The following is a 52975-nucleotide window of genomic DNA, read 5'->3' as shown; positions in this document are numbered from 1 at the left end:
GGCGATCGCGATCCCCCCGCGCGTCTCGGCCCACTCCCCGAACGACGCGCCGACGATCTCGGGCAGTCCGTTCGCCGACGCGAGCGCCGTGCGCTCGAGCGAGTGTCGCATGGGGGCCATGAGGATCTCGCCGGCCTGTCCGAGTTCGCCGCCCACGATGATGAGCTCGGGGTCGAAGAGGTTGCACAGGCTCGCTGCGGCGATGCCGATGTGGCGTCCCGCGTCGGCGATGACGCGGCGCGAGCTGCCGTCGCCGTCCTCCGCCGCCTGCAGGAGGTCGCTGATGCGCTGCATGCCCGCGCTGGGAGGGAAGAGGGACAGCAGCGCCGGGCCGCCGGCGTAGGTCTCGAGGCATCCGCGGTTGCTGCAGCGGCAGATCGGCCCGTTCTCGTCGATCGTGACGTGGCCGATCTGTCCGGCCTTGCCGTTGACGCCGCGGAACAGGTCGCCGCCGACGATGAGGCCGGCGCTGATCGTGTGGCCGACCCGGATGTACACCGACGACGACGCCGTGCGCCCGCTGCCCTCACGGGCTTCGGCAAGGCCGCCGAGGTTGGCTTCGCTGTCGACGTAGACGGGACGCGCGATGCGCTCGGAGAGGCTCGCGGCGACGTCGACGCCCTCCCAGCCCGGCAGCAGCCCGGGCGTGGAGACCATCCCCGTGCGCGGGTCGATCGGAGCCGGGAGTGCGAGCCCGACGGACAGGAGGTCGGTCACCGTGCCGCCGAGCGACTCCATGAGCTCGCTGAGAAGGATCGCGAGGCGGTCGAGCTGCGCGTCGTGCCGGTGGTCGAGCGGGAGCGGAAGCGAGGTCTGGCTGACGACCGTGCGCGTGACATCCGCGATCGCGATGTGCAGCTGCCGGGAGGTGTAGTGGACGCCCGCGACGAGGCCCAGCTGCCGGGCGAGCGACACGAGCGTCGCGCGCCGTCCGCTGCGCGACGTGATCGACGTGTGCAGGAGTCCCGCGGCCGTCAGCTCCTTGACGATGTTCGACACCGTCGCAGGCGACAGGCCCGTGCTGCCGGCGAGCTCGACCTGCGTGAGCCGGCCGTGGCGCTTGAGCGACTCCACCAGGCGCGCGCGGTTGGCCTCGCGGAGCGAGGTCTGCGAGCCGGGAGGGGACGTGCGGCGCACCATGGTGATGCTCACTGTACCCTGCCTGGTTTTGCCCAGGTCGGGCCGCGAGACCGGTCTTCTCGGCGGCATCGCGCCGTCGGCGGTCCGTTCTAGGCTGGTGGGATGCGCCTGGCCACCTGGAACGTGAACTCCATCCGCGCCCGCGTCGACCGCATCGTCGACTTCGCGGTGCGCGAGAGCATCGATGTGCTCGCGATGCAGGAGATCAAGTGCAAGGCCGACCAGTTCCCCTTCGACGCGTTCCACGACGCGGGCTACCACGTCGAGGCGCACGGCTTCTCGCAGTGGAACGGTGTCGCGATCGCGAGCCGCGAGCCGCTCAGCGACGTGCAGACGTCGTTCCCCGGCATGCCCGGCTTCGCATCGGGCCGTTTCGGTGTCGATCAGCCGCTCGAGGCGCGCGCGCTGGGCGCCACGGTCGGCGGCGTGCGGGTGTGGAGCCTGTACGTCCCGAACGGCCGGGAGCTCGGCGACCCGCATTACGACTACAAGCTCGAGTGGCTCGAGGCGCTGCGCGGTCACGTGCAGGCCAGCCTCGGGGCCGATCCCGACCTCGCGCTCGCGCTCGTCGGCGACTTCAACATCGCCCCCACCGACGCCGACAACGGCGACCCCGCCGTCGTCGTGGGCTTCGCGACGCACGTCTCGGCGCCCGAGCGCGAGGCGTTCGCCGCTCTCGAGCAGGCGGGGCTCTCCGACGCCGTGCGGCCGTTCGTGCCGTCGGGGTACACGTACTGGGACTACAAACGGCTGCGCTTCCCCAAGAACGAAGGCATGCGCATCGACTTCATCCTCGGCTCGCACGCCCTCACCGAGGCGGTCGCCGGCGCCGCGATCCACCGCGACGAGCGCAAGGGCGAGGCCCCGAGCGATCACGTCCCGGTCGTCGTCGACCTCGACTTCACGAGCCCGGAAGACGACGACGATCGGCCGATGATCTTCTGACCGCGGCATCCCGAACCACCATTTTCGGGCGATTCCACGCATTTCGGATCGCTGATGCCGTCGGATCCGATCTGCGCAGAATCGCCCGGTTCCGCTGCGCGGAATGGACCGGTCAGACCCCGCGTTCGGGCTGCGACATGTCGCCCGTCGCGGGCAGCCCCTCCGCCGGCGCGTAGCGCAGCAGCACGGCACCCGTCGACCCCGCCACGGGCGGCGCGACGAGCCTGAGGTTGCGGGGTGCGGCCCCGTCGGGGAACACCTTCTTGCCCTCGCCGAGCACGACGGGATAGACCCACAGCTTCAGCTCGTCGTACAGCCGCTCGCGCAGGAGCGTCTGGGCGAGATCGACGCTGCCGATCACCTGGATGCTCTCGTGCCGCTCGCGCAGCGCGGCGAGCTCACCGCCGAGATCGGGGCCGAGCTGCGTCGATCCCTCCCAGTCGAGCGCGAGCACGCCATGCGAGGCGACGTACTTCGGGATGCTGTTGAACTTCTGCGCGATCGGGTTGTCCTCGCCCTCGCCGTAGGTCGGCCAGTACGCGGCGAAGATGTCGTAGGTGCGGCGGCCGAGCACGAGGGCATCGATGCCTTCGATCCCCTCCCCCACATCGCCGCCGACGACCTCGTCGAAGAACGGCGCCTGCCACCCGCCGTAGGGGAACCCGCCCGTCGTGTCCTCGTCGGGACCGCCGGGCGCCTGCGCGACGCCGTCGAGGGTCGTGAACAGCACGATGGTGATGCGACCGGTCATGCCGGCTCCTCTCGTCTGGACAGCTCCCATGCACTCGCACTCAGGCCGCGAGCGCAACCCCCTCGGCGATGTGGAAGGTCGCCGCGAAGCGGTCGAGCAGCGTCGCGTCGCCCGAGACGACGGCGAGCACCTCCTCGTCGATCGCCGCACCCGGCGTGAGCTCGCCCGAGATGACGCGGCGGATCCCGGGGGCCGCCGCGAAGACGAGCTCGGGCTCCCCGCCGGGCGCCCGCGGTGCGAGCGGGTCGACGGGCCGGCCCGCCGGCGCGAGCTGCGTGACGAACAGCTCGCCCGCGACGACGTGCACGCGCAGGACGATGTCGCCGACGTGCACCTCGTAGACGGCGGGCGGAAGGGATGCCGCGACCTCGGCCTGGAAGGCCGTGCGCAGCGCCATCGTGAGCGAGTCGGCCGTGACGACGTCACCGTCGCCCGGCTCGCCCATCGACGCGAAGCCCCAGCGGCCCAGCGCGAGCACGATGGGCTCGAGCTGCCGCCCGTAGTCGGTGAGCTCGTACACGAGCCCGCAGTGCAGGAGCGGGACGCGCCGCACGACACCGCTCTCCTGCAGCTCCTTGAGCCGCGTGGAGAGGATGTTCGTCGGGATCTTGGGCAGCCCCTGTTTGAGATCGGTGTATCGCCGAGGGCCGACGAGCAGATCGCGGACGATGAGCAGAGCCCACCGCTCCCCGATCAGCTCGACGGCCGTCGTCACTCCGCAGTACTGCCCGTAGCTGCGGGAGGCCACGGCTATGCCTGGGCCTGCTCCGCCATGTAGGCCTCGGGGCCCTTCTCCGCGGCCACGGGGTCCATGTAGAGGAACTGGATGCCGTAGCCGTCCGGGTCGATGAGGTCGCGGCTGTACATGAAGCCGTAGTCCTGGGGGTCTCCCGGCGCCGTGCCGCCGTTGGCGACGCCGGCCTCGATCGTCTTGTCGACGTCGTCGCGCGAGTCGCGGCTGATCGACAGCAGCACCTGCGCGTGCGTCTTGGGGTCGGCGAACTCCTTGTCGTTGAAGGTCGAGAAGTACTCCTTCGTGAGCGCCATGAAGTAGATCTCGTCGCTCCACACGAGGCACGCGGCGTTGTCGTCGGTGAAGTTCGGGTTGACCTCGCAGCCGAGGGCCGTGTAGTAGGCCTTGGCGCGCTCGAGGTCGGTCGTCGCGATGTTGACGAAGATGCTGGTCATTGCCTTCTCCTGCCAGTCGTTGGGGCATCCGGCGCCCCGGCTTGTCGTATACTTGCAAAAAACAACCTTGCTTGTCAATAGCAAGTATCCTTCGACAGGCTCAGGAACCACCCTTCGACAGGCTCAGGAACCACGCTTCGATGAGCTCAGCGACCGAGGATGCGCCTACCGTGGGACTCGTGCTCGAACTGCGGAAGATCGTGAAGGCCTACGGCGGCAGACGCGTGCTCGACGAGGTCGGCTTCGACGTGCGCCCCGGTCGCCTGACAGGCTTCGTCGGCGGCAACGGCGCCGGCAAGACGACGACGATGCGCATCGCGCTCGGCGTGCTCGCGAAGGACTCCGGCGACGTGCTGCTCGACGGCGTCGCCGTGACGGCCGACGACCGCCGTCGCTTCGGCTACATGCCCGAAGAGCGCGGTCTGTACCCCAAGATGAAGGTCGGCGAGCACATCGCGTACCTCGCGCGCCTGCACGGCTACGGGAAGAGGGATGCCACGACCGCCGCGACGGCGCTCCTCGAGCGGCTCGGACTCGGCGAGCGCCTGGGCGACAAGGTCGAGACCCTGTCGCTCGGCAACCAGCAGCGCGCGCAGATCGCGGCGGCGCTCGTGCACGAACCGGAGGTGCTCCTCCTCGACGAGCCGTTCTCGGGGCTCGACCCGCTCGCGGTCGACGTCGTCGCGGGGGTGCTCCAGGAGCGCGCCGCGCGAGGCGTCGCCGTGCTCTTCTCGTCGCACCAGCTCGACCTCGTCGAGCGGCTCTGCGACGACCTCGTCATCATCGCGGCCGGCACGATCCGCGCCGCCGGCTCGCGCGACGAGCTGCGCGCCCAGCACGCCGTGCGCCGGTTCGAACTCGTCTCGTCGGGCGATGCGGCCTGGGTCGAGGGCGAGCCGGGCGTGCAGCTCCGGGGTCATCGGGGCGGCTGGGCCGTCTTCGACGCCGACACCGACCAGACGGCTCAGCGGGTGCTGCGCCGGGCGATGGAGCGCGGCGATGTCGCGAGCTTCGCGCCGCAGCATCCCTCCCTCGCCCAGATCTTCAAGGAGGTCGTCCAGTGACCGCCCTCGCGACGCCGACCCGGCGGATGGCACCGTCGACGATGCAGAGCGTCTGGCTCGTGACCGAGCGTGAGATCGGGTCGAAGCTGCGCAGCCGCGCGTTCGTCGTGTCGACGCTGATCCTGCTCGGCATCGCCCTGGCCGCCGTCGTATGGGGCGGCATCGCGGCGCGCACGACGCAGGCGGTCCCCGTGGCGGTCACGAGCGAGACGGCCGCGGCGGTCGCGAACGTCGAGGGCGTCAGCGCGACGACGGCGCCGTCGGCCGACGCCGCGATCGCGATGGTGAAGGACGGCACCGCGCTGGCCGCGATCGTGCCGGCCGACGACCCCTCGAGCAGCTATCCGTACAAGATCGTCGCCAAGGACTCGTACCCCGAGACGCTCGTGGCGATGCTGAGCGTCTCGCCCGAGGTGCAGCTTCTCGAGGAGAGCCCGCAGGATCAGCTCCTGCGGTACTTCGTGGCCCTCGGCTTCGGCGTCGTGTTCCTCATGGCGGCGAGCATGTTCGGCGGCACGATCGCGCAGAGCGTCGTGGAGGAGAAGCAGACGCGCGTCGTCGAGCTGCTCATCTCGGCGATCCCGGTGCGGGTGCTCCTGGCCGGCAAGGTGCTCGGCAACACCATCCTCGCCATGGCGCAGATCGTCGCGCTCGCCGCGATCGCCGTCATCGGCCTCGCCTTGAGCGGGCAGACGGCCGCCCTCGAGGGCCTCGGCGGACCTCTCGTGTGGTTCGCCGTGTTCTTCTTCTTCGGGTTCGTGCTGCTCGCGTCGCTGTTCGCCGCCGCGGGGGCCATGGTGTCGCGTCAGGAGGACATCGGCGCGACGACGACGCCGCTCACGATGCTGATCCTGGCGCCCTACCTGCTCGTGATCTTCTTCAACGACAACCCGGTCGTGCTGACGATCATGTCGTACGTGCCGTTCAGCGCCCCCGTCGCGATGCCGCTGCGCATCTACCTCGGCCAGGTGTCGTGGTGGGAGCCGCTGCTGTCGCTCGCGATCCTCATCGCGACGTGCCTCGCCGCGATCCTCGTCGGTGCGCGCATCTATGAGAACGCCCTCCTGCGCATGGGTGCGCGGGTCACGCTCAAGGAGGCGCTCACCCGCTGACGGATCGGATGCCGCGTCCCCGGCCTTCTGTCAGCGAACTGGTCACGTCGCGACCGAACGGCCGTGGCCCCGCCGCCCGCTGTGCCCGGCGAGCGCGTCGGCGGCGCGCACGAGAGCGAGATGCGTCAAGGCCTGAGGCGTGTTCCCCGCGTGACGCAGCGCCTGCGAGTCGTACTCCTCGGCGAGCAGGCCGACGTCGTTCGCGTAGGAGCAGAGCCGGTCCATGAGCTTCTCGGCGTCGTCGCGGCGCCCCGTGTGCGCGTACTGCTCGACGAGCCAGAACGAGCAGGCGAGGAACTGGTTCTCGTCGCCGGGCAGCCCGTCGACGCCGGTCTCGGTGCGGTAGCGCAGGAGCAGGCCGTCGTGCAGCAGGCTGCGCTCGAGCTCGGCGACGGTCCCCAGCATCCGCGGGTCGTCGTGCGCGCAGAAGCCGACCTGCGGCAGCAGGAGCAGCGACGCATCCACCGCGGTCGAGCCGTAGTGCTGCACGAAATGACCCCGCTCGGCGTCGAACCCGCGCTGCTCGATCTCGGCGCGCACGCGGTCGCGCAGCCGCTCCCACTCGTCGGCGTCGCCCGACAGGCCCAGCTCGCGAACGGCGCGCACGCCGCGATCCAGCGCCGCCCAGATCATGACGCGCGAGTGCGTGAACAGCTGCGGCTCCCCGCGGATCTCCCAGATGCCCGAATCGGGCCGGTCGATCGTCGCGATGACGCGGGCGATGAGGGCTCGCTGCAGCGGCCACGAGAACGAGTCCTCCTCGACCCCTGCGCTGCGCGTCGCCTCGAGCGCGACGAGCACCTCGCCGATGACGTCGGCCTGGAACTGGTCGACCGCGCCGTTTCCGATGCGCACCGGCGCGGCTCCGTCGTAGCCGGGAAGGTTCGGAAGCGTCCGCTCGGGCAGGTCGCGCTCGCCCGCGATGCCGTACATGATCTGGGTCTGCGACGGGTCGCCGGCGAGCGCCCGCAGCAGCCAGTCGCGCCAGCGGTGCGGGCTGCGCACGAAGCCGTGCGACAGGAGCGCCTCGAGCGTGAGCGCGGCATCCCGCAGCCACACGTAGCGGTAGTCCCAGTTGCGCACACCCCCGAAGTCCTCGGGAAGCGACGTCGTCGCGGCGGCGATGATGCCCCCGGTGTCCTCGTGCGTCAGGGCGCGCAGCACCAGGAGCGAGCGGATGACCGACTCGTGATGCGGACCGTCGTGGTCGATGCGCGAGGCCCAGTCCCGCCACCACTTCCCGGTGGCGTCGAGTGTCTCGTCGACGTCGAGGGGCGGCGGCACGTCGAGGTGCGACGAGAAGTAGGTGAGGGTGAGGTCGACGACCTCGCCCGCGGCGACCTCGAACCGGCCGTGGTGCGCGTGATCGTGGGCCTTGCGATGCGCACCGCGCAGGATGACGGCATCCGGTCCCGCGATCGCGAGCTGAGCGGGCGCGTCCTCGGTGCCCGCCTGCCGCACCCACGGGACGGTGCGCGCATAGTCGAAGCGCAGGCGCACCTCGTCGGCGAGCTCTACGGCGCCTTCGATGCCGACGATGCGGCGCACGAGGTCGGTGCGCTCTGCGTCGATCGGCATGACGTCGTGCACCTCCGCGACGCCGGTCGACGTCTCCCACCGCGTGACCAGCTCGAACGAGTCGCCCTCGTAGCGCCGCATCGAGACCGCCTCGGGGTCGCTCGGGCGCAGGTGCCAGCATCCGTGTCCCTCATCGCCGAGCAGCGCGGCGAAGACGGATGCCGAGTCGTAGCGCGGCAGGCACAACCAATCGACGCTGCCGTCGCGCGACACGAGCGCCGCCGTCCGGCAGCTGCTCACGAGTGCGTAGTCCTCGATCGGAGCAGACACGGTCCGATTCTTCCAGCCCCCTGGCGCGCGGGCTCCGCGGGGCTATCGTGACCGGCATGGCGATACAGGCGACGCTGTGCATCCTGGGAGCATCGGGCGATCTCACGTCGCGCCTGCTGCTTCCGGCTCTGGCCCAGCTGCTGACGGAAGAGACCGAGCGCAGCGTGCGGCTCGTGGGCGCGGGCATCGACGACTGGGACGACGACACCTGGCGCTCGGTCGTCGCCGAGGCGTTCGCGACGGCATCGCCCTCGGGGCCGGCCGTCGACGCGGTGCGCCGCGAGACGGTGTATCGGCGCACCGACATCACCGATCCCGACGAGATCGGGCGGCTCATCCACGAGTGCGAAGGGCGCGTCGCGCTCTACTTCGCCGTGCCGCCGGCGGTCGCTGCGGCCTCGTGCCAGGCGCTCGAGAAGGTCGATCGACCCGAGGGGCTCATCCTCGCGCTCGAGAAGCCGTTCGGCACTGACGAGGCCTCCGCGAAGGCGCTCAACGAGCAGCTCGCGCGCCTCGTGCCCGAAGAGCAGGTCTACCGGATCGACCACTTCATGGGCCGCTCGACGGTGCTCAACGTGCTCGGGCTGCGGTTCGCGAACCGCGTGCTCGAGCCGGTGTGGTCGAATGATCAGATCGACGCGGTCACCATCCGCTACGACGAGGTGCTGGGTCTGGAGGGCCGCGCGGGGTACTACGACCGCGCCGGCGCCCTCGTCGACATGATCCAGAGCCACCTGCTGCAGGTGCTCGCCGTCGTCGCGATGGATCCGCCGTCGACCCTGGATGCCACCGACTTGCGCGATGCGAAAGCGGCCGCGCTGCGGGCGACGAGGGTCTGGGAGGACGATCCGGTCGCGAATTCGCGCCGCGCCCGCTACACCGGCGGCGCCGTCGGCGAGCGTGCGCTGCCCGACTACGCTGCAGAACCCGGGGTCGATCCGGCGCGTGAGACCGAGACACTGGCCGAGGTCACGCTGGAGGTGCAGACCGTGCGATGGGCGGGGGTTCCCTTCACCCTGCGGTCGGGAAAGGCGCTCGGCGAGAAGGTCAGGGAGATCGTGATCCGCTTCAAGGAGGTGTCGCACCTTCCCCACGGCTTCACGGGCTCCGCCGAGCCGTCGGTCCTGCGCCTGTCGCTCGGGCCGGACCGCATGTCGCTCGAGCTCAATGTCAACGGCCCGGGCGATCCGTTCTCGCTCGAACGCGCCTCGCTCGACGTGGACTTCGGAGAGGGAGCGCGCCGGGCGTACAGCGAGGTGCTGTCGGGCATCCTCGACGGCGACCCGACCCTGTCGGTGCGCGGCGACACGGCCGAGAACTGCTGGCGCATCGTGCAGCCCGTGATCGACGCGTGGAAGCGCGGCGACGTCCCGCTCGAGGCCTATCCCGCGGGCTCCTCCGGCCCCGCCGGCTGGCCCGCGCTGTAACCCCGCCCCCACGCGGGACCGTGAGCCTCCACCTGACTGCCGAGCACCCGGGTGGCACCCGCGCTCTCATCCCGCAGATGGAGGCTCACGGATTCGGCCTCAGCGCTCGACGAGCACGCCATCGGCGTCGGCCCAGACGTGCCGCCCCGGAACGAACGTCACGCCCGCGATCGTCACGGGCACATCGACCTCGCCGACGCCGTCCTTCGCGCTCTTGCGCGGGTTCGAGCCCAGCGCCTTGACGCCGAGGGGCAGCATCCCGATCGCCTCCCGATCGCGGATCGCACCGTGCACGATGATCCCCACCCAGCCGTTGTCTGCGGCGGATGCCGCGATGAGGTCGCCGACGAGCGCCGACTCGAGCGACCCGCCGCCGTCGATCACGAGCACCGCGCCGTCGCCGGGGGTCGCGAGCGTCGCCTTGACGAGGGCGTTGTCGCGATGGCAGCGCACGGTGCGCACCGGGCCGTCGAACGCGACGCGCCCGCCGAGGTCGTGGAGCTGGAGGGCGAGCGAGTCGAGCTCGTCGCCGCGCTCGTCGTAGAGGTCTGCCGTCGCCGTCATACCGCCACGCTACGGGTGCGCGCCGCGCGCGGGTGGCGGCTGCGTGGCGGAAGTTCTCGCGAACTTCTCGCCGTGTGAATCGACCCCGTGGCCGCGCGTCCGCACGCGGCCTAATATGCCGCTCGGAGAGCGGAGTGCGCCCGCTCGTCGACGAGATGGAACGACCCGGAAGGCGGGTGGATCCGATGGTCGAGAAGGACGGCGTCGAGGCCGGCGCGATCTTCGATCGGTGGTTCGAGGTGGAGGTCGTGGCTCCCATGGCCGACTTCCGAAGCCCCGCGCAGGAGTGGCGGCGTCTCGTCTCGGAGGTGTTCGGCACGTTCCTGCTCGTGATCGTGGCGGCGGGCGGCGGGATGATGGCGCAGGCCTATCCCGGCACGATCAGCCGGTCGGCCGAGGTCGTCGCCCCCGGGCTCATGGTCATGGGCGTCATCCTGTTCATGGGCAAGATCTCCGGTGCTCATCTGAATCCCGCCGTCACGCTCGCGTTCTCGCTGCGCGGCGACTTCCCGTGGCGCCGCGTGCCCGGCTACCTCGTCGCGCAGCTGCTCGGCGCGACGCTCGCCGCCCTGCTGCTGCGCGCCGTGATCGGCGTCTCGGCGACGTACGGGTCGAACTATCCCGACCCCGCGGCGACGCCGGCCCAGGCGTTCGCCATGGAGGCCCTCCTGACGCTCGGCCTCGTGAGCGTCATCCTCGGCACCGCCTCCGGAGCGCAGAACGTCGGAGTGCTCGGCGCTGTCGGCGTGGGCGGCTACATCGCCCTCGCTGGACTGTGGGGCAGCCCCATCTCCGGCGCGTCGATGAACCCCGCCCGCACCTTCGGACCCGACCTCGCGAGCCTCGACTTCCGCGATTACTGGGTGTATCTGGCGGGCCCGATCACGGGAGCCCTCGCCGCCGTGGTCCTCGCGTACGTGCTCCGGGGTGCGGGCGGCGGCCGCGCCGGGTCGAGGACGGCGCAAGGCGACATCGGCACCGAGGTCGCCAACCCCGACAAGCCCTGAGGGCGCCACGACACCCGATTCGCGCGGATGCGGCCGTGCGCGGGGTCGCCGTGCCTAAGGTTGACCATGGCCGCGAGCATCCTGTCGATCGGCACGGCGGTGCCTCAGGCCCGCGTCTCGCAGAGGGCGGCGCGCGACGTCTTCGCGGAACAGCCGGGCCTCAGCCGCATCACGCAGCGGCTCATCCACGCCGCCTTCGACGCATCGGCGATCGACCACCGGAACACGGTGCTCTCCGACCTCGTCGCCGCCGTCGAGGAGGGGCGACGGGATGCCTCGCCCGACGACCCCCCGGCCGGCTCGAGCCCTGTCATCCAGGCGCCCTCGACCGGGGACCGCAACGACGTGTACATCCAGCTCGCTCCACCACTGTTCGCAGAGGCATCGGCGCAGGCGCTGGCCGAGGCATCCGTCTCGCCCGCCGACGTGACCCACGTCGTGACCGTCTCGTGCACGGGCATGTTCGCGCCCGGGCCCGACTTCCGCGTCGTGAAGGACCTCGGCCTCTCCCCCGCCGTCGAGCGGTACCACATCGGCTTCATGGGGTGCGCGGCGGCTCTGCCGGGACTGCGGGCCGCGGCGCGCATCTGCGCGGCGCAGCCCGAGGCGGTCGTGCTCGTGGCGGCGGCGGAGCTGTGCACGCTGCACATCCGGTCGTCGGAAGACCCGCAGCAGATCGTCGCCGCCTCCGTCTTCGCCGACGGCGCGGCGGCGGCAGTCGTGTCGGCGCGCAGCTTCGGCGCCGGGCCCCGACTCGAGCTCGACCGGTTCCGCACGGTGCTCACGAGCGAGGGCGAGTCGGAGATGGTCTGGACGATCGGCGACGAGGGATTCGACATGGTGCTCACCGCCGAGGTGCCGCGCATCATCGGCCGAGAGATCCGCGACGCCGTCGGCGCCTTCCTCGGCGAGGACGAGCCCGACGTGTGGGCCGTGCACCCGGGCGGACGCAGCGTGCTCGACCGCGTCGAGGCCGGTCTCGCGCTCGACCCCGCCGCGCTCGACGCCTCGCGGGACGTTCTGCGCCGGCAGGGCAACATGTCGAGCGCCACGATCCTCTTCATCCTCCGCGATCTCCTGCACGACGGCCTCGACCACGGCGCCCGCATCGCCGCCCTGGCGTTCGGGCCGGGGCTCACGGTCGAGTCGGCACTGCTGACGCGCGTGCCGGGGCGCGCGTGACGGTCGACCTGAGCGCGCGCGACGTCGACGTCGCCGAACTCATGGACGATCCGGACTGCGACCCCGTACTCCTCGCCGCGACCCTCCGCCGGTTCGACACCATCAATCGGATGTGGAGTGGGTGGGCCCGGCTCTACGAGGCGCGCCTCGCCCCCTTCCTCGCGTCTCTCGAGCGCCCGGCGCGCGTGCTCGACCTCGGCTCGGGTGGCGGCGACCTCGTCGCCCGCCTGGCGCGGCTGGCCGCGCGCGACGGACTCGACGTGCGGTGGGTGGGCGCCGACCCCGACGAGCGCGCCCTCCACGTCGCCCGTGAGCGCGCGTCGTCGCGCATCGAGTTCCGGGCGATGGATGCCTCGGCCCTCCGCTGGGCGGGCGAGCGGTTCGACGCCGTGCTGTCGAACCACGTCCTGCATCACCTCTCGGCCGCCGATGTCGCGGTGTTCGCCGCCGATTCGCTCGCGCTGAGCGACGGGATCGCGCTGCACTCCGACATCCGCCGCAGCCGCCCCGCCTACGCGCTGTACGCGATCGGCGTGACTCCTTTCGCGCCTGGCACGTTCCTGCGCACCGACGGGCTTCGCTCGATCCGCCGCAGCTACCGGGCCGGGGAGCTCGCCGAGACGCTCGGGAGGCCCTGGACGGTCCGGGATGCCGCACCCTTCCGCGTCGTCGCCGAGGCGCGCGCCGATGCCTGACGTCATCGTCGTCGGCGCGGGACCCGTCGGCACGCTCCTCGCCGGGGAGCTCGCGCGACGCGGGGTCGAGGTGGCGCTGCTCGAGCGGCGCGCGTCGGCCGGTGACGGCACACGGGCGATCGGCGTGCACGCGCCCGTGCTCGCGGCTCTCGAGGCATCCGGAATCACGGAGCGCCTGCTCGCCTCTGCCGTGCGCGTATCGCGCGGCGAGGCACGCTCCGGCGGGCGGGCGATCGGCGTCGTGCGGTTCGACCGGCTGGATCGGCGCTTCCCCTTCGTCGCAGCGCTGCCGCAGGCCGCGACCGAGGCCGCGTTGTCGCTCGGGGCTCCTGCTGCTTCACGCGGCGTCGCGGTGACGGAGGTCTCTCCCGGATCGGGCTTCGTGAGGGTCTCGCTCGACGGGCGGGAGCCGCTGCGGGCGCCGATCGTCGTCGTCGCGGGCGGATGGCGCGCGCGTCGGCTCGTGTACCGCCCGGGCGCCGTCCATGTGCGCCCCTACGCCGACAGCTACCTCATGGCCGATGTCGCCTCCGACGCCGACGGAGACCTCGCCGTCGTCAACATCGACCGCGAGGGCGTGCTCGAGTCGTTCCCGCTCCCGGGCGGTCGGCGACGGTTCGTCGCGTGGGACGCGGGGACGGATGCCTCCCCGCGGCGACTGCGCACGGCGCTGCGCGCGCGGGGACAGGACGCCGCGGCCGACCTCGTGACGACGGCGACGCGGTTCGAGGTGCGTCGGGCCGTCGCCCCGGCGCTCCGCCGCGGACGTCTCTTCGTCGTCGGCGACACCGCCCACGAGGTGAGCCCCATCGGCGGGCAGGGCATGAACCTGGGACTCCTGGATGCCGCGACCCTCGCACCCCTCGTCGCGTCGTGGGTGCGCACGGGGTCTGAGCCCGCCGCCGAACTCGCCGCCTGGGAGCGCCGACGGGTGGCCTCGGCCCGCACCGCGGCTCGGCTCGCGGCCCTCAACACGTCGCTCGGCCGGCCCCTCGGCCCGGCGGCTCACGCGGTGCGGCGCACGGGCCTGCGACTCGCCCTGCTGCCTCCCGGCGCACGCCTTCTCGCCCACGCGTACGCGATGGGCTTCGACCGCGACGCCTGAGCCGCCCGGAGGGCTCTTGCGCTCCGCGGCCCCCGCGAGGAACATGCGGGGCTAAGCGAGGCCTACCCGGGCTTCGGTCCGAGCAGGAGACTGCCATGAGCAAGCGATTCACAATCGGAGCCGCACTTCTCGCCGTCGCGGCGGCGGGGGTGATTCTCACGGTGCCGTCGGCGGCGGAGGCGAGTGCAACGGTCACGCGGTTCACCTTCTCAGGGACGGAGACCTTCGCCGACTCGCCGCCGGAGTGCGTGCCCGAAGTCAAGTCGGGAGTGACGAATGCGGTCGACACCGGCTCCGGGCAGATCACGGAAACCTCCCACGGCTACCAGATCCACGTGAGCGACACGTTCGTCTACCGCACAGACTTCGACGACGGCTCGTACCTGACCGGAGTCGCCCATGGCCACTTCACCGAGGTCGGGACCGGCTCGGTCACCGTCCACACGGAAGTGGTCCGCGAGCCCCGCACGATCTACTCCGCCGATGGCGTCCCCATCGGGAGGGTGATGATCCACTATCTGCTGCACACGACGACCGACAACCTCACAGGGGACACCTCAGCGAGCATCGAGAAGTTCTTCGCAACCTGCTACTGACCCGCAGCACCTCACGGTCGGCGCAGCGACTTCGTACGTACTCGCCGAGAACGTACGACATTCGCGCCAACGACGTGTGCGCTCGGCGAGTGCGTACGAACTCGCCGAGGGGTGGCGCCCGCAGACTCGAGATCTCACCGGAGCGTGGCGCCCGGAGACTCGAGCCTCACGCGGCGTAGGCGCCGCCCGTCGCGACGAGCTGCGCCGCCAGCAGCAGCGCGGCGAGCATCACGAGCCGGAAGAGCAGCCGCGTCGGCGGGCGCACGAGGGCCAGCACCGCCGTCGCCACGGCCACGACAGCGACCGCCGAGAAGAACACCCAGGCCAGGACCGACGGCGCACCCGCCGACCCGCCCACGAGCACGGCGATCGCCCCGACGACGATCCCGGCGGCCGCGACGACGGCCGAGGCCCGCGCCCCGAGCCGATGCGGCAGCCCGCGCACGCCCGTGGCGCGGTCGTCGTCGAGGTCGGGCAGCACGTTCGTCAGATGGACGGCGGCGCCCAGCGCCGCCCCCGCGACCCACCCCCACGGCGCAGCGACCCGCGGATCGGGCATCGACAGTGTCGCGAGCGATGGGAAGATGCCGAAGCTCAGGAGGAAGGGCACGATCGAGAACGCCGTGGCCTTGATACCGGCGTTGTACGCCCACGCCGACGCGAGGAAGACCGCGTGGGCGGCCAGCATCCCGAATCCGAGCGGTGCCGACAGCGCGAGCGCGACCACCACGGCGCCGATCGCGGCGACCCAGGCCGTGCGCTCCGTCACGTCGCCTCGGGCGATCGGCTTGTCGTCCCGCCCGACGGCGCGGTCGCGGGGCGCGTCGATCGCGTCGTTCGAGAGTCCGATCGACACCTGACCCGCGAACACGGCGAGGGTCAGCAGTACGAGCCGCCACGGTTCGAGACCGACCGCGATGCCGAGTGCGAGGGCGAGCGCCGTGACGACGAGCGTCGGGCCGGGATGCGTCGAGCCCCACAGTGCCCGCACGGTGCGCATGAGCCCCCCAGATCAGGCGTCGACCGGGTAGCGTCCCCGGACGATGCCCATGATGCTCGTCACGACCTGCGCGAGGTAGGCCAGGCCGATGATCGTGGCGGCGATGTAGAAGATCGCCTGCGACGTCTCGTATGAGATCCCCGTCCACGTCGACAGGGCCGAGTCGAGGTGTCCGCTGTCGCCCGAGTCGGGCACGGTGAGGGCTCCGAGGAGGAGCCCGACCCACAGCACGATCGTCGGGATGTCGTACGCGAGCCGCGTCTTGCGGGCGCGGCGGGACTGCGTGTCGAAGAGGGTCAGCAGCGGCGGCACGAGCAGCACGAAGATCACGAGGATGCCGTAGACGATGCCGACGATCGCGAGCCAGCCGAGCTCGGCGCCCACCACCCCGCGACCGAGGAAGAAGAAGATCGGCAGCAGCACGCCGAGCACCCATTGGGCGATGAACACGAAGCGGCCGGTCCCTGCGAAGCGCATGGTCCGACCGTAGCGGGCCCGCCGCTCCGCCCGTCGTATTGCGTCACCTGGGAATGCCGCGCAGGTACATGTGGTTGCATGCATCTGGGCCGACGGCGTCCCGGCAGAAGATCCGACTCCAAGGAGACGCCCATGTCCACTCTCATCGACCGCACGGCCGAGACCGACGCCCCGATCCTCGACATCCTCGCCGAGCGCTGGAGCACCCGCATCTTCGATCGCGACGCGGTCATCGACGAGGCCGCGCTGGCGAGCGCCCTCGAGGCCGCCCGCTGGACCCCGACCGCCGCCAACACTCAGGCGTGGCGCGTCCTCGTCGCCCGCCGCGGATCCGCCGCGCACGCCACCGTGCTCGCCTCGCTCGCCGGCTTCAACAGCGCCTGGGCGGGCGACGCCGCCGCGCTCGTCGTGTTCGTCGCCGAGACGACCCGCGACGGCGAGCCCATGAAGTGGGCGCAGTACGACACCGGCCAGGTCGCGGCGCACTTCACGGTGCAGGCCCACGCGAACGGTCTCTCCACCCACCAGATGGGCGGCTTCGACCGCGACGCGATCGCCTCCGGCTTCGAGCTGAGCGACGACTTCACGCCCGTCACGGTCATGGCGATCGGCGAGCTCGGCGACATCCGCCAGGCGTCGGAGGAGCTCCAGGCGCGCGAGAACGCGCCGCGCGTGCGCCGCCCGGTCGCCGAGTCGGTGCTCGTCGACGACTGATCCCCCCGAGAACGACGGATGCCTCCCCGCGTGTTTACGGGGAGGCATCCGTCATCTTCACGAGCCGATACAGCGCCGTCGAGCCGATACGCGATCAGCGGTTCGAGCCGTATCGGCTCGCGACAGCTGTATCGGCTCGCCGAAAGGGGTCAGTCGTCGAGGAGCTCGGCCTCGATGACCTCGTCGTCAGCGGCGTCGGCCGGCGCGGCAGGGCCCTCGCTCGTCAGGACCAGCGCGGAGCCGTCGGCGGCGACATCCACCCGAACGACTTCTCCGTCGCGCACGCCGCCCGACAGGATCGCCATCGCGAGGCGGTCCTGGATCTCGGACTGGATGAGCCGGCGCAGCGGCCGCGCCCCGAACACGGGATCGTAGCCGCGCTCGGCGAGCCACGTGCGCGCCTCGGGTGTCACGGCGAGCGTCAGGCGACGGTCGCGCAGTCGCCGCTGCAGCGCGTCGACGGCGAGCTCGACGATCTGCGCGAGGTCGTCCTCGGTCAGCGCCTGGAACACGACGATGTCGTCGAGGCGGTTCACGAACTCGGGCTTGAACGCCTGCCGCACAAGGCCCTGCACCTGCTCGCGCTTCTGCTCGAACGACAGCGTCGGATCGATGAGGATCGGCGAGCCGAGGTTCGACGTGAGAATCAGGATGACGTTCTTGAAGTCGACCGTGCGGCCCTGTCCGTCGGTGAGGCGGCCGTCGTCCATGACCTGCAGCAGCACGTCGAAGACCTCGGGATGCGCCTTCTCGACCTCGTCGAGCAGCACGACGCTGTAGGGGCGCCGCCGCACGGCCTCGGTCAGCTGGCCGCCCTGCTCGTAGCCGATGTAGCCGGGAGGGGCGCCGACGAGGCGCGAGACGGAGTGCTTCTCGCCGTACTCCGACATGTCGATGCGCACCATGGCGTGCTCGTCGTCGAAGAGGAACTCGGCGAGCGCCTTCGCGAGCTCGGTCTTGCCCACGCCGGTCGGGCCGAGGAACAGGAACGAGCCGGTCGGACGGTTCGGGTCGCTGATGCCGGCGCGCGACCGGCGCACGGCATCCGCCACGGCACGCACGGCGACCTTCTGCCCGATGAGCCGCTTGCCGAGCTCGGCCTCGAGGTGCAGCAGCTTCTCGGTCTCGCCCTGCATGAGGCGACCGACCGGGATTCCGGTCCAGGCCGCGATGACGGCCGCGATGTCCTCGTCGGTGACCTGGTCGCTCACCATGCGGTCGCCGGCGGGCTCTTCGCGCTCCGCGTCGAAGAGCTGCCGCTCGAGCGAAGGGATCTCGGCGTACAGCAGCCGCGACGCCTTCTCGAGGTTGCCCTCGCGCTGCGCGCGCTCGGCCTCCATGCGGGCGGCGTCGAGCTTGGTCTTGAGGTCGCCGACGCGGTTGAGCGATGCGCGCTCGCGCTCCCAGCGCGCCTGCAGGTCGTCGAGACGGGCCTGCTCGCCGCCGAGCTGCTCGCGCAGCTTCGCGAGGCGCTCCTTGGAGGCGTCGTCCTTCTCCTTCTTGAGGGCGAGCTCCTCGAGCTTGAGCCGGTCGACGTGTCGGCGCAGCTCGTCGATCTCGAGCGGTGCCGAGTCGATCTCCATGCGCAGCCGCGACGCGGCCTCGTCGATGAGATCGATGGCCTTATCGGGCAGCTGCCGCGACGGGATGTAGCGATGACTGAGGGATGCCGCGGCCACGAGCGCGCCGTCGGCGATCGCGACCTTGTGGTGGGCCTCGTACCGCTCCTTGAGTCCGCGCAGGATCGCGACGGTGTCTTCGACCGAGGGCTCGCCGACGTAGACCTGCTGGAAGCGGCGCTCGAGCGCGGCATCCTTCTCGATGAACTCGCGGTACTCGTTGAGCGTCGTCGCGCCGATCATGCGCAGCTCGCCGCGCGCGAGCATGGGCTTGAGCATGTTGGATGCCGCGACCGATCCTTCGCCTCCGCCCGCGCCCATGAGCACGTGCAGCTCGTCGATGAACGTGATGATCCGACCGTCGGACTCGGTGATCTCCTTGAGGACGTTCTTGAGGCGCTCCTCGAACTGCCCGCGGTACATGGCGCCGGCGACGAGCGCCGAGATGTCGAGGGTGACGAGCTCCTTGTCCTTGAGCGACTCGGCGACGTCGCCCGCGACGATGCGCTGCGCGAGCCCCTCGACGACGGCGGTCTTGCCGACGCCGGGCTCGCCGATCAGCACGGGGTTGTTCTTGGTGCGGCGGGTCAGCACCTGGCTGACGCGCCGGATCTCGCTGTCGCGCCCGATGACGGGGTCGAGCTTGCCTTGCCGGGCACGGTCGGTGAGGTTGATGCCGAACTGCTCGAGGGCGCTGCGCGCGTCCTCCTGCCCAGGCTGCTGGGTGGCGTTCATGGTTCTCCTTGAAGTCTTCGCGACAAAGTTGAGTCGCTAAGGCTCAAGTTTAGCAAGAGAGGGATGCCTCAGGCAACGCCCTCATCGGGTACCTCGGTGCCGAAGGCGTCCATAGCCCGTGCTCTCGCCGAAAGCCCGCGCTGTGCACGGGTCAGATCGTGGGCTCTCGGTCACAGCACGGGCTATGGACAGGAGAACGGGCAACGCCTCCGGGGTGTATCAGGCGCTTCCGGTCGCGCTCCTGCAGTGCAACACTCGGCACGAGCAGTGGAGTCCGACATGCCTGTACTTGACCGCTTCCTCGCCTCGACGCAGGGACTGCACTTTCCCAACGCCTGGCCGCACGGCGCACCCGGCTTCGTGGCCGACGTCGCGCCGGTCGGACGGCTCCGCTTCGGCGACGCCGGCAACGGCCTGTGCGGCGGGATGGCGTTCACGGCATCCGATCTGTACCTCGCGAAGCGACGCCCACCCTCCGACACGACGCCGCCCGGCGAGGACAGCCCGCTGTTCCGCTACATCTCGGCGCGGCTCGTCGAGAGCTTCGACCTCCCGCTCGGCGTCTTGAAGTACTACAGCTGGGCGAACACGCCCGACGCCGACACCGGCTTCCCGCCCATCGTGTGGCGTGGGGTCGCGAGCCGGACCATCCTCGACCAGCTCCCGAAGATCACGCGAGAGATCGACGCGGGCCGGCCCGCGAACCTCGGCCTCGTGACGGTGCACTCGCTCGACCCGGCCGCCCTCGGCAAGTGCCATCAAGTGGTGGCATACGGCTGCTCGCGCCGCAATCGGGTGGCGAAGGTGCGCGTCTACGATCCGAACCAGCCCGACCGCGACGACATCACGATCACGCTCGACACGTCGCATCCGGCCGACGCCACGACGATCTCGTCGAATGTCGACTGCGGTCCCATCCGCGGCTTCTTCGTCAGCTCCTACACGCGCAAGGATCCGCGCGCGATCGCCGGGCCGCGCTGGACCTGACCCCTCGACAAGCTCGGGGGCCGGAAGGGGAGCTCGGAGACCGGAGATCGGTCAGGCGACGATCTCCAGCACCGGCGCAACCGACTCCATCGACTCGTCGTGGCAGGCGAAGCGCGCCCGGTAGGCGGTCGGGGTCACATCGAGCACGCGGGAGAAGTTCTGCCGCAGCACGGCGGCCGATCCGAAGCCGCTCTCGTACGCGATGCGATCCAGGCCCAGGTCGGTCTTCTCGAGCAGGCGCTGCGCGTGGATGATGCGCTGACGCGCGAGCCACGCCGCCGGCGTCGCGCCGAAGTCGGCCTTGAACCGGCGTGCGAATGTGCGCGGCGACATGTGCGCCTTCGCCGCGAGCTGGTCGACGGTGAGCTCGAGGCGGATGTTCTCCAGCATCCAGTCGGTCACGGGTGCGAGCGAGAGGCTCTGCACCTCGGGCAGCGGCTTGTCGATGAACTGCGCCTGCCCGCCGTCGCGCTGCGGCGGCACGACCATGCGCCGGGCGATCTTGTTGGTGAGCTCGGCGCCCAGCTCCTGACGCAGCAGGTGCAGGCACGCATCGAGACCCGCCGCCGTGCCGGCGCTCGTGATGATGCGGCCGGACTGCACGTAGAGCACGTCGGGGTCGACCTCGATGTCGGGATACATCTGCACCATCGTGTCGGCGTACATCCAGTGGGTCGTCGCGCGCTTGCCGTCGAGCACGCCGGACGCGGCGACGACGAACGAGCCGCTGCACACGCTCAGCACCCACGCGCCCCGCTCGGCAGCGCGGCGCACCACCCCCGCGACCCGCACGTCGATGCAGTTCCACGTGCGCCGGGGCACGGGCGTCACGACGACCAGGTCGGCGTCGTCGGCGAACGCGAGGTCGTCGGGGATGTTGATCGAGAAGCCGATGTTCGACCGGATCGCGCCGGGCTCGGGCGTCACGATGCGGAAGTCGAAATTCGGGATGCCGTCATCCGACCGGTCGAGCCCGAAGGCCTCGCACGCGAGGCCGAACTCGAAGGGGGCGAACCCCTCCTGCACGATGACCGCGACGGTTTTCATGACGCCTCCTGATCTGGCGCAGGGTGGCAGATTTCCTACGCTTCGTGGCCATCCTGCCACTCGTGGCAGTCAGGGCGCAAGCGTAGCGTTTCTGCCATGTTCATGGTGATTCTTCTCGCAGCCCTCGCGATCCTCGCGATCGCCTCGACGATCGCCGCCCTCCGCACGGACGGCTACCGTCGCATCCCGACCGATTGGTCGCGCGTCCCGGACCGGCCGGTCCGGCCGCACACTCAGCCCGCCAGCACGCGCTCGTAGACCTCGACCATCGCCGCTGTCCGCGACGACTGGCGGAACCGCTCGCGGATCGACGCGTCGGGCGCCGGCGCGGCGCCCGCCTCGATGTCGGCGGCGGCCCGGCGCAGCACCGCGGCGAGCGCCGCCGTCGAGCTGCCGGAGGGCGACCAGTGCCCCGAGCCGAGCTCGGCAGCGATATCGGGGTCGCTCACGATCGACGGCGTGCCGAGCGCGGCGGCCTCGAACACGGTCATGCCCTGCGTCTCGAAGCCGATGGAGGTCTGCACGACGGCGTCGGCCGCGCGGATGCGCCGCAGCGTCTCGACATACGGCAGGCGCCCCGCGAAGACGACCGAGGCCGCCGGATGACGCTTCTCGACGATGCGCCGCGCAGCGGCGAGCTGACCGCCGCCGCCGATGATCTCGAGCTCGGCCCGCACGCCGGACTCGGCGACCGCCTCGAGAAAGGGCAGCAGGCGCTTCTCGGGGCTCATGCGCCCCAGCCACACGAAGCGCGGAGGTCCTGACGGCCGATCCGCGTCCGCGGCGAGCGCCGCGTCGAGCACGTCGTCGTCGATGCCGTTCCAGACGACGTCGACGCCGCCCGCACCGCGTGGGACCACGCCGTGCTGCTCGAGCCGCCGGGCGAAGTGCGTGGAGGGGGCCGTCACAGCCGCGCTCGGCGCCGCGAGCCGGCGCAGGTAGGCCCAGCCGTCGCGGCCGGGGGCGGCCGATCCGAGTGAACGTCGCTCCCACGCGTTGAGCACGCGCAGCACGGTCTTCGGGATCGGTGTCGTCGCCTCGATGCCGACATCGACGCGATTGTGCATCGTGTGGACGACCGGGATGCCGTGGCGCGCAGCGTACCGGTGCCCGATGTAGGCACCCCAGAAGTCGGCCTGCACGTGCACGACGTCGACGGGCGGACGGCCGCGGAGCGCGGCATCCACCCAGCTGTCGGTGCGACGACCCGGCCACGTGAGCGAGTACTCCCGGTCGACGGTGATGGGGATCGACGGCATGTCCAGGTACGCGGCATCCGCAACCGGCGCCCGCCCGTGCATGGCGGGCGCGACGACCGTCACGGTGTGGCCGGCACGCTCGAGGAACCGGCGCTGCAGGCGCATCGACACCTGGGCACCGCCCAGCGACTCGACGTGCTGGTCGCCGAACATCACGACGTGCACGATCGGCCTACTCGGGGATCGGTTCGTCGCGGTAAAGCGCCTCGAACGTGTCGAGCGTGCGGTGGATGTCATGCACCTTCACGCCGTCGAGTGACGCCTGCTGCATGCGCAGGCGCTCCTCCGGTGAGGCCGTGAGCACATCGGTGAGGCGGGCGGCCAGCTCGTCGACGTTGCCCGGCTCGAACAGGTAGCCGTTCTCGCCGTCCTGCACGAGGTGCGGCAGGGCGACGGCGTTCGCCGCGACGATCGGCAGGCCCGACGCCATCGCCTCCATCGTGGCGATCGACTGCAGCTCGGCGATCGATGCGATGGCGAACAGGCTCGCGCGCGAGTACAGCGCGCGCAGCTCCTCCTCCGACGTGTGCCCGTGGAAGGTCACGCGAGGCTCGAGTCCGAGCTGGTGCGTGAGCAGTTCGAGGTTCCGGCGCTGGTCGCCGCCGCCGACGATGTCGAAGTGCACGTCGAGCGCGGGGTCGAGCTTGGTGATCGCGCGCAGCACCTCGTCGATGCGCTTCTCAGTCGTGAGGCGGCCGACGAACAGGATGCGGTTGGCGTCGCGCGGCGTGAGGTCGGGCGTGTAGTTCGACCGGTCGATGCCGCAGCTGACAGCGATGACGTTCTGGACCGCGATCGTCTTCTCGAGGAACTCGGCGGCCTTGCGCGTCGGCGTCGTGACGGCGCGCGTCATGTCGAACGTGCGCTTGGCGTCGTCCCACGCGAGCTTGATGGCATAGCGGGTCCAGGATGCCGGCAGCACGGTGAAGTCGAGGACGTTCTCGGCCATGACGTGGTTGGTCGCGACCACCGGGATGTCGCGCTGCCGGGCGATGCGGGTGAGACCGCGGCCGATGATGATGTGCGACTGGATGTGCACGACGTCGGGCTTGACCTCGGCGAGCACGCGACGCGCGTAGTACTTCGACCGGAATGGCATGACGAAGCGCAGCCAGTCGTGCGGGTACCAGCGCCATGACGGCAGCCGGTGCACCGTCATCTCCTCGCCCTCGATGACCTCACGGAACGTGCCGTGCTTGGAGTGCTTCTCGCTGGGGGCCGCGACGTGCACATCGTGCCCACGGGCGACGAGGCCGGCGGCGAGGCGCTCGGCGAACCGGGCGGCGCCGTTCACGTCGGGCGCGAACGTGTCGGCCCCGATCAGGATGGTCAACCGCTCGGCGGGCGCACCGGTGTCGGCGGGCTCAGCGGGGTCTTCGGGAGTCGCGGGGGAAGTCACGGGATGGGTGGCTGCCTATCTCTGCGGCGCGCGCCCGTGTTTGCACAGGCGCGAGCCCCCACTCTACCCGAGCGGCCCGGGCGGTCCTCGAGACCGCGCCGCACGGGCGCAGCGCGGCTAGACCTTGAGGTCCTGCTTGGGCACGACGACCTCGCGGATGATCAGGAGGATGGATGCCGTGATCGGCAGCGCGATGAGCACGCCGAGCACGCCCATGAGGGTGCCGCCGACCATCGCCGCGATCAGCACGAGCGCCGCCGGGATCGAGATCGCCTTGTTCATGACGCGGGGGCTCACGACGTACGACTCGATCTGGATGTAGACGAGGTACGCGATGAAGAAGATCAGCGCCTGCTGCGGGCTCGAGAACAGCGCGATGACCGACGCCAGGATCCAGAAGATCACCGAGCCGAAGAGCGGGATGAGCGTGATGACGAACGCGATGACCGCCATGAGTGCCGGGAACGGCAGCCCGATCACGAGGTGCAGCACGAAGACGACCGCCGCGTTGAGCGACGAGAGCGTCACGGAGCCGATGAGGGCGCTGCCGACCGAGTCGGTGATGCGCTCGGTCATGTCGGTGAGCTTCGGCCGGTTGCGGGCGGGAGCGAGCGAATACAGCGCGCCCTTCATGGCACCGAGCGAGGCGAGGAAGTAGAGCGTCAGGGCGACGACGATGAAGCCGCCCGAGATCGCACCGACGATGCCTGCGGCGACGTGCAGCACGCCGCCGCCGACCGCGGCGAGGAAGCCCGGTGCCGCGATGGTCGCGGCGAGCTGGTCGAGCGCCGTGCCCAGGCCCGCCTGCCACTCGGCGGGAAGGCTCAGGAACCACTCCGACTGCGGGATCTCGTCGATCGCCTTCGGAAGCGCCTCGAAGAACTGCCCGATCTGCGCGATGACGGGCGGGAGGACGAACACGAGGAAGGCGACCATCAGGAGCGCGAAGGCGCCGAACACGATGCCGATGCCGGCGCCGCGCTTGACGTTGTGCCGCTCGAGCATGCGCACGATCGGGTCGAGGCCGAGCGAGAGGAACAGCGCCAGCACGATGTAGGCGAGGATCGTCGAGATCGAGAAGATCGCACTGCCGAGCACGAGGGCGGCGAGCACGCCGAGGGTCGCCGCGAATCCGGCGACGAGCGGACGGTCGATGACGGCGAGGACGCGCGCGCGGAATCCGGTGTCGATGTGCGCGGGGACCTCGGGGAGGATCGCCGCGACCGGGTCGACCGAGGCCGGCGCGACCGGGTCGCCCGGGTCGACCGGGTCGACCGAGGCCGGCGCGGGCGCGCCGGGCGAGACAGGCGTATCGCTCATGGCGCCACTCTAGGACTCAGCCCCAGCGGGTGACGGTGGGGCGCGCCATCCCCCTCACCCGGCCCGGGTGAGCGCGATTCCCCGCCCGCGCGGTAGCGTTCCAGGACAGCGGCGGGGGGAACCGCATCCTCGCCCGTAACGTCGGGAGACTCTCGCCATGGACTCCGTGCTCGGTGCGAACCTCGCCTGGATCGCGGGGGTCGTGCTCAACCTCGCGATCATCGTCGCTGCTCTTCTGATCCTCCCGAAGCGGCGCAAGCCCACAGCAGCCATGGCGTGGCTGCTCGCGATCTTCCTGCTGCCCTATCTCGGCATCATCCTGTTCCTGCTCATCGGCAGCATCAAGCTGCCGAAGAAGCGCGTCGAGGAGCAGGCCCGCATCGACGCGCGCATCCGCGAGCGCGTCGCCCTGGCGAAGCTCGAAACGCCGCACACCGACGAACCACGGTGGTTCCAGCGCATCCTGGAGCAGGCCGAGACGCTCACCGGCATCCCGGCGCTCCACGGCAACGCGATGACGCTCAACGGCGACTACAACGGGTCGATCCTCGACATGGCCGCCGAGGTCGACAAGGCGCAGCGGTACGTGCACGTCGAGTTCTTCATCATCGGCTTCGACGACACGACCCGCCCCTTCTTCACGGCGATGGAGAACGCCGTCAAGCGCGGCGTCAAGGTGCGCCTGCTCGCCGACTACATCGCGACGCGCAAGGTGCCGAACTCGAAGGAGATGACGGCGGAGCTCGACCGCATCGGCGTCGAGTGGGCGTGGATGCTGCCTGTCCAGCCCTTCAAGGGCAAGTACCAGCGCCCCGACCTGCGCAACCACCGCAAGATCGTCGTCGTCGACGGGACCGTCGCGTTCACCGGCTCGCAGAACCTCATCGATCGCACCTACGACTCCCCCAAGAACCAGAAGCGCGGCCTCAAGTGGCAGGAGCTCGTGACGCGCGTCGACGGGCCCGCGGGATCCGCCCTCAATGTCGTCTTCCTCTCCGACTGGGCGATCGAGACGGGTCAGATGCTCGCGGACGAGTACGTCGCCGTCGAGACGATCCCCGCCAAGGGCGACCTCGTCTGCCAGGTCATCCCGAGCGGGCCGACGTACTCGACCGAGAACAACCTGCGGCTGTTCCTCGCGCTCCTGTACGGCGCGACCGAGAAGATCATCATCACGAGCCCGTACTTCGTGCCTGACGAGGCGATGGTGTACGCCATCACGTCGGCGTGCGAGCGCGGCGTGGAGGTGCAGCTGTTCGTGTCGGAGATCGGCGACCAGTGGCTCGTGTGGCACGCACAGCGCTCGTACTACGGTGTGCTGCTCGAGGCCGGGGTGCGGATCTTCCTCTACCCGGCGCCGTTCATCCTCCACTCGAAGCACTTCTCGATCGACGACGACATCGCGGTGATCGGGTCGAGCAACATGGACATCCGCTCGTTCAGCCTCAACGCGGAGGTGTCGGTGCTCGTGCGCGGCGCGTCGTTCACCGCGGGCATGCGCGAGGTCGAGGAGGGCTACCGGCAGGCGGGCCGCGAGCTCACGCTCGAGGAGTGGCGCCGCGAGCCGCGCAGCGCGACCTTCTACGACGGCGTCGCCCGCCTGACGTCGGCGCTCAACTGACGTCCGCGCTCAACTGACATCGGCGCTCAACCGAGGCACAGGGAGCCCCGCCTACCCTGGAGTCATGCCCCGACTTCAGGCTGACGCCGACCCGACGCTCTGGGTGCCCATCACCGAATCGATCGGCCTCCGCGGCCGCCGGCACCGCAAGATCGCGATCAGGATGCTGCTGACCCAAGCCAATCGCGCGCTCGGCGCGAGCGAGCGGCCGGGCAGCGGCTTTCTCGCGTGGAGCATGAGCCAGGCCGCGCCGTTCCTCATGCGCCGGGCCGGCGGGCGTGTGCTGGTGTGGGTGTGGAAGGCCGATCCCGACCTCGTCGTCGTCATGGCGCAGGTGCAGGAGGCGACGGCGCAGCTGCGCACGGCGCGGGCCATGATGCCGATGGAGTACGACGACACCGAGGATTTCCGCAATCCGCACCTCGGCACGGGCGAGAAGCTCGCGATGGACCTCCCCCGCGACGAGAAGACACCTCCCTTCGCGACCTACACGTGGGACACCGGCACGCACTTCGTCACGGTGACCGCCGTCTGCTCCGACCGGGAGCGATTCGGCACCGTCATGGGCAGCATCGACGACCTCGCCCGCACGCTCCGCGTCGTCGACGACCTGACGCTCGGCGAGTCGCCGACCGTGCTGCGGATCGAGCCTCCCCGGCCCTAATCCGGCTCCGCGGCCGGCAGGGGCGCGGCATCCCGGTCCCCCGAAAGCCAGCGCAGCCACCGCGACCCCGGATCGCCCTCGAGCACGAGCGCGCGCACGAGAAGCGTCAGCGGGATCGACAGGATCGCACCGAGCGGTCCGATGATGAACGTCCAGAAGATGACGGCGAAGAAGCTCAGCGTGAGGCTCAGGCTCACGGCGTCGCTCACGAACTTCGGCTGGACGAGCACCTGCAGCGTCACGTTGACGACGCAGTAGATCGCGACGACCGCGAGCGCGAGCGGCCATCCGCCGACGACGAGGGCGAGGACGGCGGGCGGGATGAGACCCAGCACGAATCCGATGTTGGGGATGAAGTTCGTGACGAACGCGAGGATCGCCCACACGGCGGGCGCCGGCACGCCGAGTGCCCACAGCGCGAGGCCGTCGATGATCGCGACGATCGCCCCGAACGTCGCGTTGACGACGTAGTACCGGCGCACACCGGAGTTGAAGATCTGCACGCGGCGGATCGTCGGGCGCACGGCGGCGCCGAAGGATGCCTCGGCCTTCGTGTACCGCGCGCCGTCGGCCGCCATGAAGATGACGTACGCCAGCACGAAGAAGAACGCCGTCAGCACGCCGAGCACCTGCCCGCCGAGCGACGTCGCGAAGGAGAGCACGTTCTCGGGCTTGAGCACCGACGCCCCGGCATCGGCCGCCTGCTGGTCGAGCCCGATCGACTGGAGCCACTGCAGGAAGCCCTGCGCCGAGGCACGCAGCTCGTCGGCGTAGTCGGCGACGAGCTGCGCGAACTGCACGCCGGCGAAGAAGAGCAGCAACGCCATGACGGCGAGGATCAGGTATGCGACGACGATGACCATCGTCGTCGCGAGCCACCTCGGCCACCCCCGTCGCTCGAGCGGGAACCGCACGGGATGGCAGATGATGACGATGACTGCGGCGAGCGCGAGCGGGCCGACGAGCTCGCGCGCGTACGACACCCCGGCCAGGGCGACGACGGCCGCGGCGAGTCCGACGAGTGTTCGCAGCGTCGGGGAGAGCACGGGGACCGCGGCAGGCGAGGCGGAAGCGGGCTGCTGCGGTCGGGATCCCTTCACGGCGCCAGGCTATCGGCGCGCTGCCGCGCGGTGCCGCGGGCACGCGCAGGGGCATCGCTATCGTGAGCGCGTGGATCTCAGCACGCTCCTGCCGACGACCGTCGAGTGGTGGCAGGTGCTCGTCGCCGTCGTCGTGGTCATCGCCGGGTGGGTGCTCTCCCGCCTGGCGCGAAAGGCGACCGTCTCGCTGCTGCGCCGGGCCCCCAGCGTCTCGGAGCTCGTCTCGACCTTCATCGGCCGGTTCGTCTCGTACACGATCGTGCTTCTGTCGGTCGGCGTCGCCCTCGCGGTGCTCGGTGTCAACATGCAGCCGCTGCTCGCGATCGCCGTCGTGCTCGCCGTCGTCGCGGTGCTCGTGCTGCGGGGCGTCGCCGACAACTTCGCAGCCGGCGTGCTCATCCAGGCGAGCCGGCCCGTCGTGCTCGGCGACGAGGTGCAGGTCGAGGGCGTCGACGGCAAGCCGATCACGGGCGTCGTGACCGATCTCAACTCCCGCACGGTCGTGCTGGAGACCTACGACGGGCGCACCGTCCACGTGCCCAACGCCAAGATGGTCGCCGAGCCCATCGTCAACCACTCGACGCGGGGCCTGCGCCGCAGTGAGGTGCAGGTGCGCGCGGAGCGCGCCGGCGCAGGGGTCGACGACCTCCTCGCGCGGCTCGCGGCGGCGGCGGCATCCGTCCCCGGCGTCTCGGCGGAGCAGCCGGCCCGCACGATCGCCGTCTCCATCTCGCCCGAGCGCCTCACGGCGCGTGTGCTGTTCTGGCACGCGCCGGCCGACGGACTCACGGTCGTCGGCGGAGTCGTACGCGCCGTGTCGACAGCGCTCGCGGGCGCAGGCGCCGACGGCACCGTCACGAGCGATCCCGGACTGCCGCCGCTCGTGCCGTCCGACAGCGTCTAGGCCTTCGCGGGCTTGACCGGCTTCGCCGGCGCGGTCGCCTCGGGTTCAGCGGGGTGCACGGTGAGCTCGGGAGCCTTCGTGACGATGAGCCACACGGGCAGGATGATGAGGCACAGGAGCGGCAGCACCGTGATGTCGCCGCACAGCGCGATGCCGACGAAGATGCCGATCCAGCCGTCCTTCGTGGCGGCGAGGGTGATACCCATGACGCCGCACGCGACGGCGAGCGAGATCGGGATGCCGGGGAACAGCGCGTAGGCGAGGAGGCCGAAGGCCGTGCCGATGAACACGGCCGGGAAGATGCGGCCGCCGCGGAAGCCGGCGCTCGCCGCGATGAGCAGCGCGACGAGCTTCACGCCCGTGAACAGCGCCAGCTGACCGGCGTCGTAGGCCCCCGGGTTCTCGAGCAGCTCGCCGGTCTGCTGGAGACCCTTGAACAGTGTGATCGGGCCGCCGATGATGCCGAGCACGCCGAGGATCATGCCGCCGATCGTCGTGAAGATGATCGGGTTGCGCAGGGCGTGGAACACGCGGTGGATATAGGGGAAGACGAACGCGGCGATGACGCCGAGCACAGCCGAGACCGCGGCGACGAGGAAGCCCTGCAGGAGGTAGACCGGCTGGATCGCGCCCATCGGCTCGAGGGTGAACGAGATCGACTCGCCGCCGAGGAGGAGCATCGTGACCGAGCCGGCGCCGGCCGCAGCGAGCGGCAGGAAGAGCTTGTCCCACAGCGAGCCCGGCAGCGCCGTCGCGCCGACCATGCCTGTGAACACGAGTGCGGCCGCGACGGGTGTGCCGAACAGGGCGCCGATCGTGCCCGAGATGGCCAGCATCGCCAGCAGTGCGGGCGGGATCTTGATCGAGAGCCGGCCGAAGACCGCGACCGCGAGCGCCGAGTTGACGGCGATCGTGGGGTTCTCGGGACCGAGGCTCACGCCGCCGGCGAGGCCGAGTATCGAGACGAGGAGGATCGTGGGCACGGCCCCGAGCTTCGGGGGCGTGCCGCCCAGCTCGGTCGTCGCCGAGTCGGGCCCGCCGTGACCGGGCACGAGCCAGACGATGGCGCCGACGGCGGCACCCGTGAGAGTGAGGACGAGGAAGATCCACCACGGGGTCTCCTCGCTCGCGCCGAACAGGCCCGGCACGTAGTCCCAGATGAAGTGCATGAGCTCGTCCGACACGAGGTCGAGCAGCCTCAGCACGACGGCGGAGCCGACGCCGATCAGAATGGCCGGCACCGACATCAGCAGCAGTGTGCGGATGCCGGGGCTCGCGGTGGTGGTCTCGCTCATGGGCTGTCTCCTCCGAGTCAGGACTCATCCTGCCCGAGAAGCGGCCTCGGGCGCGGCATCCCTCATTCCTCGCGGCGGAGGTCTTCCTGCAGGGCGGCCGCGCTGCGGATGAAGAGGATGATCCACGTGAACACGAGCGTGCCGGCGACGAGTTCGACCGCGGTCAGGGTGTAGTAGCCGATCGCGTAGAACACGCCGAGGGCGACGACGACAGCGAGGAACACCCAGCCGAGATAGATGAAGAAGCGCGCCATGCCGGGAATCCAGACGGGGAGGCGGATGACGAGCACGGCGTAGACGACGGCCATGCCGGATGCGAAGGCGGTGTGGATCCAGAACCAGTCGTCGACGGGGAACACCCCGACGAAGGCGAGGAAGACGCCGACCAGGATGAGCGACAGCCGCACGCGCGCGATGCCGTTCGGGTTCGTCGTGGGGATTCCCATCGTTGCGGCGCGTGCGAGCGTCGTCACGATGATGCCCGCGACGATGAGCGTGAGGTTGAACGCCAGCGATGAGAAGTCGCCGGTGACGCCGAGCGAGCTGAGGTGCTCCTGCCACCACAGCGGATCGGTCGCGGTCAGCATGCTCGCGACGATTCCTTCGACGAGGAAGGTCGCGAGCACTATGGCGAGCAGCTGCAGGTCCATGTGGGTGCCCGAGAAGAAGGCGACGTAGCCGGTCACCGAAGCGACCGCACCCGACAGCAGGATGACGGCGATCGGGAACACCTCGGCGCCGATGAAGGCCTGCTCGAAGATGACCGAGACGAGGGTCCAGCTGAGGAGGGCGATGACGGCGTGCGCGAACGCCAGCGCGGCGAGATCGACGACGTCGAGGATGCCGTAGCGCTCGCGCCGGGCGACGAGCCGGCCCCCGACGAACGCGAGGATCGCGACGACGGCCGACGAGACGGCCGAGAACTGGCCCACGGAGTCCGGGCCGGCGATGGGTGCCGGACCGAATCGGAAGGTGATGACCGCGGCGAGCGCCACGAGGATGAAGGACCCCGCGCCGATCGCGAGCGAGATCGACTCGAGCGTGCGCTCACGCGGAGGGGCGGCGAGGGGTTCGGGTGTCATTTCGCGTCGGTTCCTTCTCCGGACTTGGCGGCTTTCAGGTACCCGCTCAGCTCGGTCATCTCCTGCGCGAGCCCGCGGACCTGCCCGCGCGTCGCCGGCTCGTCGTCGTCGCGGCCGGCGGCGGCCTTCTCGATGACGTAGGACGAGACCGTCGCCGTCACGGTGCCGACGATAGCGATGCCGCCTGCCATGAGTCCGACGGCCCAGATGCGCCCGAGCGCCGTGACGGGGTAGTAGTCGCCGTAGCCGACGGTGGCGACGGTCACGAACGCCCACCAGATGGCGTCCCCGAAGTTCTCGATGTTGGCGCCGGGGGCGCCGCGCTCGACGTCGAGCACCGCAAGGGCGCACAGGTAGATGACAAGGAGCGAGGCGCCGGCGCCGTAGATCGCGATCCGGCTGCGCAGCACGGTTCCCGCGGAGTGCCTGCCGAACGTCATGGAGGTGATGGCGCGGAGCAGCCGGAGCGCGCGCAGCATGGGGATCGCGACGATCGCGAGGTCGAGCAGGTGCCCGCGGAACCATACGCCGCGGGGCTTCGCGAGGAACAGCCGCACGACGTAGTCGACGACGAAGACGACGTAAGTGAGCCCGATGATCGTCCACAGCACCACCGCAAGCTCGCCCTGCGCGTCGGTGATCGACTTCCACGAGTAGGCGATGAGCCACAGAAGCGACGCGATGATGAGCGGCCAGTAGGTGATCTCCTCCCACTTCCTGACAGCTTCCGGTCCGCGCGGCATGGTCGAACTCTAAAACGGAGGCGGCCGTGCCCGGCGGCGCATCGCCGGGCACTCACCCGCCGTGCATGACGCCGTCGCGGCGGCCCGAGGCCGGTGGCATGATGTGCCCATGACCGAGGTGCGCGAGTCTTCCCTGGAATGGACACGGCCGTCCACTGTGGCCGAGCGGATGGCGGAGGGCAAGGAGGGACGCGTCGCGACGCCGCGCAGCTCGCTCGCACATCTCACGGTCGGCGAGCGGGACCCGCTCGGCATCCTCGACGAGCAGAATGCCGCGCGCCTGCAGGAGCTCATCCCGCTGCGCATCGAGCGCATGTCGGCGAGCCCCTTCGCCTTCTACCGCGGCACCGCCGCCATCCAGGCCGCCGACCTCGCGAGAGACCCGCACAGCGGCATCCTCGTCGCGTCCTGCGGCGACGCGCACGTGTCGAATTTCGGGTTCTTCGCTTCGAGCCAGCGCACCCTCATGTTCGACCTCAACGACTTCGACGAGTCGGCGTGGGCGCCGTGGGAGTGGGACGTCAAGCGCCTCGTGACGAGCATCGTCATCGCGGGGCAGGCGACCTCGCGCGACGGGGAGATCATCGAGGATGCCGCCCTCGCGGCCGTTCGCACGTACGCCCGATCGATGGCGGCCAATGCCTCACGGAGCACCGTCAAGCGCTACTTCGAGCACTTCGACGCGGAGTCGGGCCTTTCTGCCATGGACGCCGAATCGCAGCGCACGATGCGCGCCGCCATCAAGGAAGCCGAGAAGCGCACGGGCGACCGCGCCGCCCGCAAGCTGACGACGCTCGGCGACGACGGTCGGCTCCGCTTCGTCGAGCGTCCGCCGACCATGACGCACACGACGCCCGAGATCGAGGCGCGCCTGCACGACAACATGCGCAAGTACATGGAATCGGCGATCGTCGACGTGCGCGTCGTGCTCTCGCAGTACACGCTGTCCGACATCGCGCTCCGCGTCGTGGGGGTCGGCAGCGTCGGCACGCTCTGCACCCTCGTGCTGCTCCAGGACGGCGACGCGAACGCGCTCATCCTGCAGGGCAAGCAGGCGGGACGCAGCGTGCTCGAGCAATACGGCGGCATCGAGCAGCCGCCGGCCGTCGCCGACTACCTCGCGGCGTACGGCGAGGGCGGACGCGTCGTGGCGCTGCAGCGCATCCTCCAGGCCGTCTCCGATCCTTTCCTCGGCCACCTGCGGGCGTACGCCGGCGACTTCTACGTGCGCCAGTTCAACGACATGAAGGGCGGCGTCGAGATGGACGAGCTCGAGGACCCGCTCTTCAAGGAGTACGCCGAGACGTGCGGCGCCGTGCTCGCCCGCGCGCATGCGCAGTCGCCCAACGCCGCGCAGGTCGCAGGCTACATCGGCAACGGGCGGATCGTCGGTGAGGCGATCCTGGAGTGGGCCTACGCCTACGCGTCGCTGTCCAAAGGGGACTACGACGCGTTCGTCGCCGCCAATCCCGGCAAGGTCGACGGGGAGGCCGCGGCCCGCGCGGCGGCGACCGCGCTGGGCTAGGACTCGGCGGCGGGGTGCGCGGCGAGCCACTCCTTGGCGACCGCTTTCGGTGCCTTCAGGAGCCACGCATCCGTGACGACCTCGCGGAGGAAGTCCGCATCGATCGCGTCGAGCCGCACGAGCACGGCGGGATAGCCGTCGAAGTGCGGGATCGTGAAGAACTCCTCGGGGAACGACTCGAGGAGCGCCTCCTTGCCGTCGAGCCCGTCGGTGCGCACGCCGACGACGGGGCCGTCGGGCCATGACCTGCCGAGCGCCGCGAGCTTCGTGAGATCGGCCTTGCTCGGACCGCGCTCCCACACGAACAGGCCGTCGCGCGTGCGCCAGCCGGGCGCCTTCCGATGGCCGTCGACGACCTCTGCCGTCTCGGGCAGGCTCAACGCGATCGCGCGCACGTCATCGAGGGTCGCCATGAACCCAGTGTGCCTGTGCGCTCCCGCAGAGGCGACGGTGTTCAGGATGCCGCGGGCCCGGCCGGGTCGTCTTGTCCCTCGTCGTCGGCCGCCTCGATGCTCTGACGCGGGGTCCACAGCACGACCTCGGTCGCCCTCCGGACGCGGGTTCCGTGGCGGAGCGTCACGACCGAGCCGGTGGCGCCGGCTGCGAAGACACGGCCACCCGGCCGGCGCTCCATCTCGATCCGGACGCGGTCCTCGAGGTCGCGCACGCGCAGGTGCAGCTCGCGCACGCGGTCCTCGAGCTCCAGGATGCGGGCGATCGCCGGGAGGCCCATGCCATCGGCCGACATGCGGGCGACCTCGCGCAGCTGCTGCACGTGGCGCAGCGAGTAGCGGCGCGAGCCGCCCTGCGTGCGGGCGGGCACGACGAGGCCCAGCCGGTCGTACTGCCGCAGCGTCTGCGGGTGCATGCCCGAGAGCTCGGCGGCGACGGCGATCGCGAAGATCGGCGTGTCCTCGTCCAGCTCGTCGGGGCTCATGCTCGTCTCCTAGCCGCGCGCTTTGGCCATGAGGTCGGCGCGCGGGTTCTCCTTGGGCTCGAGGTCTCGGAACCGCGCTAGGGCGTCCCGCGCGGCGTCGTCGAGGTGCGAGGGCACCGCGACCTGCACCTCGGCGAGGAGGTCGCCCGTTCCCTTGGCCGACTCGACTCCGCGCCCCTTGACGCGCAGCACGCGCCCCGACGGGGTGCCCGGCGCGACGCGCAGCTTGACGCTGTCGCCGCCGAGCGTGGGCACCTCGATGGTCGCGCCGAAGACGGCTTCCGTGTACGTGATCGGCACCGTGAGGCGCAGGTCGAGGCCGTGCCGCGTGAAGACGGGATGGGGGCGCACCGTGACCGACACGACGATGTCTCCTGTCTCGCCGCCGTCCGGCGACGGTCGTCCGCGTCCGCGGAGCCGGATCTTCTGCCCGTCGGCGACGCCTGCCGGGATCTTCACCTTGAAGGGCTTGCCGTCCTCGCCCTGGAGCGTGATGGTCTCGCCCCTCGTCGCCGTGACGAAGTCGATCGTCGTGCGCGCGGTGACGTCGGAGCCCCGCGTGGGGCCGCCGTAGCCGCGGTAGCCGCCGGTCGGCTGGCCGAACCGGCCCGACCCGAAGCGCCCGCCCTGCTGCTGGTTGAACATCTGGAAGATGTCGTCGAAGTCGGCCGAGTCGTACCGTGCGCCGGCGCCGCGGCCCTGCCCGAACATGCTGAACACGTCCTCGAAGCCGCCGGCGCCCTGGCCGCCCGCCGTGAAGCGGGCGCCCCCGGCGCCCATCGCGCGGATCTGGTCGTACTCCTTGCGCTGCTCCGCGTCGGAAAGCACCGAGTAGGCCTCGGAGATCTCCTTGAACTTCGCCTCGGCGGCGGCATCCCCCTGATTGGAATCGGGGTGATACGTACGCGCGAGCTTGCGGTACGTCTTCTTCAGGTCAGCGTCGCTGACGTCCTTCTCGACGCCGAGGACCTTGTAGAAGTCCTTGTCGAACCAGTCCTGGCTGGCCATAGATGTCCTCTTAATCGGTCCCTGAGCCAGTCGAAGGGACGGCGACCACGACCTTCGCCGGCCGCAGCTCGACCGTTCCGAGGCGGTAGCCCACCTCGACGACCTCGAGCACCGTCGGCACCTCCACGCCCGGCGTGGGAGCCTGGAAGATGGCCTCGTGGTGCTGCGGGTCGAAGACCTCGCCTGCCTCACCGTACGCCGTGACGCCGAGCCGCTCGGCGACGCCGCGCACCTTCTCGCCGATCTGCGCGAAGGGTGTGCCCTCCTCGAGGTCGCCGTGCTTGGCGGCGCGGTCGAGGTCGTCGAGCACGGGCAGCAGGCCCTTGACCGCCTCGCCCTTCGCACGCTCGATCTCGCGCTCGCGCTGCTCCTCGGTGCGGCGGCGGTAGTTGGCGTACTCGGCCTGCAGGCGCTTGAGGTCGAGGAGCAGCGCCGACTCGAGGTCGGCGAGCTTCGCGTCCTCGGCCGCGGCGTCGGCGTTCTGCTCGGTGCCGAGGATGTCGTCGATCGTCAGCTCGTCGTCGCCCTGCGACGCAGGGCCGGAGGTGCCTGCCTCCGACCCCTCGTCACCGGGGACCTCGGCCCCCCCTGAGCCTGTCGAAGGGTTCTCGAAGTCCTTGTCGGTCATTACTTCTTCTCGTCCTCGTCGTCCACGACCTCGGCGTCGACGACGTCCTCGTCGGGGCTCGTCGACGACCGCTCGTCGGAGGGGCCGTCGGCCGGAGCGTCCTGAGCCGCCTGCTGGGCCTGCGACGACGCGTAGATCGCTCCGCCGAGCTTCTGCTGGCTCTGGTTGAGCTTGTCGAACGCGGACTTGACCGCGTCGTCGTCATCACCGGCGAGCGCCGTCTTGAGCGCGTCGACGTCGGCCTGGACCGACTCCTTCACGTCGGCCGGCAGCTTGTCCTCGTTCTCCTTGATGAGCTTGTCGATCGAGTACGAGAGCGTCTCGGCCTGGTTGCGCACCTCGGCGGCCTCGCGGCGCTTCTTGTCCTCGGCGGCGTGCTCCTCGGCCTCGCGCACCATGCGCTCGATGTCGTCCTTGGGCAGCGACGAGCCGCCGGTGATCGTCATCGACTGCTCCTTGCCCGTGCCCTTGTCCTTCGCAGACACGTGCACGATGCCGTTGGCGTCGATGTCGAACGTGACCTCGATCTGCGGGATGCCGCGCGGAGCCGGTGCGATGCCCGTGAGCTCGAACGTGCCCAGCGGCTTGTTGTCGCGGGTGAACTCGCGCTCGCCCTGGAACACCTGGATCGCGACCGACGGCTGGCTGTCGTCGGCGGTCGTGAAGGTCTCGCTGCGCTTGGTCGGGATGGCGGTGTTGCGCTCGATGAGCTTCGTCATGATGCCGCCCTTGGTCTCGATGCCGAGGCTCAGCGGGGTGACGTCGATGAGGAGGACGTCCTTGCGCTCGCCCTTCAGCACGCCGGCCTGGAGGGCCGCGCCGACGGCGACGACCTCGTCCGGGTTCACGCCCTTGTTGGGCTCCTTGCCGGCCTCGCGCTTGACGAGCTCCGACACGGCGGGCATACGGGTCGATCCGCCGACGAGCACGACGTGGTCGATGTCGGCGACCTTGATGTTCGCCTCGCGGATGACGTCTTCGAACGGCTTCTTGGTGCGGTCGAGGAGATCCTTCGTGAGGTCCTCGAACTTGGCGCGCGTGAGCGTCTCGGAAAGCGACACGGGGCCGTTCTCGGTCAGCGACAGGTAGGGAAGGTTGACACTCGTGCTCGTGGAGGACGAGAGCTCCTTCTTCGCCTGCTCCGCGGCCTCCTTGAGGCGCTGCAGCGCGATCTTGTCGCCCGAGACGTCGACGCCGGTCTGGTCCTTGAACTGCTTGATCAGGTAGTCGACGACGCGCTGGTCCCAGTCGTCGCCGCCGAGGCGGTTGTCGCCGGCCGTCGCGCGCACCTGGATGGTCGAGAAGTCGTCGTCCTTGCCCACCTCGAGGAGCGAGACGTCGAACGTTCCGCCACCGAGGTCGAAGACGAGGATGAGCTCGTCCTCCTTGCCCTTGTCCAGGCCGTAGGCGAGCGCGGCGGCCGTGGGCTCGTTGATGATGCGCAGCACGTTGAGACCGGAGATCTCGCCGGCTTCCTTCGTGGCCTGGCGCTCGGCGTCGTTGAAGTACGCGGGGACGGTGATGACGGCATCCGTCACGGTGTCGCCCAGGTACTGCTCGGCGTCGCGCTTGAGCTTCTGGAGGATGCGCGAGGAGATCTCCTGCGGCGTCCACTTCTTGCCGTCCACGCCGAAGTTCCAGTCGGTGCCCATGTGGCGCTTGACCGACGCGACGGTGCGGTCGACGTTGGTGACGGCCTGGCGCTTGGCGGTCTCGCCGACGAGCACCTCGCCGTCCTTCGTGAACGCGACGACCGACGGGGTCGTGCGGAAGCCCTCGGCGTTCGCGATGACCTTGGGCTCGCCGCCCTCGAGGACGCTCACGACCGAGTTGGTCGTACCGAGGTCGATTCCAACAGCACGTGCCATGTGTTTCTCTCCTTCTTGCGGGGCGAGCGGATGCCGCACCCCAGGGTCTTGCGGAAGTCTGACTCGCGGCGGTGATCCCTGAGCTTGTCGAGGTGGCGGTCCCCGAGCTTGCCGAGGTGGTGGTCCCCGAGCTTGTCGAGGGGTTGAGCCGCGATGACTCAAGGGTAGCGGGGCACGCGCACGTCGTCAAATGAAGTTGAGCCGACTCATATCAACTTTTCAGCGATGAGCGTCGTAGCGGGTCAGCGGGCTCGGGATGCCGTGACGGTGAAGGTCGGGTTCCGCGCGATCTGGCGCGTCGGGCCGACGAGGCGCTCGAGGTCGGGCCGGTACTTCAGGTGCGAGTTCCACACGGCCCACAACTCGCCGCCCGGAGCGAGCACGCGCCCCGCGTCGGCGAAGAGCTTGAGCGCGATGCCCCGGTGCACGACGTGTCCGATGTGGAAGGGCGGATTGAGCACGATCAGTTCGGCGCTGCGGTCCGCACGGGCCGACAGCGCGTCGTCGCGGACGACCTCGACGCGGTCGGCCACGCCGTTCGCGGCGGCCGTCTCGCGAGCGGACGCCACGGCGGCCGCCGACTGGTCGGTCGCGACGACGTGCAGCCCGGGGCGCGTGCGGGCGAGCCATGTCGCGATGACGCCCGTGCCGCAGCCGAGGTCGATGGCCTCGGCTGCGGCGGGCGCGGCATCCAGGTGTTCCAGCAGGAACCGCGTGCCGATGTCGACAGCCGCCCCCGCGAAGGCCGCGCCGTGCGAGACGACGACGAGACCGGTCGCGGAGTCGGTCTGTCGTCGCGGCCAGGTCGGCGACACGTCGGGCCGCGGCTCGGCGGCGACGAGCGCACGCGCCTTCTGCCGCGCGTGCGTCACGTCGAGCCGGCCGAAGCTCGCCCGCAGCACGTCGTTCATCGAGAGCGCCATGTGCTTGACCATGCCCGCCGCGAACACGCGCACGCTCGGCGCCGCGTTGCGCGCGATCGTCTCGGCGATCTCAGCGAGAGCGTCGAGGGAGCGGGGAAGGCGGAGCAGCACGACTTCGGCGCCCGTCCTCAGGTCGGCGTCGAGGTCGTGCCACTGCCAGGTCGGCGTGATGCTGAGGCGCTCGGCGTTGGCGGCGAGAGCACGCTCGCCCGAGAGCGCGTCCTGATGCACGCGGATGGCGCCCACGCCGTGGCCGGCCGCGGCCCCGAGCGTGAGCGCGCCGTACGCGTCGCCGATGACGACGACGGTTCCGGATGCCGCGCCCGCGAGCGCGTCGGCGGCCTCATCGAGCAGGAGGCGGTCGGCAGCATCAGCTGCCTGGAGCTCGGGAGCCTCCACATCGGGATGCCGCGACAGCGCGCCGAAGTCGAAGTCCATGGCCTCCACGGTACGACCGACGCTACGCGGGATCCCGATATCGGTCGAGCAGCCCCGGTGCGCCTTCCGGCCGGTGCACGACGACGATCTCGTCGCCCGCCTGCACGCGACCGCCCTGCACGACGCGCAGGTACGGCCCGAGCCGGCGCTCGTTCGAGAACCGCTTCACCCAGCCGCGGGCCTCCTCGCCGCCGACCCACCGAGCGAATGTCTGGCAGGGCGTGCGCGGCATGGTCACCTCCACCTCCACGCGCGCGCCGATACGCCAGCGCTCGCCGATGAGCGCCGCGTTGACGTCCAGGCCCTCGACACGGAGGTTCTCGCCGAACCACCCGGGCGGCAGGTCACGACCGAGCTCGGACTCCCAGAAGGCGGCGTCCTCCTGGGCATAGGCGTACAGGGCTTTGTCGAGTCCACCGTGGTGCTTGCGGTCGGCCTGCACGTCGGCGTGCACGCCGTAGGGTCCGATTCGCACCGGACCCTCCACGGGCCCCTTGTCGATGGCCGTCACGCCGACCGACCCTGCGTCAGGACGCAACTGCCGGACGACACAGGCGGCGATCAGGCGAGGCATTCGCTGCCGCGACAGCACGCCGAAGTCGAACTCCATGGTCTCCACCGTACGCGGAGCCTAGGTTTGCACTCATGGACCCCGATCTCGACCTCGAGTTCAGCCGGATCATCCCCGCTCCGCGGAGGTGCACAAGGCGCCCGATCGGGATGCGGCGGCCGCCCGTCTCGCCGGGAGTGACGGCTAATCGGCGATCGAGATCGTCTCGGGGAGCGCGTCGCCGCTGTCGGTGACGAGTCGCCGCATCACGTCGCCGTCGCGCACGTAGATGCCGGCGTCCGCGCCCGTCACGTAGTAGTCGGCCGCGGCGTCGGCCGTCAGCATCGTCGGGGTGAGGAAGAGCAGATAGTCGCCCCCGGCGTCGAGGTGCGGCTCCCCGATCTCGCGGACGTCGACGACATCACCGACAGCGATGTCGCAGGCTCCGCCTTCGACGTTCGCGCCGAGCTGAGGATTGGTCGGCGCGTTGCTCACCTGCACGCTCGAGACGGTGCCCTCGCCCTCGACGTGGTGCGAAGTGACCGTCCCCACCACGATGGCAGAGCTGTCGGCGGCGAGCGCGTCGATGCTGTCGTAGAGGGTGTGGCGGCTGCCCGATACGGACTGCGAGCACCCGACGAGCGTCACGATCGTGAGCCCCATCACGACAGCGGCGGTCGGCCTCTTCGTCCGCCGCACTTCCGACGAGGAGCGCATGTTCGACACGCTAGCGGCCGACATCCCGCTACTGCGCGAGGAGTATGCCGGATGCCTCCCGGCGGCCGATGCGGAAAGGGTCGCTTGTCGTGAGGATGGCGTCATGAGTGATCCCGGACGCCCCTTCCGCTTCGGCGCCGTCATGTCCGTGCGCGGGAGTGCGCGGGAGTGGGGCGAATCGGCACGTGAGCTCGAAGCTCTCGGCTACTCCACCCTTCTCGTGCCCGACACCCTCTGGACCCCCTCCCCTTTCCTCGTGCTCGCGGCCGCGGCATCGGCGACGACGACGCTCCGACTCGGCACGTGGGTGCTCTCGGCACCGCTGCGGCGCCCCGCCGAGGTCGTGCGCGAGACGAAGACGCTGCAATCCCTCTCGGAGGGTCGCTTCGAGCTCGGGATCGGAGCGGGCCGTCCGGGTGGAGAGAGGGATGCCGCAGCGCTCGGACTGGAATGGGGCTCACCCAAGGAGCGGGTCGACCGCGTCGAGGCGACGGTGGAGGCGGTGCGCAGCGAGCAGTCTCCGCCGATCGTGATCGCCGGTCATGGCGATCGGATGCTTCGCCTCGCCGGACGCGCCGCGTCGACGCTCGCCCTCCCGACCTCACCCGACGTCGACTCGGAACAGCTCACCGCGCTCGTGGATCGCGTCCATGACGTCGCGGGCGCCGATCTCGAACTCGCCCTGCAGATCACGGGCGTCGGCGAAGAGCTTCCGGATTGGCTTCGTCACCAGCTCGGCTTGACTCCGGAGGGCCTTCGCGATGCCGGTGCCGTGCTGATGCTGACCGGCGACGTCGAGCGTGACGCATCCGCGCTCGAGCGACTGCGCACGCAGACGGGTGTCTCGTACTTCACGGTTCCGGGCCAGTTCGCCACCCGCCTCGGACCGCTCGTCGGGCGCCTCTCCGGGACCTGAGCTCGTGTCGCTGGGCGCGTTGCGTCGCTTCGTCACGGTCGAGCGACAATCCGCGGCCACTGAGGGATGCCGACGAGCCGACGGCGCTCAGGAAGTGTTCTTCGGAGGCGAGAACTGCTTGACGCCCTGCTCCACGACGATCCGCACGAGCTGAGTGCCGGGGACGAAGATGTTGACGGTCTCGACGCCCACGTCGAGCAGGAACTTCGGTTCGAGCACCTTGCCGAGGTACTGCTCGAAGGTCGCGCCGTCGGGCTTCGTGCTGCCCGTGAGGCCGTCGAACTCGATCACGGCCTCCTTGCCGCCGTGCCGGTAGCGGAACGCGTAGACCGGCCGATAGACGAGGTCGACGAGGTCGACGGTCACGCGCTCCTCGAGCACGCGGTCGGCGTCGATCTTGCCGATGGCTCCGGCCATCACCTCGCGCACGAGCATCGACGCCTTCGCCTCGGGCGGCACCACGACCGTGCCCGAAGCAGTCTCGGCAGCGAGGGTCTCGGCATCCACCACAGCGCTCGTGAACTGGTCGTACACACTGAGCGCCGGATTCTCGGCGCGCGTGAGTCCGTCGAAGACGTAGCCGCGCTCGTGCTCCTCGCGGCACGACTCGACGCCCGACAGCACGATGCGCCCTTGGCCGGCCAGCAGGGTCTGGTCCCCGATGACGACGCTCGTGACGCTGGGCTCCACCGGGACCGAGTAGGTGCGCGTGCGCTCGTACGCCGCGACGCTCGACACGTGCAGCCGCCAGAACGGCTGCAGTCGCCGTTCGCGGTAGACGCACTCGTAGTCCTCGGAGGTCGCGCGATTGAGCAGCCCGCCGAGCTTCGCCCCCGCGCCGAAGGCGTCGGCGCGGTGCGACCACGCGCGCCCCTCGGCGTGGTCGAGGCTGAAGCGATCGGCGAGCAGGACGATGCGCTCCTCGACGATTCCGACCTCCATCGCGGCGCCCCCTCTCGATTCGCAGGTCAGCATACGACCGCACAGGGCCGTGCGGCAGGGGCCTCTGACCGCGGCGCCGGCGCGTGCCGACCAGCAGTGGCCGCGGCGCCTGCGCACGCCGAGTAGCCTTGCCTCGCGCCGCGATGAGGCGGCGCCGCGCGCGGCGGCACACGCCGTTCATCGAAGGGCCATAACGTGACCGACATGAGCTCCTCCGCACCCGACGGACAGCCCCCGACGACCCCGCCCGCCGCCGCGAACAGCGGCGCCATCGCGGCGGTCGGCGTGATGTTCCAGGACACGACCGACGAGACGCCGATCCCCCGCAGGCAGGTGGCCTCGTGGGCGATGTGGGACTGGGCGACACAGCCTTTCAACTCGGTGCTGCTCACCTTCGTCTTCGCCTCGCTCTACCTCGTTTCGGCGAACTTCCTGCCGGACGACGTCGCGAAGCTCGCGGACGACGACCCCGCGAAGGAGCAGGCTCTCGCCGGGCTGTCGAGCGGCTATGGCCTCGCGACGACGATCGCCGGCATCCTGATCCTGCTGCTCGCGCCCGTGCTGGGCCAGACGGCCGACCGCTCGGGCAGCCGCAAGCGCTGGCTGCTCGTCTTCACGGCGCTCCTCGCACTGCTGCAGTTCGCCCTCTTCTTCGCACAGGCTGACCCGGCCTACTTCTGGTACGGCGCGCTCGTGCTGTCGATCGGCGCCGTCGTGTCGGAGATCGCGGGCGTCAACTACAACGCGATGCTCGTGCAGGTCTCGACCCCGAAGACGATCGGGAAGGTGAGCGGCCTGGGCTGGGGCCTCGGCTACATCGGCGGCATCGTCGCGCTCACGATCGTGATCGCCCTGACCTTCGCCGACTGGTTCGGGATGGACACCTCGAACGGCCTCGCCTATCGGCTCATCGCCGTCGGGTGCGGAGTGTGGACGATCCTGTTCGCGCTGCCGCTCTTCCTCAACGTGCCCGAGGCTCCCGCGCCGGCCGGCGTGCATCGGGTCGGATTCTTCGCCGCGTACGGCGTGCTCGTGAAGGACATCGTCGCCCTCTACCGCACGCACCGTTCGACGTTCTGGTTCCTCCTCGCCAGCGCCGTCTACCGCGACGGTCTCGCCGGCGTCTTCGCCTTCGGCGGGATCCTGGCCGCCGTCGCGTTCCACTTCAGCCAGAACGAGGTGCTCATCTTCGCGATCGCGGCCAACGTCGTCGCGGGAGCGTCGACGATCATCGCCGGCAGGTTCGACGACCGCTTCGGCGCCCGCGCCGTCATCATCACGGCGCTCACCGGCCTCGTCGTCGTCGCGCTCGTCGTGTTCTTCGGGCATGCGGCCGGCAAGAGCATCTTCTGGGTGTGCGGCCTCATCCTGTCGGCCTTCGTCGGTCCGGCACAGGCGGCGAGCCGATCACTGCTGGCCCGCGTGACGCCGGAGGGCATGCAGGGCGAGATCTTCGGCCTCTACGCGACGACGGGGCGCGTGGCGAGCTTCATGTCGCCCGCACTCTGGACCCTCTTCATCGCGGTCTTCGGCGCCACGTACTGGGGCATCCTCGGCATCGCGATCGTGCTCGCCGCTGGGCTGGGACTGCTGCTGCTCGTGAGGTTCCCACCGCGCACGCCGGTCACCCGCTGACGGCGCGTCCCCGCCGCCGATGTCGGGCGATTGCAGCCCACTCAAGTCGGGCGATTGCGTCGACTTCGGATCAGCTGGGCCGAAGCATCCGAATCCGGTGCAATCGTCCTGAGCGGGTGACGGTCAGCGCGGCCAGGCGTCGGCGAGCTTCGTCAACAGCCGCGCGAGCTCGGCGCGCTCGGCATCCGTGAACGCAGCGAGCGCCGAGTCGATGGCGTCGCGCCGCTCGCCGCGGAAGCCCCGCACGAGCCCGCGGCCCTCGTCGGTGAGCGCGATGCGGGTGCGCCGCGCGTCGTCGGGGTCGGCCTCGCGACGCACGAGCCCGAGCTCGACGGCCTGCTGCACGAGCCGGGACGCGCGGGGCTGATCGACGCCGATGGCGTCACCCACTTCGCTCACGGAGAGAGGAGTGGATGCCGCGGCCAGCGCCTCGAGCAGGCGCATCCGCGCCGGCCCGCCGAAGCGCCCGGCACCCGCCCACGGCGGACCTCCGCGACCGCCCGGTCCGAAATAGGGCCCGCCGTGCATCGGACCGTGACCCCACGGCGCGTCGGGGCCGTGGTGGTGCGCAGGAGCGTCCCACGGCGGGCGTGGGCCCCGTCGTCCGCGCAGTCGGGCAAGCGCGGCGGCGATCGCATCGGCCGGGTCGGTGGCGCCGTTCGACGAAGTCATGCCTCGAATTTACATGCACCTTGACATGCTTCACAGATCCATGTCACACTACATGTGCATGCCAGATGACATGCATCGAATCTCGCGGCTCACCTCGCCGCGACCGAAAGGACTTCTCATGGACGACATCCAGAACCCGGGGGACGAGACCCCCGACACGACATCCGACACCCCGACCGACCGCCGACCGCTGGGCTACTGGCTCCGCACGGTCGACGGGCTCATCTCGCGCGAGTTCGCCGCCGCGTTCGCGGAGGAGGGCGTCTCGCGAGGCGAGTGGATGCTGCTCAGCGCCCTCGCCGGAGACATCGACGAAGGCCTCGCCCAGCGCCTGGCCCGCAAGGGCAAGCGGCTGCGCGGCCTCGAGAGGCGTGGCTGGGCCCTCGAGCAGGGCGACGGCACCTGGGTGCTGACCGACGAGGGACGCGCCGCCAAGGAGCGGCTCGGCACCGTCGTCGACGGCATCCGTGCGCGCGTTGCCGGCGCCGTCTCGCCCGAGGACTTCGCCACGACGCTCGGCTCGCTCGAGTCGATCGCGCGCGAGCTCGGCTGGGACGAATCGGCTCCGCTGCGCGGCTTCGGCTTGGGCCGCCGCTTCGGCTTCCGCGGCGAGGGCTTCGGCCCCGACTTCGGCGGCCCCTTCGGCCCCGGCTTCCGCCCGGGCTTCGGTCCCGGCTTCCGGCCCGGCTTCGGCGGCCCCTTCGGCCCGGGCTTCCGGCCCGGCTTCGGCGGCCCCGGCTTCCGCCCGGGCTTCGGCCCTCGGCCGGACTTCGCCGACGAGCACGAACACGGCCACGCCCCCGGCTACGGCCACGACCCGCGCCGCGCTTGGGCTGAGGGCTGGGATGACGGATGCCACGGCCACGGCCGCCACAGCTACGAGCACGGGCACCTCGGTCACCACCACGACCGCGGTGCGCACCGCCGCCACGGCGATGCCGAGCGCCACGGCCACGACCCGCGCCGCCACGCCGAGGACGCCTACGAGCGCGGCTTCGACGCCGGCTACTCGCGCGGCGCGGCCGAGCGCGCCTGACCCGTCCTCGCCCGAGTCCGCGAACCACCCTCCTCTGCCCGGGACCACCTGCACGAGCAGGTGGTCCCGCGCACGGGAGGGTGGTTTCGCGCATCTCGACAAAGCAGTCCGGGCAGAATGAGGGGATGCCGCAGCCCGCACTCCTCGCGATCTCGCACGGAACCGCCTCGGCGGCAGGCCAGGCCGCCGTCAAGGCGCTCGTCGACGCCGTCGCGGAGCGCCTGCCCGATGTGACCGTGCGCCTCGGACACGTCGACGTGCAGCAGCCGGATGTCGCGGCATCCCTCGACGCCCTTCCAGCCGATCAGCCCGTCGTGATCGTGCCGCTCCTGCTGTCGGCGGGCTATCACGTGCGCGTCGACCTCAAGCAGCAGAGCGCAGACCACGAGGGGGTCACGATCGCCGCGGCCCTGGGCCCCGACCCCCGACTCGTCGACGCGCTTTCCGCACGGCTTGAACCCCTCGGCCTCCAGCCCGAGGACGCCCTCGTTCTCGCCGTCGCGGGGTCCAGCGACGATCGGGCGAACGACGACTGCCGCACGATCGCCGCGATGCTCGCCGACAAGCTCGAGCGACGCGTCGACGTCGGCTTCCTCGCGGCGGCCGATCCGCGACTCGGCGCAGCCGTCGCGGCGGCGCAGGACGAAGCATCCCGCCGCGTCGTGGTCGCGAACTACCTCCTCGCCCCCGGCTATTTCCACGACCTCGCCGTGCGGCTCGCGGCCGGCGCGCCCGTCGCACGCCCCCTGCTCGACGACGATGCGCCCGCGGCATCCCTCGTCGATCTGGTCATCGATCGCTACCGTGACGCGATCGCTGAGACCCCGCTCCGGAGGGCGTGAGACTGCGTCCCGAGTTGTTGCACCGGAGCCGGAAACCACCCCTGCGCAACCTGTGTGACGCCCCGTTACGCAACTTAACGTCGGTTGACGCTGAGATAGGTCATCGGGGTCGCCACTCGTAACGTCGCCGGAGTGGACTCGATAGAGTCCGCCCCCGGGACGCCGGGGTCAGTCGGAGGCCACCGTGAGCATCAGCGAAACCGAAACGCGCGCGCCGCGCCCTGAAGGGGCACGGGCACGCCCGCCGCGTCCGTCGTCCAAGCCCAACGGGCAGTGGAAGATCGACGGCACGACACCCCTCAACGGCAACGAGGAGTGGAAGCAGGTCGACAACGGCCTGAGCGTGCGCGAGCGCATCGAGAACACCTACGCCACGGGCGGCTTCGCGTCGATCGATCCGACCGACCTGCACGGCCGCTTCCGCGTCTGGGGCCTCTACACGCAGCGCAAGCCCGGCATCGACGGCGGCCGCACCGCGACCCTCACGCCGGAAGAGCTCGAAGACGAGTACTTCATGCTGCGCGTCCGCATCGACGGCGGCCAGCTCACGACGGAGCAGCTGCGCGTCATCGCGGGCATCTCCACCGAGTTCGGCCGCGACACCGCCGACCTGACCGATCGCCAGAACATCCAGCTGCACTGGATCCGCGTCGAGGACATCCCCGAGATCTGGCGCCGCCTCGAGGCGGTCGGCCTTTCGACCACCGAAGCGTGCGGCGACGTGCCGCGCGTCATCCTCGGCTCGCCCGTCGCGGGCATCGCAGCCGACGAGCTCATCGACCCGACGCCGCAGATCGACGAGATCACCTCGCGGTTCATCGGCGACGACTCGCTCGCGAACCTCCCCCGCAAGTTCAAGTCGGCCATCACGGGCCACCCGAGCCAGGACGTCGTGCATGAGATCAATGACGTCGCATTCGTCGCCGTCGAGCACCCCGAGCTGGGCGTGGGCTACGACCTCTGGGTCGCCGGCGGCCTCTCGACGACTCCCGCCCTCGCGGAGCGCCTGGGCGTCTTCGTCTCGCCCGAGCGGGTGGCGGATGCCTGGCACGGCGTCACCCAGATCTTCCGCGACTACGGCTACCGTCGCCTGCGCAACAAGGCGCGACTGAAGTTCCTCATGGCCGAATGGGGCCCCGAGAAGTTCCGCCAGGTGCTGCAGGACGAGTACCTCGGCTACGCACTGCCCGACGGCCCCGCCGCCCCCAAGCCCAAGACCGCCGGCGACCACGTCGGCGTGCACCGGCAGAAGGACGGCCGCTTCTACATCGGCGCGACGCCCATCGTCGGCCGTGTCTCGGGCCCGAACCTCGCGAAGCTCGCCGACCTCATCGAGGCGCACGGCTCGACGCGCCTGCGCACGACCCCGCATCAGAAGATCGTCGTGCTCGACATCCCCGAGGACCGCGTCGAGTCGCTCGTCGCGGGCCTCGACGAGCTCGGCCTGCAGGCACGCCCGAGCCTCATCCGCCGCGGCACGATCGCGTGCACGGGCATCGAGTTCTGCAAGCTCGCGATCGTCGAGACGAAGGCCTACGCGACGGCGGCCGTGCTCGACCTCGAGAAGCGCCTCGAGCAGTTCGAGCTGCCGCATCCGATCGCCCTGCACGTCAACGGATGCCCCAACTCGTGCGCGCGCATCCAGACCGCCGACATCGGCCTCAAGGGCCAGCTCGTCACGATCGACGGCGAGCAGGTTCCCGGCTACCAGGTGCACCTCGGCGGCGGGCTCGCGTCGCGGGACCGCGAGGAGGCCGGCCTCGGCCGCACCGTCCGCGGCCTCAAGGTCGCCGCCGACGGCATCGCCGACTACGTCGAGCGCGTCGTGACCCGATTCCTCGCCGACCGCGAGGCGGAGGAGACCTTCGCCGAATGGGCGCACCGCGCCGATGAGGAGGCCCTGCAGTGACCCGCTTGCACCCTAAGACCGTGAGCCTCCACTGGACTGCCGAGCGCGCGGGTGACGCCCGCGCTCTCGGCATTCAGATGAAGTCTCAGCGATCGGGGAGGCGCGCATGAGCGTTTCCCTCGCACCGCGCGTCGCGGTCAAGCGCACCCGCGAAGAGCTCGAGGCTCTCGCCGAGCGCGGCAACGAAGAGCTCGGCAGCCTGACGGACCACGAGGCATCAGCCTCGGAGGTCGTCGCCTGGGTCGCGCGGAACTTCGGAGTGGATGCCGCGGCAGTCGCGTGCTCGATGGCCGACGCCGCCCTCCCCCACCTCGTCGCGGAGCAGCTGCCCGGCGTCGACGTGCTCTTCCTCGACACGGGCTACCACTTCGCCGAGACGTACGCGACGCGCGACGAGGTGCAGCGGGCTCTCGACGTGCGGATCGTCGACATCACGCCCGAGCAGACCGTGGCCGAGCAGGACGCCGAGTTCGGCGCCAAGCTCTTCGAGCGCGACCCGGGCCTGTGCTGCGCGCGCCGCAAGGTGGCGCCCCTCCAGGACGCCCTCGGCGGCTACGAAGTGTGGTTCACGGGCGTCCGCCGCGACGAGGCGCCGACGCGCACGAACACGCCCCTCGTGACGTGGGACGAGCGCAACGGGCTCGTCAAGGTCAACCCGGTCGCCGCGTGGAGCTTCGACGACGTGCTCTCGTACGCCGCCGCACACAAGGCGCCGGTGAACCTGCTCGTCGGGTTCGGCTATCCCTCGATCGGCTGCGAGCCGTGCACCAAGCCCGTCGCGCCGGGCGAAGACCCCCGCTCGGGCCGCTGGGCCGGGCTCTCCAAGACGGAATGCGGGCTCCACGAATGACGAATTCCGACACGGCCGCGCCGCCGCGCCTCCACACGCTCGACCTGCTCGAGGCGGAGGCGATCCACATCATCCGCGAGGTCGTCGCGGAGTTCGAGCGACCCGTGCTGCTCTTCTCGGGCGGCAAGGACTCCGTCGTCGTGCTCCACCTCGCCACGAAGGCGTTCTGGCCCGGCAAGGTGCCCTTCCCCGTGCTGCACGTCGACACGGGCCACAACTTCCCCGAGGTCATCGCCTTCCGCGACGAGACCGTCGAGCGCCTCGGCATCAAGCTCGAGGTCGCACGCGTGCAGGACTACATCGACGACGGCCGCCTGCAGGAGCGCGCCGACGGCACGCGCAACCCGCTGCAGACGCTGCCCCTGCTCGACGCCATCGCCGCGGGCAAGCACGACGCCGTCTTCGGCGGCGCGCGCCGCGACGAGGACAAGGCGCGGGCGAAGGAGCGCATCATCTCGCTGCGCGACGAGTTCGGCCAGTGGGACCCGCGCAACCAGCGGCCCGAGCTGTGGAGCCTGTACAACGGCCGCCACACGCCGGGCCAGCACGTGCGCGCCTTCCCGATCTCGAACTGGACCGAGCTGGACATCTGGCGCTACATCGAGCGCGAGAACATCGCGCTTCCGCCGCTCTACTTCGCGCACGAGCGCGAGGTCTTCGCCCGCGACGGCATGTGGCGCGCCGTCGGCGAGTTCTCGCCGGCCCGCTCCGACGAGCAGACCGAGCTGCGCACCGTCCGCTACCGCACGGTCGGCGACATGAGCTGCACGGGAGCGGTCGAGTCGGATGCCTTCGACGTGGCCGCCATCGTCTCGGAGGTCGCGCGCACGACCGTCACCGAGCGCGGTGCGACCCGCGCCGACGACCGGCTCAGCGAAGCCGCCATGGAAGACCGCAAGAAGGACGGGTACTTCTAGAAATGACGACGATCACCAACGCACCGGCGACGGTTCTCGAAGCCGGCACGCTGTTCCGCTTCGCGACGGCCGGCTCCGTCGACGACGGCAAGTCGACGCTCGTCGGCCGATTGCTGCACGACTCGAAGGCGATCCTCGCCGACCAGCTCGAGCAGGTCGCGCGCACGTCGGCCGAGCGAGGCTTCGCGCACGGCGAGTTCGACTTCGCCCTGCTGACAGACGGCCTGCGCGCCGAGCGCGAGCAGGGCATCACGATCGACGTCGCCTACCGCTACTTCTCGACAGGCGCGCGCAGCTTCATACTCGCCGACTGCCCCGGCCACGTGCAGTACACCCGCAACATGGTCACGGGTGCGACCACGGCCGATGCCGTCGTCGTGCTGATCGACGGCCGCAAGGGCGTCCTCGAGCAGACCCGGCGCCACCTCGCCGTCGTCGCGCTCCTGCGTGTGCCGCACGTCATCGTCGCGGTCAACAAGATCGACCTGCTCGACTTCTCCGAGGCCGCGTTCACGCCCGTCGCCGACGAGGTGCGCGCCGTCACCGCAGAGCTCGGCATCGACGGCGTGCACGTCATCCCCGTGTCGGCCCTCGAGGGCGACAACATCGTGGAGCACTCCGCGCGCACGCCCTGGTACGACGGCCCCGCACTCCTCGAGCTGCTCGAGTCGCTTCCCGCCGCCGACGAGCTCGAGACCGAGCTCGAGCCGTTCCGCCTCCCCGTGCAGCTCGTCCTGCGCCCGCAGGGCGGCCTCTCGCCCGAGCTCGCGGCCGACCCCGAGCTCGCCGAGCGCTACCGCGACTACCGCGCATTCGCCGGGCGCATCTCCTCCGGGGAGATCCGCCTCGGGGATGCCGTGACGGTGTTCCCGAGCGGCATCCAGACGACGGTGACGGGCATCGAGGTCGCCGGCGCCGAGGTCGGGGAGGCGCACGCGCCGCAGTCGGTCGCGCTTCAGCTCGCCGCCGACGTCGACGCCGCGCGCGGCGCCGTGATCGCGGCATCCGGAACCCTCCCCGCCGCACGGCGCGAGATCGACGCCGAGCTGTTCCAGCTCGACGCCCGGGCGCTCCGCGCCGGCACGCGCGTGCTCGTCAAGCACGGCACCACGACGGTGCAGGCGCTCGTGTCGTCGATCGACGCTCGCCGCGACCTCGACTCGCTCGCCCACGAGCCCGCCGAGGCGCTCGAGACGAACGACATCGGGCACGCGACGCTGCGCCTCTCGGCCGACCTGCCTCTCGAGCCCTACGAGGCGAACCGCTCAGGCGGATCGTTCCTCGTCATCCATCCGTCCGACGGCGCGACTCTCGCCGCCGGCATCGTGCGCGCCTGAGCCGCACACCCCGCAACACCTATTCATCCACCCGCCGAAGAAGGAGGCGAAACAGTGACGAAGAAGCGCATCGCGACGACCATCACCACCCTGGGACTCGTCGCCATGATGATGGCCGGCTGCGCCTCCGGCTCGAGCAGCGCCTCCGAGGGCGCCGCCTCCGCGGGCCCCGTGAGCGAGCTGCGTCTGGGGTATTTCGCGAATGTGACGCATGCGCCGGCGCTGGTGGGGTTGCAGGAGGGGATCCTGCAGAAGGATCTCGGTGATGTGAAGGTGTCCACGCAGGTGTTCAACGCGGGCCCGGCGGCGATCGAGGCGCTCACCGCGGGGGCGATCGACGCGACCTATATCGGCCCGAACCCGTCGATCAACACGTTCATCCAGTCCGCGGGCCAGTCCGCGCGGGTGATCGCGGGTGCCGCGACCGGCGGGGCGGCGCTGGTCGTCGCGGACGACATCACGAGCGCGGACGATCTGAAGGGCACGACGCTCGCGTCGCCGCAGCTGGGCAACACGCAGGACGTCGCGCTGCGCACCTGGCTGTCCGACCAGGGGTACACCACCGACACGTCCGGCGGCGGGGATGTGCACGTCACCCCGACCGAGAACGCGCAGACCCTGACCCTGTTCCAGCAGGGCGCCATCCAGGGCGCGTGGGTGCCCGAGCCGTGGGTGTCCCGGCTGGTCATCGACGGCGGCGGGCACGTGCTGCAGGACGAGGCCGACCTGTGGCCC

Annotated in this window: 52 protein-coding genes; 25 read left to right on the top strand and 27 right to left on the bottom strand. The window is 70.6% G+C overall.

Annotated features, from left to right (window positions below):
* The coding region (locus tag ACH3VR_RS12115) for an ROK family transcriptional regulator (protein WP_397556565.1) at nt 1–1152 on the bottom strand (1152 nt) is incomplete at its 3' end.
* A 90-nt stretch (nt 1153–1242) separates the two neighbouring features.
* On the opposite strand from ACH3VR_RS12115, the gene ACH3VR_RS12110 reads away from it, so the two are divergent.
* Nucleotides 1243–2085: an exodeoxyribonuclease III gene (locus tag ACH3VR_RS12110; protein WP_397556564.1), complete on the top strand. Its 843-nt coding sequence runs from the start codon at nt 1243–1245 to the stop codon at nt 2083–2085.
* A 112-nt stretch (nt 2086–2197) separates the two neighbouring features.
* On the opposite strand, the gene ACH3VR_RS12105 is transcribed toward ACH3VR_RS12110, so the two are convergent.
* Genes ACH3VR_RS12105 through ACH3VR_RS12095 form a run of 3 tightly spaced genes read right to left on the bottom strand, consistent with a single transcriptional unit; the run spans nt 2198 to nt 4024 of the window.
* Nucleotides 2198–2836: a dihydrofolate reductase family protein gene (locus ACH3VR_RS12105; RefSeq protein WP_397556563.1), complete on the bottom strand. Its 639-nt coding sequence runs from the start codon at nt 2834–2836 to the stop codon at nt 2198–2200.
* Between the two features lie 40 nt (nt 2837–2876).
* Complete coding sequence (locus ACH3VR_RS12100; protein WP_397556562.1) at nt 2877–3584, bottom strand: winged helix-turn-helix transcriptional regulator; 708 nt, start codon at nt 3582–3584, stop codon at nt 2877–2879.
* A gap of 2 nt (nt 3585–3586) precedes the next feature.
* Nucleotides 3587–4024 carry a VOC family protein gene (locus ACH3VR_RS12095; RefSeq protein ID WP_397556561.1) on the bottom strand — a complete coding sequence of 146 codons (438 nt, stop codon included), beginning with the start codon at nt 4022–4024 and terminating at the stop codon, nt 3587–3589.
* A 179-nt stretch (nt 4025–4203) separates the two neighbouring features.
* Here ACH3VR_RS12095 and ACH3VR_RS12090 point away from each other — a divergent pair, with 179 nt between their 5' ends.
* Complete coding sequence (locus ACH3VR_RS12090) at nt 4204–5088, top strand: ABC transporter ATP-binding protein (protein ID WP_397556975.1); 885 nt, start codon at nt 4204–4206, stop codon at nt 5086–5088.
* A gap of 26 nt (nt 5089–5114) precedes the next feature.
* Nucleotides 5115–6200, top strand: coding sequence for an ABC transporter permease (locus ACH3VR_RS12085; RefSeq protein ID WP_397556974.1), 1086 nt, complete (start codon nt 5115–5117; stop codon nt 6198–6200).
* 42 nt (nt 6201–6242) lie between these two features.
* Here the strand turns inward: ACH3VR_RS12085 and ACH3VR_RS12080 are convergent, their stop codons facing one another.
* Entirely contained in the window at nt 6243–8048 is a 1806-nt protein-coding gene (locus tag ACH3VR_RS12080; protein WP_397556560.1) for a glycoside hydrolase family 15 protein, read from the bottom strand.
* 56 nt (nt 8049–8104) lie between these two features.
* On the opposite strand from ACH3VR_RS12080, the gene ACH3VR_RS12075 reads away from it, so the two are divergent.
* Complete coding sequence (locus ACH3VR_RS12075; protein WP_397556559.1) at nt 8105–9475, top strand: glucose-6-phosphate dehydrogenase; 1371 nt, start codon at nt 8105–8107, stop codon at nt 9473–9475.
* A 99-nt stretch (nt 9476–9574) separates the two neighbouring features.
* Here the strand turns inward: ACH3VR_RS12075 and rraA are convergent, their stop codons facing one another.
* Nucleotides 9575–10039 (bottom strand): ribonuclease E activity regulator RraA, encoded by a 465-nt coding sequence (gene rraA, locus ACH3VR_RS12070; protein ID WP_397556558.1) that lies wholly within the window; start codon nt 10037–10039, stop codon nt 9575–9577.
* A 185-nt stretch (nt 10040–10224) separates the two neighbouring features.
* Between rraA and ACH3VR_RS12065 the strand changes: the two genes are divergently transcribed.
* The 5 genes from ACH3VR_RS12065 to ACH3VR_RS12045 all read left to right on the top strand — a co-directional run bounded on the left by ACH3VR_RS12065 (nt 10225) and on the right by ACH3VR_RS12045 (nt 14624).
* Nucleotides 10225–11046, top strand: coding sequence for an MIP/aquaporin family protein (locus tag ACH3VR_RS12065; RefSeq protein ID WP_397556557.1), 822 nt, complete (start codon nt 10225–10227; stop codon nt 11044–11046).
* Between the two features lie 66 nt (nt 11047–11112).
* A complete protein-coding gene (locus ACH3VR_RS12060) occupies nt 11113–12228 on the top strand; it encodes a type III polyketide synthase (RefSeq protein WP_397556556.1) in 1116 nt (371 codons plus the stop codon).
* Nucleotides 12225–12923 carry a methyltransferase domain-containing protein gene (locus ACH3VR_RS12055; RefSeq protein WP_397556555.1) on the top strand — a complete coding sequence of 233 codons (699 nt, stop codon included), beginning with the start codon at nt 12225–12227 and terminating at the stop codon, nt 12921–12923. The genes ACH3VR_RS12060 and ACH3VR_RS12055 overlap by 4 nt, the downstream gene beginning before the upstream one ends.
* Nucleotides 12877–14028 (top strand): FAD-dependent oxidoreductase, encoded by a 1152-nt coding sequence (locus tag ACH3VR_RS12050; protein WP_397556554.1) that lies wholly within the window; start codon nt 12877–12879, stop codon nt 14026–14028. Before ACH3VR_RS12055 ends, ACH3VR_RS12050 begins: the two co-directional genes overlap by 47 nt.
* A gap of 95 nt (nt 14029–14123) precedes the next feature.
* Nucleotides 14124–14624, top strand: a complete 501-nt coding sequence (locus ACH3VR_RS12045) for a hypothetical protein (RefSeq protein ID WP_397556553.1) — start codon at nt 14124–14126, stop codon at nt 14622–14624.
* Nucleotides 14625–14790: 166 nt separating this feature from the next.
* Here ACH3VR_RS12045 and ACH3VR_RS12040 read toward each other — a convergent pair whose 3' ends face one another.
* Both ACH3VR_RS12040 and ACH3VR_RS12035 read right to left on the bottom strand, forming a co-directional pair.
* The gene (locus tag ACH3VR_RS12040) at nt 14791–15624 is read right to left on the bottom strand and encodes a UbiA family prenyltransferase (protein ID WP_397556552.1); all 834 of its coding nucleotides are present in this window, start codon (nt 15622–15624) and stop codon (nt 14791–14793) included.
* 12 nt (nt 15625–15636) lie between these two features.
* A complete protein-coding gene (locus tag ACH3VR_RS12035) occupies nt 15637–16101 on the bottom strand; it encodes a hypothetical protein (RefSeq protein ID WP_397556551.1) in 465 nt (154 codons plus the stop codon).
* 132 nt (nt 16102–16233) lie between these two features.
* Here ACH3VR_RS12035 and ACH3VR_RS12030 point away from each other — a divergent pair, with 132 nt between their 5' ends.
* The gene (locus ACH3VR_RS12030; protein WP_397556550.1) at nt 16234–16815 is read left to right on the top strand and encodes a nitroreductase family protein; all 582 of its coding nucleotides are present in this window, start codon (nt 16234–16236) and stop codon (nt 16813–16815) included.
* Nucleotides 16816–16964: 149 nt separating this feature from the next.
* On the opposite strand, the gene ACH3VR_RS12025 is transcribed toward ACH3VR_RS12030, so the two are convergent.
* Nucleotides 16965–19169: an ATP-dependent Clp protease ATP-binding subunit gene (locus ACH3VR_RS12025; protein ID WP_397556549.1), complete on the bottom strand. Its 2205-nt coding sequence runs from the start codon at nt 19167–19169 to the stop codon at nt 16965–16967.
* 279 nt (nt 19170–19448) lie between these two features.
* Between ACH3VR_RS12025 and ACH3VR_RS12020 the strand changes: the two genes are divergently transcribed.
* Nucleotides 19449–20156: a hypothetical protein gene (locus ACH3VR_RS12020; protein WP_397556548.1), complete on the top strand. Its 708-nt coding sequence runs from the start codon at nt 19449–19451 to the stop codon at nt 20154–20156.
* Nucleotides 20157–20207: 51 nt separating this feature from the next.
* On the opposite strand, the gene ACH3VR_RS12015 is transcribed toward ACH3VR_RS12020, so the two are convergent.
* A complete protein-coding gene (locus ACH3VR_RS12015) occupies nt 20208–21203 on the bottom strand; it encodes a GlxA family transcriptional regulator (protein ID WP_397556547.1) in 996 nt (331 codons plus the stop codon).
* 96 nt (nt 21204–21299) lie between these two features.
* On the opposite strand from ACH3VR_RS12015, the gene ACH3VR_RS12010 reads away from it, so the two are divergent.
* Entirely contained in the window at nt 21300–21461 is a 162-nt protein-coding gene (locus tag ACH3VR_RS12010) for a hypothetical protein (RefSeq protein ID WP_397556546.1), read from the top strand.
* Here ACH3VR_RS12010 and ACH3VR_RS12005 read toward each other — a convergent pair.
* The 3 genes from ACH3VR_RS12005 to ACH3VR_RS11995 form a co-directional block, all read right to left on the bottom strand.
* On the bottom strand, nt 21437–22627 hold the full coding sequence (locus ACH3VR_RS12005; protein ID WP_397556545.1) for a glycosyltransferase: 1191 nt from the start codon (nt 22625–22627) through the stop codon (nt 21437–21439). The genes ACH3VR_RS12010 and ACH3VR_RS12005 overlap by 25 nt on opposite strands.
* Before the next feature lie 7 nt (nt 22628–22634).
* Entirely contained in the window at nt 22635–23861 is a 1227-nt protein-coding gene (locus ACH3VR_RS12000; RefSeq protein WP_397556544.1) for a glycosyltransferase, read from the bottom strand.
* Nucleotides 23862–23978: 117 nt separating this feature from the next.
* Entirely contained in the window at nt 23979–25181 is a 1203-nt protein-coding gene (locus ACH3VR_RS11995; protein ID WP_397556543.1) for an AI-2E family transporter, read from the bottom strand.
* A 157-nt stretch (nt 25182–25338) separates the two neighbouring features.
* On the opposite strand from ACH3VR_RS11995, the gene cls reads away from it, so the two are divergent.
* Nucleotides 25339–26802, top strand: a complete 1464-nt coding sequence (gene cls / locus ACH3VR_RS11990) for a cardiolipin synthase (protein ID WP_397556542.1) — start codon at nt 25339–25341, stop codon at nt 26800–26802.
* A gap of 64 nt (nt 26803–26866) precedes the next feature.
* Complete coding sequence (locus ACH3VR_RS11985) at nt 26867–27466, top strand: hypothetical protein (RefSeq protein ID WP_397556541.1); 600 nt, start codon at nt 26867–26869, stop codon at nt 27464–27466.
* Here the strand turns inward: ACH3VR_RS11985 and ACH3VR_RS11980 are convergent.
* Nucleotides 27463–28566, bottom strand: coding sequence for an AI-2E family transporter (locus ACH3VR_RS11980; protein WP_397556540.1), 1104 nt, complete (start codon nt 28564–28566; stop codon nt 27463–27465). The two genes, ACH3VR_RS11985 and ACH3VR_RS11980, sit on opposite strands and share 4 nt — an antisense overlap.
* Nucleotides 28567–28636: 70 nt before the next feature.
* On the opposite strand from ACH3VR_RS11980, the gene ACH3VR_RS11975 reads away from it, so the two are divergent.
* Nucleotides 28637–29470, top strand: a complete 834-nt coding sequence (locus ACH3VR_RS11975) for a mechanosensitive ion channel family protein (protein WP_397556539.1) — start codon at nt 28637–28639, stop codon at nt 29468–29470.
* On the opposite strand, the gene ACH3VR_RS11970 is transcribed toward ACH3VR_RS11975, so the two are convergent.
* From ACH3VR_RS11970 to ACH3VR_RS11960, 3 genes are all read right to left on the bottom strand, one after another.
* A complete protein-coding gene (locus ACH3VR_RS11970; protein WP_397556538.1) occupies nt 29467–30765 on the bottom strand; it encodes an ion channel protein in 1299 nt (432 codons plus the stop codon). The two genes, ACH3VR_RS11975 and ACH3VR_RS11970, sit on opposite strands and share 4 nt — an antisense overlap.
* A 62-nt stretch (nt 30766–30827) precedes the next feature.
* A complete protein-coding gene (locus ACH3VR_RS11965; protein ID WP_397556537.1) occupies nt 30828–31847 on the bottom strand; it encodes a hypothetical protein in 1020 nt (339 codons plus the stop codon).
* A complete protein-coding gene (locus tag ACH3VR_RS11960; RefSeq protein WP_397556536.1) occupies nt 31844–32590 on the bottom strand; it encodes a potassium channel family protein in 747 nt (248 codons plus the stop codon). The genes ACH3VR_RS11965 and ACH3VR_RS11960 overlap by 4 nt, the downstream gene beginning before the upstream one ends.
* Nucleotides 32591–32699: 109 nt before the next feature.
* On the opposite strand from ACH3VR_RS11960, the gene ACH3VR_RS11955 reads away from it, so the two are divergent.
* Complete coding sequence (locus ACH3VR_RS11955; RefSeq protein ID WP_397556535.1) at nt 32700–34115, top strand: DUF2252 domain-containing protein; 1416 nt, start codon at nt 32700–32702, stop codon at nt 34113–34115.
* Here ACH3VR_RS11955 and ACH3VR_RS11950 read toward each other — a convergent pair.
* The 8 genes from ACH3VR_RS11950 to ACH3VR_RS11915 all read right to left on the bottom strand — a co-directional run bounded on the left by ACH3VR_RS11950 (nt 34112) and on the right by ACH3VR_RS11915 (nt 41184).
* Nucleotides 34112–34528, bottom strand: a complete 417-nt coding sequence (locus tag ACH3VR_RS11950; RefSeq protein WP_397556534.1) for an MmcQ/YjbR family DNA-binding protein — start codon at nt 34526–34528, stop codon at nt 34112–34114. The genes ACH3VR_RS11955 and ACH3VR_RS11950 overlap by 4 nt on opposite strands.
* 41 nt (nt 34529–34569) lie before the next feature.
* A complete protein-coding gene (locus ACH3VR_RS11945) occupies nt 34570–35052 on the bottom strand; it encodes a heat shock protein transcriptional repressor HspR (protein ID WP_397556533.1) in 483 nt (160 codons plus the stop codon).
* Between the two features lie 9 nt (nt 35053–35061).
* Complete coding sequence (locus ACH3VR_RS11940) at nt 35062–36060, bottom strand: DnaJ C-terminal domain-containing protein (protein WP_397556532.1); 999 nt, start codon at nt 36058–36060, stop codon at nt 35062–35064.
* 10 nt (nt 36061–36070) lie between these two features.
* A complete protein-coding gene (locus tag ACH3VR_RS11935) occupies nt 36071–36688 on the bottom strand; it encodes a nucleotide exchange factor GrpE (protein ID WP_397556531.1) in 618 nt (205 codons plus the stop codon).
* A complete protein-coding gene (gene dnaK / locus ACH3VR_RS11930; RefSeq protein ID WP_397556530.1) occupies nt 36688–38556 on the bottom strand; it encodes a molecular chaperone DnaK in 1869 nt (622 codons plus the stop codon). The genes ACH3VR_RS11935 and dnaK overlap by 1 nt, the downstream gene beginning before the upstream one ends.
* 242 nt (nt 38557–38798) lie before the next feature.
* Entirely contained in the window at nt 38799–39917 is a 1119-nt protein-coding gene (locus tag ACH3VR_RS11925; protein WP_397556529.1) for a class I SAM-dependent methyltransferase, read from the bottom strand.
* 22 nt (nt 39918–39939) lie between these two features.
* Nucleotides 39940–40491 carry an MOSC domain-containing protein gene (locus tag ACH3VR_RS11920; protein WP_397556973.1) on the bottom strand — a complete coding sequence of 184 codons (552 nt, stop codon included), beginning with the start codon at nt 40489–40491 and terminating at the stop codon, nt 39940–39942.
* Nucleotides 40492–40671: 180 nt separating this feature from the next.
* On the bottom strand, nt 40672–41184 hold the full coding sequence (locus tag ACH3VR_RS11915; protein ID WP_397556528.1) for a hypothetical protein: 513 nt from the start codon (nt 41182–41184) through the stop codon (nt 40672–40674).
* Nucleotides 41185–41287: 103 nt separating this feature from the next.
* On the opposite strand from ACH3VR_RS11915, the gene ACH3VR_RS11910 reads away from it, so the two are divergent.
* Nucleotides 41288–42100, top strand: a complete 813-nt coding sequence (locus ACH3VR_RS11910) for an LLM class flavin-dependent oxidoreductase (RefSeq protein WP_397556527.1) — start codon at nt 41288–41290, stop codon at nt 42098–42100.
* An 87-nt stretch (nt 42101–42187) separates the two neighbouring features.
* Here ACH3VR_RS11910 and ACH3VR_RS11905 read toward each other — a convergent pair whose 3' ends face one another.
* The gene (locus ACH3VR_RS11905) at nt 42188–43042 is read right to left on the bottom strand and encodes a hypothetical protein (RefSeq protein WP_397556526.1); all 855 of its coding nucleotides are present in this window, start codon (nt 43040–43042) and stop codon (nt 42188–42190) included.
* 204 nt (nt 43043–43246) lie between these two features.
* Here ACH3VR_RS11905 and ACH3VR_RS11900 point away from each other — a divergent pair, with 204 nt between their 5' ends.
* Nucleotides 43247–44677: an MFS transporter gene (locus tag ACH3VR_RS11900; RefSeq protein WP_397556525.1), complete on the top strand. Its 1431-nt coding sequence runs from the start codon at nt 43247–43249 to the stop codon at nt 44675–44677.
* Nucleotides 44678–44800: 123 nt separating this feature from the next.
* Here ACH3VR_RS11900 and ACH3VR_RS11895 read toward each other — a convergent pair whose 3' ends face one another.
* Complete coding sequence (locus ACH3VR_RS11895; RefSeq protein WP_397556524.1) at nt 44801–45349, bottom strand: MarR family winged helix-turn-helix transcriptional regulator; 549 nt, start codon at nt 45347–45349, stop codon at nt 44801–44803.
* A gap of 118 nt (nt 45350–45467) precedes the next feature.
* Between ACH3VR_RS11895 and ACH3VR_RS11890 the strand changes: the two genes are divergently transcribed.
* The 7 genes from ACH3VR_RS11890 to ACH3VR_RS11860 all read left to right on the top strand — a co-directional run.
* Entirely contained in the window at nt 45468–46385 is a 918-nt protein-coding gene (locus tag ACH3VR_RS11890) for a hypothetical protein (protein ID WP_397556523.1), read from the top strand.
* Nucleotides 46386–46510: 125 nt separating this feature from the next.
* Nucleotides 46511–47227, top strand: a complete 717-nt coding sequence (locus ACH3VR_RS11885) for a sirohydrochlorin chelatase (protein WP_397556522.1) — start codon at nt 46511–46513, stop codon at nt 47225–47227.
* A 184-nt stretch (nt 47228–47411) separates the two neighbouring features.
* The gene (locus tag ACH3VR_RS11880) at nt 47412–49136 is read left to right on the top strand and encodes a nitrite/sulfite reductase (protein WP_397556521.1); all 1725 of its coding nucleotides are present in this window, start codon (nt 47412–47414) and stop codon (nt 49134–49136) included.
* A 106-nt stretch (nt 49137–49242) separates the two neighbouring features.
* Nucleotides 49243–49986, top strand: a complete 744-nt coding sequence (locus ACH3VR_RS11875) for a phosphoadenylyl-sulfate reductase (protein ID WP_397556520.1) — start codon at nt 49243–49245, stop codon at nt 49984–49986.
* Nucleotides 49983–50903 carry a sulfate adenylyltransferase subunit CysD gene (cysD, locus tag ACH3VR_RS11870; protein ID WP_397556519.1) on the top strand — a complete coding sequence of 307 codons (921 nt, stop codon included), beginning with the start codon at nt 49983–49985 and terminating at the stop codon, nt 50901–50903. Before ACH3VR_RS11875 ends, cysD begins: the two co-directional genes overlap by 4 nt.
* 2 nt (nt 50904–50905) lie before the next feature.
* Complete coding sequence (locus tag ACH3VR_RS11865) at nt 50906–52240, top strand: sulfate adenylyltransferase subunit 1 (protein ID WP_397556518.1); 1335 nt, start codon at nt 50906–50908, stop codon at nt 52238–52240.
* A gap of 105 nt (nt 52241–52345) precedes the next feature.
* On the top strand, nt 52346–52975 hold a 630-nt coding region (locus tag ACH3VR_RS11860), incomplete at its 3' end, for an ABC transporter substrate-binding protein (RefSeq protein WP_397556972.1).

Origin of the sequence: Microbacterium alkaliflavum, assembly GCF_044325405.1 — a bacterium.
GTDB lineage: Bacteria > Actinomycetota > Actinomycetes > Actinomycetales > Microbacteriaceae > Microbacterium > Microbacterium alkaliflavum.
This window is presented reverse-complemented; position numbering and strand designations above follow the sequence as displayed.

Excerpts from the sequence above, each read along its gene's own strand:
- ACH3VR_RS12040 (WP_397556552.1), bottom strand. The coding sequence starts at position 15,624 with ATGCGCACCGTGCGGGCACTGTGGGGCTCGACGCATCCCGGCCCGACG.
- ACH3VR_RS12010 (WP_397556546.1), top strand. The coding sequence starts at position 21,300 with ATGTTCATGGTGATTCTTCTCGCAGCCCTCGCGATCCTCGCGATCGCC.
- ACH3VR_RS11925 (WP_397556529.1), bottom strand. The coding sequence starts at position 39,917 with ATGGACTTCGACTTCGGCGCGCTGTCGCGGCATCCCGATGTGGAGGCT.
- ACH3VR_RS11950 (WP_397556534.1), bottom strand. The coding sequence starts at position 34,528 with ATGGCGACCCTCGATGACGTGCGCGCGATCGCGTTGAGCCTGCCCGAG.
- ACH3VR_RS12105 (WP_397556563.1), bottom strand. The coding sequence starts at position 2,836 with ATGACCGGTCGCATCACCATCGTGCTGTTCACGACCCTCGACGGCGTC.
- ACH3VR_RS11890 (WP_397556523.1), top strand. The coding sequence starts at position 45,468 with ATGGACGACATCCAGAACCCGGGGGACGAGACCCCCGACACGACATCC.
- ACH3VR_RS11960 (WP_397556536.1), bottom strand. The coding sequence starts at position 32,590 with ATGCCGCGCGGACCGGAAGCTGTCAGGAAGTGGGAGGAGATCACCTAC.
- ACH3VR_RS12045 (WP_397556553.1), top strand. The coding sequence starts at position 14,124 with ATGAGCAAGCGATTCACAATCGGAGCCGCACTTCTCGCCGTCGCGGCG.
- ACH3VR_RS11920 (WP_397556973.1), bottom strand. The coding sequence starts at position 40,491 with ATGCCTCGCCTGATCGCCGCCTGTGTCGTCCGGCAGTTGCGTCCTGAC.
- ACH3VR_RS11865 (WP_397556518.1), top strand. The coding sequence starts at position 50,906 with ATGACGACGATCACCAACGCACCGGCGACGGTTCTCGAAGCCGGCACG.
- ACH3VR_RS11940 (WP_397556532.1), bottom strand. The coding sequence starts at position 36,060 with ATGGCCAGCCAGGACTGGTTCGACAAGGACTTCTACAAGGTCCTCGGC.
- ACH3VR_RS12050 (WP_397556554.1), top strand. The coding sequence starts at position 12,877 with ATGCCGCACCCTTCCGCGTCGTCGCCGAGGCGCGCGCCGATGCCTGAC.
- ACH3VR_RS12035 (WP_397556551.1), bottom strand. The coding sequence starts at position 16,101 with ATGCGCTTCGCAGGGACCGGCCGCTTCGTGTTCATCGCCCAATGGGTG.
- ACH3VR_RS12095 (WP_397556561.1), bottom strand. The coding sequence starts at position 4,024 with ATGACCAGCATCTTCGTCAACATCGCGACGACCGACCTCGAGCGCGCC.
- ACH3VR_RS12020 (WP_397556548.1), top strand. The coding sequence starts at position 19,449 with ATGCCTGTACTTGACCGCTTCCTCGCCTCGACGCAGGGACTGCACTTT.
- ACH3VR_RS11985 (WP_397556541.1), top strand. The coding sequence starts at position 26,867 with ATGCCCCGACTTCAGGCTGACGCCGACCCGACGCTCTGGGTGCCCATC.
- ACH3VR_RS12060 (WP_397556556.1), top strand. The coding sequence starts at position 11,113 with ATGGCCGCGAGCATCCTGTCGATCGGCACGGCGGTGCCTCAGGCCCGC.
- ACH3VR_RS12025 (WP_397556549.1), bottom strand. The coding sequence starts at position 19,169 with ATGAACGCCACCCAGCAGCCTGGGCAGGAGGACGCGCGCAGCGCCCTC.
- ACH3VR_RS12030 (WP_397556550.1), top strand. The coding sequence starts at position 16,234 with ATGTCCACTCTCATCGACCGCACGGCCGAGACCGACGCCCCGATCCTC.
- ACH3VR_RS11910 (WP_397556527.1), top strand. The coding sequence starts at position 41,288 with ATGAGTGATCCCGGACGCCCCTTCCGCTTCGGCGCCGTCATGTCCGTG.
- ACH3VR_RS12075 (WP_397556559.1), top strand. The coding sequence starts at position 8,105 with ATGGCGATACAGGCGACGCTGTGCATCCTGGGAGCATCGGGCGATCTC.
- ACH3VR_RS11945 (WP_397556533.1), bottom strand. The coding sequence starts at position 35,052 with ATGAGCCCCGACGAGCTGGACGAGGACACGCCGATCTTCGCGATCGCC.
- cls (WP_397556542.1), top strand. The coding sequence starts at position 25,339 with ATGGACTCCGTGCTCGGTGCGAACCTCGCCTGGATCGCGGGGGTCGTG.
- ACH3VR_RS11895 (WP_397556524.1), bottom strand. The coding sequence starts at position 45,349 with ATGACTTCGTCGAACGGCGCCACCGACCCGGCCGATGCGATCGCCGCC.
- ACH3VR_RS11905 (WP_397556526.1), bottom strand. The coding sequence starts at position 43,042 with ATGGAGGTCGGAATCGTCGAGGAGCGCATCGTCCTGCTCGCCGATCGC.
- ACH3VR_RS11970 (WP_397556538.1), bottom strand. The coding sequence starts at position 30,765 with ATGAGCGAGACCACCACCGCGAGCCCCGGCATCCGCACACTGCTGCTG.
- ACH3VR_RS11935 (WP_397556531.1), bottom strand. The coding sequence starts at position 36,688 with ATGACCGACAAGGACTTCGAGAACCCTTCGACAGGCTCAGGGGGGGCC.
- ACH3VR_RS11915 (WP_397556528.1), bottom strand. The coding sequence starts at position 41,184 with ATGCGCTCCTCGTCGGAAGTGCGGCGGACGAAGAGGCCGACCGCCGCT.
- ACH3VR_RS11995 (WP_397556543.1), bottom strand. The coding sequence starts at position 25,181 with ATGAGCGATACGCCTGTCTCGCCCGGCGCGCCCGCGCCGGCCTCGGTC.
- ACH3VR_RS12085 (WP_397556974.1), top strand. The coding sequence starts at position 5,115 with ATGGCACCGTCGACGATGCAGAGCGTCTGGCTCGTGACCGAGCGTGAG.
- cysD (WP_397556519.1), top strand. The coding sequence starts at position 49,983 with ATGACGAATTCCGACACGGCCGCGCCGCCGCGCCTCCACACGCTCGAC.
- ACH3VR_RS11965 (WP_397556537.1), bottom strand. The coding sequence starts at position 31,847 with ATGACACCCGAACCCCTCGCCGCCCCTCCGCGTGAGCGCACGCTCGAG.
- ACH3VR_RS12015 (WP_397556547.1), bottom strand. The coding sequence starts at position 21,203 with ATGAAAACCGTCGCGGTCATCGTGCAGGAGGGGTTCGCCCCCTTCGAG.
- rraA (WP_397556558.1), bottom strand. The coding sequence starts at position 10,039 with ATGACGGCGACGGCAGACCTCTACGACGAGCGCGGCGACGAGCTCGAC.
- dnaK (WP_397556530.1), bottom strand. The coding sequence starts at position 38,556 with ATGGCACGTGCTGTTGGAATCGACCTCGGTACGACCAACTCGGTCGTG.
- ACH3VR_RS11875 (WP_397556520.1), top strand. The coding sequence starts at position 49,243 with ATGAGCGTTTCCCTCGCACCGCGCGTCGCGGTCAAGCGCACCCGCGAA.
- ACH3VR_RS12065 (WP_397556557.1), top strand. The coding sequence starts at position 10,225 with ATGGTCGAGAAGGACGGCGTCGAGGCCGGCGCGATCTTCGATCGGTGG.
- ACH3VR_RS12110 (WP_397556564.1), top strand. The coding sequence starts at position 1,243 with ATGCGCCTGGCCACCTGGAACGTGAACTCCATCCGCGCCCGCGTCGAC.
- ACH3VR_RS11885 (WP_397556522.1), top strand. The coding sequence starts at position 46,511 with ATGCCGCAGCCCGCACTCCTCGCGATCTCGCACGGAACCGCCTCGGCG.
- ACH3VR_RS11900 (WP_397556525.1), top strand. The coding sequence starts at position 43,247 with ATGAGCTCCTCCGCACCCGACGGACAGCCCCCGACGACCCCGCCCGCC.
- ACH3VR_RS11955 (WP_397556535.1), top strand. The coding sequence starts at position 32,700 with ATGACCGAGGTGCGCGAGTCTTCCCTGGAATGGACACGGCCGTCCACT.